Annotated in this window: 47 protein-coding genes and 2 tRNA genes (1 of these 49 running past the window's edge); 26 read left to right on the top strand and 23 right to left on the bottom strand. The window is 70.3% G+C overall.

The genetic code is table 11. From position 1 onward, the window contains the following. From pepN to ACFVXE_RS03830, 3 genes are all read left to right on the top strand, one after another. Positions 1–91 carry the 3' portion of an aminopeptidase N gene (gene pepN / locus ACFVXE_RS03840; RefSeq protein WP_389668877.1) on the top strand. 2,414 nt of this gene lie to the left of the window's left edge, so only the last 91 of its 2,505 coding nucleotides appear in the window; the start codon falls outside the window, past its left edge; its stop codon occupies positions 89–91. Positions 92–300: 209 nt separating this feature from the next. Continuing rightward, on the top strand, positions 301–1,698 hold the full coding sequence (locus tag ACFVXE_RS03835; protein WP_389668875.1) for a pyridoxal phosphate-dependent decarboxylase family protein: 1,398 nt from the start codon (positions 301–303) through the stop codon (positions 1,696–1,698). Continuing rightward, positions 1,695–3,104, top strand: a complete 1,410-nt coding sequence (locus tag ACFVXE_RS03830; RefSeq protein ID WP_389668873.1) for a lysine N(6)-hydroxylase/L-ornithine N(5)-oxygenase family protein — start codon at positions 1,695–1,697, stop codon at positions 3,102–3,104. The genes ACFVXE_RS03835 and ACFVXE_RS03830 overlap by 4 nt, the downstream gene beginning before the upstream one ends. A 106-nt stretch (positions 3,105–3,210) precedes the next feature. Here the strand turns inward: ACFVXE_RS03830 and ACFVXE_RS03825 are convergent, their stop codons facing one another. Further along, complete coding sequence (locus tag ACFVXE_RS03825) at positions 3,211–5,016, bottom strand: bifunctional metallophosphatase/5'-nucleotidase (RefSeq protein WP_389668871.1); 1,806 nt, start codon at positions 5,014–5,016, stop codon at positions 3,211–3,213. 135 nt (positions 5,017–5,151) lie between these two features. Here ACFVXE_RS03825 and ACFVXE_RS03820 point away from each other — a divergent pair, with 135 nt between their 5' ends. Beyond that, on the top strand, positions 5,152–5,856 hold the full coding sequence (locus tag ACFVXE_RS03820; protein ID WP_389668869.1) for an SIMPL domain-containing protein: 705 nt from the start codon (positions 5,152–5,154) through the stop codon (positions 5,854–5,856). 125 nt (positions 5,857–5,981) lie between these two features. Further along, complete coding sequence (gene pyk, locus ACFVXE_RS03815) at positions 5,982–7,415, top strand: pyruvate kinase (RefSeq protein WP_389668867.1); 1,434 nt, start codon at positions 5,982–5,984, stop codon at positions 7,413–7,415. Positions 7,416–7,423: 8 nt separating this feature from the next. On the opposite strand, the gene ACFVXE_RS03810 is transcribed toward pyk, so the two are convergent. Further along, on the bottom strand, positions 7,424–8,200 hold the full coding sequence (locus tag ACFVXE_RS03810; protein ID WP_389668865.1) for a transcriptional regulator: 777 nt from the start codon (positions 8,198–8,200) through the stop codon (positions 7,424–7,426). 110 nt (positions 8,201–8,310) lie between these two features. Further along, positions 8,311–8,385: transfer RNA gene (locus tag ACFVXE_RS03805), tRNA-Leu, on the bottom strand. Positions 8,386–8,488: 103 nt separating this feature from the next. Here ACFVXE_RS03805 and ACFVXE_RS03800 point away from each other — a divergent pair. Next, positions 8,489–9,148, top strand: a complete 660-nt coding sequence (locus tag ACFVXE_RS03800) for an ANTAR domain-containing response regulator (RefSeq protein ID WP_389668863.1) — start codon at positions 8,489–8,491, stop codon at positions 9,146–9,148. A gap of 77 nt (positions 9,149–9,225) precedes the next feature. On the opposite strand, the gene ACFVXE_RS03795 is transcribed toward ACFVXE_RS03800, so the two are convergent. The 7 genes from ACFVXE_RS03795 to ACFVXE_RS03765 form a co-directional block, all read right to left on the bottom strand. Then, positions 9,226–9,942, bottom strand: a complete 717-nt coding sequence (locus tag ACFVXE_RS03795) for an ABC transporter ATP-binding protein (protein ID WP_389668861.1) — start codon at positions 9,940–9,942, stop codon at positions 9,226–9,228. Further along, on the bottom strand, positions 9,939–10,826 hold the full coding sequence (locus tag ACFVXE_RS03790) for an ABC transporter ATP-binding protein (RefSeq protein WP_389668909.1): 888 nt from the start codon (positions 10,824–10,826) through the stop codon (positions 9,939–9,941). Before ACFVXE_RS03790 ends, ACFVXE_RS03795 begins: the two co-directional genes overlap by 4 nt. A gap of 5 nt (positions 10,827–10,831) precedes the next feature. Continuing rightward, positions 10,832–12,613, bottom strand: a complete 1,782-nt coding sequence (locus ACFVXE_RS03785) for a branched-chain amino acid ABC transporter permease (RefSeq protein ID WP_389668859.1) — start codon at positions 12,611–12,613, stop codon at positions 10,832–10,834. 5 nt (positions 12,614–12,618) lie between these two features. Beyond that, entirely contained in the window at positions 12,619–13,548 is a 930-nt protein-coding gene (locus ACFVXE_RS03780) for a branched-chain amino acid ABC transporter permease (RefSeq protein WP_389668857.1), read from the bottom strand. Between the two features lie 102 nt (positions 13,549–13,650). Then, a complete protein-coding gene (locus ACFVXE_RS03775) occupies positions 13,651–14,865 on the bottom strand; it encodes a branched-chain amino acid ABC transporter substrate-binding protein (protein WP_389668908.1) in 1,215 nt (404 codons plus the stop codon). Positions 14,866–15,509: 644 nt separating this feature from the next. Continuing rightward, positions 15,510–15,980, bottom strand: a complete 471-nt coding sequence (locus ACFVXE_RS03770) for a PaaI family thioesterase (RefSeq protein WP_389668855.1) — start codon at positions 15,978–15,980, stop codon at positions 15,510–15,512. A gap of 148 nt (positions 15,981–16,128) precedes the next feature. Next, positions 16,129–18,408 carry an FdhF/YdeP family oxidoreductase gene (locus ACFVXE_RS03765; protein ID WP_389668853.1) on the bottom strand — a complete coding sequence of 760 codons (2,280 nt, stop codon included), beginning with the start codon at positions 18,406–18,408 and terminating at the stop codon, positions 16,129–16,131. A gap of 156 nt (positions 18,409–18,564) precedes the next feature. Here ACFVXE_RS03765 and polA point away from each other — a divergent pair, with 156 nt between their 5' ends. Further along, positions 18,565–21,276 carry a DNA polymerase I gene (polA, locus tag ACFVXE_RS03760; RefSeq protein WP_389668851.1) on the top strand — a complete coding sequence of 904 codons (2,712 nt, stop codon included), beginning with the start codon at positions 18,565–18,567 and terminating at the stop codon, positions 21,274–21,276. A 30-nt stretch (positions 21,277–21,306) separates the two neighbouring features. On the opposite strand, the gene ACFVXE_RS03755 is transcribed toward polA, so the two are convergent. Beyond that, positions 21,307–22,170: a DUF4184 family protein gene (locus tag ACFVXE_RS03755; protein WP_389668849.1), complete on the bottom strand. Its 864-nt coding sequence runs from the start codon at positions 22,168–22,170 to the stop codon at positions 21,307–21,309. A 198-nt stretch (positions 22,171–22,368) separates the two neighbouring features. Here ACFVXE_RS03755 and ACFVXE_RS03750 point away from each other — a divergent pair, with 198 nt between their 5' ends. Then, positions 22,369–24,039: a lytic murein transglycosylase gene (locus ACFVXE_RS03750; protein ID WP_389668847.1), complete on the top strand. Its 1,671-nt coding sequence runs from the start codon at positions 22,369–22,371 to the stop codon at positions 24,037–24,039. A gap of 173 nt (positions 24,040–24,212) precedes the next feature. Here ACFVXE_RS03750 and hrpB read toward each other — a convergent pair whose 3' ends face one another. Both hrpB and ACFVXE_RS03740 read right to left on the bottom strand, forming a co-directional pair. Next, positions 24,213–26,720: an ATP-dependent helicase HrpB gene (hrpB, locus tag ACFVXE_RS03745; protein WP_389668845.1), complete on the bottom strand. Its 2,508-nt coding sequence runs from the start codon at positions 26,718–26,720 to the stop codon at positions 24,213–24,215. 67 nt (positions 26,721–26,787) lie between these two features. Further along, positions 26,788–27,600 carry a class I SAM-dependent methyltransferase gene (locus ACFVXE_RS03740; protein ID WP_389668843.1) on the bottom strand — a complete coding sequence of 271 codons (813 nt, stop codon included), beginning with the start codon at positions 27,598–27,600 and terminating at the stop codon, positions 26,788–26,790. A gap of 399 nt (positions 27,601–27,999) precedes the next feature. On the opposite strand from ACFVXE_RS03740, the gene rpsA reads away from it, so the two are divergent. Continuing rightward, positions 28,000–29,511 carry a 30S ribosomal protein S1 gene (gene rpsA / locus ACFVXE_RS03735; RefSeq protein ID WP_389668841.1) on the top strand — a complete coding sequence of 504 codons (1,512 nt, stop codon included), beginning with the start codon at positions 28,000–28,002 and terminating at the stop codon, positions 29,509–29,511. Positions 29,512–29,607: 96 nt separating this feature from the next. Here rpsA and ACFVXE_RS03730 read toward each other — a convergent pair whose 3' ends face one another. Further along, the gene (locus ACFVXE_RS03730) at positions 29,608–30,576 is read right to left on the bottom strand and encodes a right-handed parallel beta-helix repeat-containing protein (protein ID WP_389668839.1); all 969 of its coding nucleotides are present in this window, start codon (positions 30,574–30,576) and stop codon (positions 29,608–29,610) included. Positions 30,577–30,911: 335 nt separating this feature from the next. Here ACFVXE_RS03730 and ACFVXE_RS03725 point away from each other — a divergent pair, with 335 nt between their 5' ends. From ACFVXE_RS03725 to ACFVXE_RS03710, 4 genes are all read left to right on the top strand, one after another. Next, the gene (locus ACFVXE_RS03725) at positions 30,912–32,435 is read left to right on the top strand and encodes a flavin monoamine oxidase family protein (RefSeq protein WP_389668906.1); all 1,524 of its coding nucleotides are present in this window, start codon (positions 30,912–30,914) and stop codon (positions 32,433–32,435) included. 84 nt (positions 32,436–32,519) lie between these two features. Beyond that, positions 32,520–33,458, top strand: coding sequence for a PAC2 family protein (locus tag ACFVXE_RS03720; protein WP_389668837.1), 939 nt, complete (start codon positions 32,520–32,522; stop codon positions 33,456–33,458). Between the two features lie 201 nt (positions 33,459–33,659). After that, a complete protein-coding gene (coaE, locus tag ACFVXE_RS03715) occupies positions 33,660–34,274 on the top strand; it encodes a dephospho-CoA kinase (RefSeq protein ID WP_389668835.1) in 615 nt (204 codons plus the stop codon). Positions 34,275–34,363: 89 nt separating this feature from the next. Continuing rightward, positions 34,364–34,732 (top strand): tetratricopeptide repeat protein, encoded by a 369-nt coding sequence (locus ACFVXE_RS03710; RefSeq protein WP_389668833.1) that lies wholly within the window; start codon positions 34,364–34,366, stop codon positions 34,730–34,732. Positions 34,733–34,851: 119 nt separating this feature from the next. Here ACFVXE_RS03710 and ACFVXE_RS03705 read toward each other — a convergent pair whose 3' ends face one another. Continuing rightward, positions 34,852–35,154, bottom strand: coding sequence for a DUF6343 family protein (locus ACFVXE_RS03705; RefSeq protein WP_389668904.1), 303 nt, complete (start codon positions 35,152–35,154; stop codon positions 34,852–34,854). Positions 35,155–35,209: 55 nt separating this feature from the next. Between ACFVXE_RS03705 and ACFVXE_RS03700 the strand changes: the two genes are divergently transcribed. Next, entirely contained in the window at positions 35,210–36,328 is a 1,119-nt protein-coding gene (locus tag ACFVXE_RS03700; protein WP_389668831.1) for an ADP-ribosylglycohydrolase family protein, read from the top strand. A 123-nt stretch (positions 36,329–36,451) separates the two neighbouring features. After that, positions 36,452–36,892 (top strand): DoxX family protein, encoded by a 441-nt coding sequence (locus tag ACFVXE_RS03695; RefSeq protein WP_389668829.1) that lies wholly within the window; start codon positions 36,452–36,454, stop codon positions 36,890–36,892. A 130-nt stretch (positions 36,893–37,022) separates the two neighbouring features. On the opposite strand, the gene ACFVXE_RS03690 is transcribed toward ACFVXE_RS03695, so the two are convergent. Then, entirely contained in the window at positions 37,023–37,367 is a 345-nt protein-coding gene (locus ACFVXE_RS03690) for a hypothetical protein (RefSeq protein ID WP_389668827.1), read from the bottom strand. Positions 37,368–37,573: 206 nt separating this feature from the next. Here ACFVXE_RS03690 and ACFVXE_RS03685 point away from each other — a divergent pair, with 206 nt between their 5' ends. From ACFVXE_RS03685 to ACFVXE_RS03675, 3 genes are all read left to right on the top strand, one after another. Next, complete coding sequence (locus tag ACFVXE_RS03685) at positions 37,574–38,578, top strand: slipin family protein (RefSeq protein WP_389668825.1); 1,005 nt, start codon at positions 37,574–37,576, stop codon at positions 38,576–38,578. Positions 38,579–38,693: 115 nt separating this feature from the next. Next, positions 38,694–41,642, top strand: a complete 2,949-nt coding sequence (locus ACFVXE_RS03680) for a DEAD/DEAH box helicase (RefSeq protein WP_389668821.1) — start codon at positions 38,694–38,696, stop codon at positions 41,640–41,642. Beyond that, complete coding sequence (locus ACFVXE_RS03675; protein ID WP_389668819.1) at positions 41,639–42,931, top strand: SWIM zinc finger family protein; 1,293 nt, start codon at positions 41,639–41,641, stop codon at positions 42,929–42,931. The genes ACFVXE_RS03680 and ACFVXE_RS03675 overlap by 4 nt, the downstream gene beginning before the upstream one ends. Before the next feature lie 73 nt (positions 42,932–43,004). Here the strand turns inward: ACFVXE_RS03675 and ACFVXE_RS03670 are convergent, their stop codons facing one another. Next, the gene (locus tag ACFVXE_RS03670; RefSeq protein WP_389668817.1) at positions 43,005–43,508 is read right to left on the bottom strand and encodes a DUF3574 domain-containing protein; all 504 of its coding nucleotides are present in this window, start codon (positions 43,506–43,508) and stop codon (positions 43,005–43,007) included. Between the two features lie 211 nt (positions 43,509–43,719). Between ACFVXE_RS03670 and ACFVXE_RS03665 the strand changes: the two genes are divergently transcribed. Both ACFVXE_RS03665 and ACFVXE_RS03660 read left to right on the top strand, forming a co-directional pair. Beyond that, the gene (locus ACFVXE_RS03665) at positions 43,720–44,451 is read left to right on the top strand and encodes a hypothetical protein (RefSeq protein ID WP_389668815.1); all 732 of its coding nucleotides are present in this window, start codon (positions 43,720–43,722) and stop codon (positions 44,449–44,451) included. A gap of 34 nt (positions 44,452–44,485) precedes the next feature. After that, positions 44,486–44,571 (top strand) — tRNA-OTHER (locus tag ACFVXE_RS03660). Between the two features lie 452 nt (positions 44,572–45,023). Here the strand turns inward: ACFVXE_RS03660 and ACFVXE_RS03655 are convergent. Beyond that, positions 45,024–45,164: a hypothetical protein gene (locus ACFVXE_RS03655; protein ID WP_389668813.1), complete on the bottom strand. Its 141-nt coding sequence runs from the start codon at positions 45,162–45,164 to the stop codon at positions 45,024–45,026. Then, on the bottom strand, positions 45,161–46,372 hold the full coding sequence (locus ACFVXE_RS03650; RefSeq protein ID WP_389668811.1) for a pyridoxal phosphate-dependent aminotransferase: 1,212 nt from the start codon (positions 46,370–46,372) through the stop codon (positions 45,161–45,163). Before ACFVXE_RS03650 ends, ACFVXE_RS03655 begins: the two co-directional genes overlap by 4 nt. Positions 46,373–46,457: 85 nt before the next feature. Here ACFVXE_RS03650 and ACFVXE_RS03645 point away from each other — a divergent pair, with 85 nt between their 5' ends. Beyond that, positions 46,458–47,135 carry a winged helix-turn-helix transcriptional regulator gene (locus tag ACFVXE_RS03645; protein WP_389668809.1) on the top strand — a complete coding sequence of 226 codons (678 nt, stop codon included), beginning with the start codon at positions 46,458–46,460 and terminating at the stop codon, positions 47,133–47,135. Positions 47,136–47,282: 147 nt separating this feature from the next. Beyond that, complete coding sequence (locus ACFVXE_RS03640; RefSeq protein ID WP_389668807.1) at positions 47,283–47,930, top strand: uridine kinase; 648 nt, start codon at positions 47,283–47,285, stop codon at positions 47,928–47,930. 9 nt (positions 47,931–47,939) lie between these two features. Here ACFVXE_RS03640 and ACFVXE_RS03635 read toward each other — a convergent pair whose 3' ends face one another. From ACFVXE_RS03635 to ACFVXE_RS03620, 4 genes are all read right to left on the bottom strand, one after another. Then, positions 47,940–48,812 carry a carbohydrate kinase family protein gene (locus ACFVXE_RS03635; RefSeq protein WP_389668805.1) on the bottom strand — a complete coding sequence of 291 codons (873 nt, stop codon included), beginning with the start codon at positions 48,810–48,812 and terminating at the stop codon, positions 47,940–47,942. Positions 48,813–48,832: 20 nt separating this feature from the next. Next, positions 48,833–49,813, bottom strand: a complete 981-nt coding sequence (locus ACFVXE_RS03630; protein ID WP_389668803.1) for a pseudouridine-5'-phosphate glycosidase — start codon at positions 49,811–49,813, stop codon at positions 48,833–48,835. Positions 49,814–49,891: 78 nt separating this feature from the next. Beyond that, positions 49,892–50,464, bottom strand: coding sequence for a methylated-DNA--[protein]-cysteine S-methyltransferase (locus ACFVXE_RS03625; protein WP_389668801.1), 573 nt, complete (start codon positions 50,462–50,464; stop codon positions 49,892–49,894). 59 nt (positions 50,465–50,523) lie between these two features. Then, a complete protein-coding gene (locus ACFVXE_RS03620; protein WP_389668799.1) occupies positions 50,524–51,462 on the bottom strand; it encodes a glycerophosphodiester phosphodiesterase in 939 nt (312 codons plus the stop codon). Positions 51,463–51,676: 214 nt separating this feature from the next. On the opposite strand from ACFVXE_RS03620, the gene ACFVXE_RS03615 reads away from it, so the two are divergent. The 4 genes from ACFVXE_RS03615 to ACFVXE_RS03600 all read left to right on the top strand — a co-directional run bounded on the left by ACFVXE_RS03615 (position 51,677) and on the right by ACFVXE_RS03600 (position 57,637). Then, positions 51,677–52,546: an MHYT domain-containing protein gene (locus ACFVXE_RS03615; protein WP_389668797.1), complete on the top strand. Its 870-nt coding sequence runs from the start codon at positions 51,677–51,679 to the stop codon at positions 52,544–52,546. Between the two features lie 39 nt (positions 52,547–52,585). Then, complete coding sequence (gene uvrB / locus ACFVXE_RS03610) at positions 52,586–54,721, top strand: excinuclease ABC subunit UvrB (RefSeq protein WP_389668795.1); 2,136 nt, start codon at positions 52,586–52,588, stop codon at positions 54,719–54,721. A 129-nt stretch (positions 54,722–54,850) separates the two neighbouring features. After that, entirely contained in the window at positions 54,851–55,429 is a 579-nt protein-coding gene (locus ACFVXE_RS03605) for a TerD family protein (protein ID WP_389668793.1), read from the top strand. A 219-nt stretch (positions 55,430–55,648) separates the two neighbouring features. After that, positions 55,649–57,637, top strand: a complete 1,989-nt coding sequence (locus tag ACFVXE_RS03600; RefSeq protein ID WP_389668791.1) for a TerD family protein — start codon at positions 55,649–55,651, stop codon at positions 57,635–57,637. Positions 57,638–57,671 lie beyond the last annotated feature (34 nt).

Below are 57,671 nucleotides of genomic sequence, written 5' to 3'. Positions count from 1 at the left end.
CGACACGACCCTCCACCCCGCCCTCCGCCGCAGACTCATCGACCAGATCGACGACCTCCGACGCGCCCTCGCCGTACGCGACGCCCACTGAGCTGCACCCCACACCGCACCACCCGTGCCCGGCCCACCCTCACCGAGGGGAAGCCGGGCACACCCATACCACCGGCACACCCCACCCGACCCGCCACCACCCACCCCGATCCCCCTTTCGAGTTCAGAACACCGGGCTCCCCGGCCGTGCCCCCAGAAACCCGGACAAGCTGGCACGTCCACCCGCACGCACCGGAAGGCCCACCACCCATGCCCACCCCACCCCTCGCCGGAGGCACCGAAGGCCCCGCAGCCCTGCGCCCCCTCCTCGACACCGTCCTCACCGCACTCCACGACGGCGCCCGCCGACGCCACGGCCCGCTGCCCGCAGGCGGCCCCGAGACCGTCGCCCGCCACATACACACCGCCGGCCACCCGGCCATCCCCGACCACGGCACCGGCCCCCACCACGCCCTGCGCACCCTCGTCACCGCACTCGCCCAAGGCGCAGCGGACCCCGCACACCCCCACTGCGCAGCCCACCTCCACACCCCACCCCTCGCCCTCGCCGCAGCCGCCGACCTCGCCGCCTCCGCCCTCAACCCCTCCATGGACTCCTGGGACCAGGCACCCGCCGCCTCAGTCCTCGAAGCCCGCACCACCACCGCGCTCGCCGCCGAGATCTACCCCGGCCGACCCCACCCCGACGCCCTCATCACCACCGGCGGCACCGAAGCCAACCAGCTCGCACTCCTCCTCGCCCGCGAACGCCACGGCCCCGTACAGACCATCAGCGGCGCCAACGCCCACCACAGCATCGCCCGAGCCGCCTGGCTCCTCGGCCTCCCCGAACCCCTCACCGTCCCCGCCCCCACCGGCGTCATGGACCTCACCGCACTCCACGACACCCTCACCCGACACCCGGGCCCCCACCTCGTCACCGCCACCGCAGGCACCACCGACACCGGCGCAATCGACCCCCTCGAGTCCATCGCCGACCTCTGCACCACCCACGGCGCAGAACTCCACATCGACGCCGCCTACGGCGGCCCCCTCCTCTTCAGCCCCACCCACCGCACCGCACTCCACGGCCTCGACCGCGCCCACAGCGTCACCCTCGACCTCCACAAACTCGGCTGGCAACCCGCATCAGCAGGCATCCTCGCCGTCCCCGACCACCACCTCCTCGACCCACTCCACCACCGGGCCCCCTACCTCAACGCCCACGACGACACCGAAGCCGGCCTCCCCGACCTCCTCGGCCGCTCACTGCGCACCACCCGCAGACCCGACGCCCTCAAAATCGCCGTCACACTCCAAGCCCTCGGCCGCACCGGGCTCGCCGACCTCATCGACCACACCATCGACACCGCCAACCAACTCGCCGACCTCATCACCCAGCACCCCGCCCTCGACCTCTACGCCCGCCCCACCATCACCACCGTCCTCTTCCGCCCCACCGACGCCACCGACCACACCGTCGCCACCGTCCGCCGCACCCTCCTCGACCAGGGCCGAGCCGTCCTCGGCCGCGCCCACACCGACAACCGCCTCTGGCTCAAAGCCACCCTCCTCAACCCCCACACCACACCCCACGACCTCCGGACCCTCCTCGACCTCGTCACCCACCTCACCCACACAGTCCAGAAAGGCGACGCACCCCGATGACCGACCGACCCACCCCCGACCCCGACCAGCCACACGACCTCGTCGGCATCGGCATCGGCCCCTTCAACCTCTCCCTCGCCGCCCTCGCCCACGGCATCCACCCCCTCGCCGCGACCTTCTACGAACAGCGCCCCTCCTTCCACTGGCACCCCGGACTCCTCATCGACGGCGCCAGCCTCCAAGTCCCCTTCCTCGCCGACCTCGTCACCCTCGCCGACCCCGCAAGCCCCTGGACCTTCCTCAACTACCTGCGCAACCGCGACCGCCTCTTCCCCTTCTACTTCGCCGAGCGCTTCCACATCCAACGTGCCGAATACGACGCCTACTGCCGATGGGTCACCGACCAACTCCCCGGACTCCACTTCGCCCACCAGGTCGACGCCCTCCGCTGGAACCCCGAACGCGCCCTGTACGAAGTCGACTTCACCCAACTCGACACCCACGGCGAAGCCGAAGCGCTCGGCCGCGCCTACACCCGCCACATCGCCCTCGGCATCGGCACCGAACCCTTCGTCCCCGACCCCCTCAAACCCCTCGCCGAAGCCGAATCCGTACCCGTCATCCACTCCAGCGACTACCTCCAGCACCGCCGACAACTCCTCCAGGCCGACCACATCACCGTCATCGGCTCCGGCCAGTCGGGCGCGGAAATCTTCCTCGACCTCCTCCGCGCCCGACCCGCCGGCCACGAGAAACTCCACTGGCTCGCCCGCACCGGCGCCTTCGCCCCCATGGAGTACTCCAAACTCGGCCTCGAACACTTCACACCCGACTACAGCCGCTACTTCCACGCACTCCCCGAATCCGTACGCGACGAACTCGTCCCCCACCAATGGCAACTCCACAAAGGCATCGACGCCGACACCATCGCCGCCATCCACGACGAGCTCTACCGACGGACCCTCCACGGCGGCTGGCCCGACGCCACCCTCACCCCCGGCGTCCAGGTCCGCACCGCAGGCCGCCTCGCCAACACCCGCGTCGAACTCCACCTCGAACACACCCAGCAGAACACCCGCACCCGCCTGATCACCGACGCCGTCGTCCTCGCCACCGGCTACCGCGAACGCCCCCTCGACCAGCTCCTCACCGGCCTCACCCCGCACATCCGCCGCGACGCCGCCGGCCGCCCCCGCATCGACGACCAGTTCCGCCTCGAACTCGACCCCACCATCACCGGCAACATCTACGTACAGAACGCCGAACGCCACACCCACGGCGTCGGCGCCCCCGACCTCGGACTCGCCGCCTGGCGCAGCGCCACCATCCTCAACAACCTCACCGGCACCACCGCCTACCCCCTCCCGGAACGCACCGCCTTCACCACCTTCGGCCTCACCCCCCGGAACGGCCCCCGCATCCCGCACCAGAACTCCACCCTCACCCCCCTCACCCAGAGCAACTGACCCACGTTGCGCCCACACAACAGAGGCGGCCGCCCCCTCGAAGAGGAGACGGCCGCCACACCCACCGAACCGCAGGAACACCGGCTCAGCTCACTGCTTCACGGCACTAGAACACCGGCACGCCATCACGCGTCAGACGCCAGTCCACCGAAGCGAACTCCGCGGCATCCACCGACCCCTTCGCCTGCACCCAGGCGATGATCGTGTTCCGGATCTCCTCCGAATTGGCCCACAGCTGCTTCGCACCCGGCACATGCGGGAAGTTGCCGCCACCACTCGCCCGGTAGTTGTTCACCGCCAGCACGAACTGCGCCGCAGGATCGATCGCCTTGCCCTCGAACGACAGATTCACGATCCGCGAACCATTCGGCTTCGCGATGTCGATCTCATACGTCAGACCCGACACCGCGTCATAGTTGTAGTCCGGCGTGTCACCGGCGTTCGTCAACTTCGCCGTGTCCACCGGAGCACCCGCCGGCGTCTGCACGTAGTACTGCGCGGAGAACTCCAGATAATCCTTCACCTGCGCACCCGTCAGCAGACGAGCCTCAAGGGTGTTCTCGAACGGGTACAGCCCTGCCGCATCCTTGATCGTCACACTCCCCGCAGGGATCTGCGCCGTACGCGAGAAACACGACGCCTGCGACAGCACCGGCAGCGCCGCGAACTCGCCACCCGCCAGAGCGGCCTTCACCGTCTCCGCCTGAACCACATTGATCAGATCGATGATCGGCTCGTCCTTCCACGCCGCCTCAGCCGTCGTCATCGACACCGCCGACGTACCGATCACCTGATTGACGTACGCCACAACCTTCTTGTGCTCATCCGTCAACAACCGCGTGATCTTCGGATCCTCGGCCACCGTGTTCGAGTTCAACACCTTCGAACCCGCCCGCTCGACCACCCAGCGACCCTTCTCCCACACCAGATCGAAGTCGAACAGCGTCAGCCGCTGCCCCCACTTCAACGGCTCGGAGAGCACCACCTTCTTGCCCGTCTGCTTGTTCTCCACGAAGTACTCGGGGATCTCCAGGTGTGCGTGGCCCACCAGAATCGCATCGATCCCGGGGACCTGCTCCGCCACCAGACCCGCCGCGTTCTCCACATACGGGATCTGGTCACCGTACGACGACGTACCGCTGTTCCCCGAGTGCGCCGCGACGATCACGACGTCCGCACCCATGGAGCGCAGACGCGGCACGTACTTCGCCGCCTGCTCCTCCAGCCCCGGGAACACCATCTTGCCGCTGACGTTCGCCTTGTCCCAGATCGCGATCCCCGGGTTGGTCAGACCCAGGATCGCCACCTTCACGTCCTTGCCGTGCGGCGTACGCACCCGCTTGATCACATACGGATCGAACGCCGGCCGCAGCGTCTTCGCGTCCAGCGCGTTCGCACCCAGCAGCGGGAAATCACACTGCTCCTCGAACTTCCGCAGCACCGGAATGCCGTAGTTGAACTCGTGGTTGCCCAGCGCCGCCGCGTCGTACCCGATCGCGTTCATCGCCTGCGCCATCGGGTGCACCGGACCACGCTTCGCCGTGATCGGGTCGATCTTCGCGTAGTAGTACGACAGCTGCGTGCCCTGGATCGTGTCACCCGCATCGATCATCAGGGTGTTGTGGCGGCCCTTCTCGGCGCGGACCTGATCCACCAGGGTCGAGATCTTCGCCAGACCGACGTCGTTGTGCGCCTTGTCGTCGAACTCCTTGTCCGTGAAGTAGTCCCAGTTGAACACATTTCCATGCATATCGGTCGTGCCCATCACGGTGAACGAGTACCGCTGAGGCGGACGCCCATGACCATGACCCTGCTCATGAGCCTCGGCGGGCACAGTCATGCCCCCGGCAATCGCCATTCCGGCCCCGGCAGCAGCCGACGTGCCCAGGAACGTCCTACGGTTCAGCGGCATTCTCTCTCCCACATTCAGCTCTCGCAGTACACAACGCGCGTAGATAGTGACTCACGAGCCACCCCCAGCGACACCCCCCGCAGGTTTCTATCAGATGACCGCACGAGTCACGGAGCCCGATGCGACAGTGAGCCCATGACCGACACCCCCGCCCCCTACGGCACCCCCGACCACCCCCGCGTCGCCGTCCGCGGTGAAGCCCGCCTCGAAGTCGACCCCGAAACAGCCCATATCACCATCACCGTCACCGCCCGCGGCAAGGACCGCCGAACAACCCTCGAAGACCTCACCCGACGCAACGCCCACGTCCTCGAACTCGCACGCACCTACGGACAAGCCGTCGAAAAACTCGAAACCGGCGCCCTCTCCATCACCCCCGAACTCACCCAGCGCGGACGCGACGAGAAAATCCGCGCCTACCACGGCCGCGTCCACATCACCGCCGAACTCGCCGACTTCACCGCACTCGGCGAACTCACCACCCGCATCGCCGACCTCGACATGACCCGCATCACCGGCCCCCGATGGGCCCTGCGCCCCGACTCACCCGCCTATACCGAGGCCCGCCGCCAAGCCGTCCGGGAAGCCCTCCAACGCGCCCGCGAATACGCCGACGCCCTCGGCACCCACCTCACCGCCCTCCTCGAACTCGCCGACCTCGGCGCCGAGAACACCGCCCTCGCCCCACCCGTGCCCGCCCCGCCCGGCGGCTTCGGCGCCCGCGCCGCATACGGCGGAACCGAACCCGAAACACCCCCCGTACTCGACCTCGAACCACAACGGCAGACGGTCTACGCCCAGGTGAACGCGCGCTTCACCATGGCACCGCCAAAACTATGAACAGAATGCTCATCAGAGCGCCCCACCGCACAATTCAACACTTGTCAAAAACCCTTCACCCAAAGGTTGTTGAGACGACACGCAGACCCAAATAACTACCCGTAGGTAAGGTCTAGGCTCAAACCATGCGCCGAGCAAAAATCGTCTGCACCCTGGGCCCAGCCACCGACACATACGAGCAGATCAAGGCACTCGTCGAAGCCGGAATGGACGTCGCCCGCTTCAATCTCAGCCACGGCTCCTACGCCGAACACGAACAGCGCTACCACCACGTACGCAAGGCATCCGACGAAACCGGACGCAGCGTCGGCATCCTCGCCGACCTTCAAGGCCCGAAGATCCGCCTGGGCCGCTTCCGCGAAGGCCCCGTACTCCTTGAACGCGGCGACACCTTCACCATCACCGTCGAACCCGTCGAAGGCGACCGCGACACCTGCGGCACCACCTACGAAGGCCTCAACGCCGACGTCACCGCCGGCGAACGCATCCTCGTCGACGACGGCCGCGTCACCCTCGAAGTCACCGACGTCGACGGCCCCCGCGTCCACACCACCGTCATCGAAGGCGGCATGGTCTCCGACCACAAAGGCCTCAACCTCCCCGGCGTCGCCGTCTCCGTCCCGGCACTCTCCGAAAAGGACATCGAAGACCTCCGCTGGGCCCTGCGCACCGGAGCCGACATCATCGCCCTCTCCTTCGTACGCAGCGGACGCGACATCGAAGACGTCCACCGCATCATGGACGAAGAAGGCCGCCGCCTCCCCGTCATCGCCAAAGTCGAAAAGCCGCAGGCAGTCGAGAACATCGACGACATCGTCGCCGCATTCGACGGCATCATGGTCGCCCGCGGCGACCTCGGCGTCGAAATGCCACTCGAACAAGTCCCCATCGTCCAGAAGCGCGCCATCAAACTCGCCAAGCGCAACGCCAAACCCGTCATCGTCGCCACCCAGATGCTCGACTCGATGATCGACAACTCCCGCCCCACCCGCGCGGAAGCCTCCGACGTCGCCAACGCGGTCATCGACGGCACCGACGCGGTGATGCTCTCCGGCGAGACCAGCGTCGGCAAGTATCCGATCGAGACCGTACGCACCATGTCCCGCATCGTCGAAGCGGCCGAGGAAGACATCCTCGAAAAGGGCCTGCCGCCGCTCACCGACCGCAACAAGCCCCGCACCCAGGGCGGCGCCGTCGCCCGCGCAGCCGCCGAGATGGGCGACTTCCTCGGCGCCAAATTCCTCGTCGCCTTCACCCAGAGCGGCGACACGGTCAAGCGCCTCTCCCGCTACCGCTCGCCCATCCCGCTCCTGGCCTTCACCCCCGACCCGGCCACCCGCTCCCAGCTGAACCTCACCTGGGGCGTCGAGACCTTCCTCGGCCCGCACGTCGACTCCACCGACGCGATGGTCGCCCAGGTCGACGAGGAACTCCTCCGGATCGGCCGCTGCGAGCGGGGCGACGTCGTCGTCATCACCGCCGGCTCACCACCTGGCGTCGCGGGATCGACCAACCTGGTACGCGTGCACCACATCGGCGAGGACGACAGCCCCAAGTAACCCGGTCGTCAGTGCTTCGGCCCGACGTGAGCGTCCATGAGCGCGACGGACGCCCGTCGGGCGACGGAGATGTTGTACTGCTGGCCCGCCCGTGTGCAGTGCTTCCACTCGACCCCGACGGCGGTGAGGGTGTCGCTGAACAGCTTGCGGATGTCGTCCGACTTGTTGGTGAAGAAGTACCGGGGGTATTCGTAGCGCTTCCGCTCACCGGCGACGAGGCGGGTGGTCCAGTTGGTGATGCGACATCCGTCGGAGTGGATCAGACCCCGGATGAATTCCCACGGGTGGGCGTCCACGATCTTCTGTTGCCAGGGCTCGAGAGCGATCTTACGGTTGTGCTTCCTGCCCGGGCCGTGCTGGGGGAAGAAGCAGGGCCAGTGCTTGCTGTAGCAGGTCACGTTCTGGCAGCCCTGACGCTGAACCCGGAACACCTTGTTGCCAGGACGCACGAGCTGCATGGCTTCGGCACAGGCGTCGATGAGGCCGGGCCAGGCATCGGCACAGGTGATTCGGAGGAAGTACACGCCCCTTCTTGCGGAACTAATGCAGCCGTCTCCGAGATATAGGCCCAGCAAGTAGGCATACGCGGCGGGATCTTCGGGGTCGCTCGGTGTGTCGCCGCACCTTGGACAGTCCGCAGCACGGTTCCAGTCGAGGGGTTCTATCCGTGTCTGCCACGAGCGGATGGCGGCACGCGATATGCCGGTCTGTTTGCTCACGGAGTTCTGGCTGAAGCCTTGGGCAATGAGTGCCAGAGCGCGTTTCCGCGTATCCAGGTCGTACACACGGCCGAGTCTGCCCGGATGATGCTGCGGGGCATCGAGAACTCGTGAGGCCATCACACGATCAAGTGAAGCCTCGCCGATTCCCTGCGGCCTTGGAATCGAAGGAAAAGTACCCCGAGTCGGACTCGAACCGACACTGTATGGGTTTTGAATCCATTGTCTCTGACCAATTGGACTACCGGGGCTCGCTGAATCGAAGGTTTCCCTCGACCCGCTGAGCGTCCACCTTACCGCAGCTAGGTAGGCTCATGGGGAGTCGACCTGTCGTTGAAATATGAGGAGCCACCCGTGACCACGCCCGAGTCGCCCCAGCCCGTCGCCGACGACGACAAGTCGCACGTCCCGCCGCTGACGACCCGCGTCGTCATCGCCGAGGACGAGGCTCTCATCCGCCTCGACCTCAAAGAGATGCTCGAAGAAGAGGGCTACGCGGTCGTCGGCGAGGCCGGTGACGGCGAGAAGGCGGTCGAGCTCGCCCGGGAGCACCGGCCCGACCTCGTCATCCTCGATGTGAAGATGCCGATCCTCGACGGCATCTCCGCCGCCGAGCGCATCTCGGAGGAGTCCATCGCTCCTGTTCTGATGCTCACCGCGTTCTCGCAGCGCGATCTGGTCGAGCGGGCCCGGGACGCCGGGGCGATGGCGTATCTCGTGAAGCCGTTCAGCAAGAGCGACGTGGTGCCTGCCATCGAGATGGCCGTGTCGCGGTTCGCGGAGCTGAAGGCGCTGGAGACCGAGGTCGCGGATCTTGCGCAGCGGCTGGAGACGCGGAAGCTGGTGGACCGGGCGAAGAGCATTCTGCAGACGGATTACGGGCTGTCGGAGCCGGCGGCGTTCCGGTGGATCCAGAAGACGTCGATGGATCGTCGGCTGTCGATGCAGCAGCTTGCCGAGGCGTTGATCGAGGATGCCGAGGAGAAGAGGCGGGCGGCGAAGGACGGCGAGTAGTCGCGCAGGTTCGTACGGCTGAGGCCCGCACCCCGGATCGATCGGGGTGCGGGCCTCAGCCGTGTGAGCGGTGTGGGTCAGTCCTCGCCGAGGTACGCCTTGCGGACGGATTCGTCGTGGAGGAGGTTCTGGCCGGTGCCGGAGAGGACGATCTTGCCGACCTCCATGACGTGGCCGTGGTCGGCGAGGGAGAGTGCGGCCTGGGCGTTCTGCTCGACGAGCAGGATGGTGGTGCCCTGGGCCTTCAGCTCGACGATGGTCTGCATGATCTTCTGCATCATGATCGGGGAGAGGCCCATGGAGGGTTCGTCGAGCATGAGCAGTTTGGGCTGGGACATGAGGGCGCGGCCCATGGCGAGCATCTGCTGTTCGCCGCCCGAGAGGGTCCCTGCGGCCTGCTTCCGGCGTTCCCCGAGGATGGGGAAGAGGTCGTAGGCGCGTTGGACGTCCTTTTCGATGCCCGCTTTGTCGTTGCGGAGGTAGGCGCCGAGTAGGAGGTTCTCGGTGATCGTCAGCCGGGGAAAGATGTGGCGTCCCTCGGGGGAGTGGGCGAGGCCCAGGGAGACGATCTTGTGGGCGGGGACGTCGGTGAGTGGTTTGCCCTCGAAGAGGATCTGGCCGCCGATGGGCTTGAGGAGGCCGGAGAGGGTGCGCAGGGTGGTGGTCTTTCCTGCGCCGTTGGTGCCGATGAGGGTGACGACCTGACCAGCTTCGACGGTGAAGGAGATGCCTTTGACGGCTTCGATCTTGCCGTAGGCGACGCGGAGGTCTTCGACCTGGAGCAGTGCGGTCATCGGGTGTCCTCCTCTTCGGCGCGGGTGGTGCTGGTGTCGTCGGCCGCGGTTTCTGCTTCTGCGGCTTCGACTTCGGCGATTTCTTCGGCGCCGGGGGCGCCTTCGAAGGGGGTGCCGAGGTAGGCGGCAATGACGCGTTCGTCGCTCTGGACGACGTCGGAGGTGCCTTCGACGAGTTTTTCGCCCTGTACGAGGACGGCGACGCGGTCGCAGAGATTGAAGATGAACCGCATGTCGTGCTCGATGACGAGGACGGCGATGCCCTGGTCCCGGATGGCGAAGATGAGTTCTTCGGTGACGCGGGTTTCCTGGGGGTTCATGCCGGCGGTGGGCTCGTCGAGGAGGAGGAGTCCGGGGTCGCTGGCGAGGGCGCGGGCGATTTCCAGCTTGCGCTGGTCTCCGTAGGGGAGGTTGCGCGCGAGGTGGTCGGCCTTGTCCTGGAGGCCGATGAACTCAAGGAGTTCCATGGCGCGTTCGCGGCTGGCGTTCTCGGCTCTGGTGAAGCCGGGGAGGCGCAGGAGCGCGGACCAGAGGCCTTCCTTGGTGCGGGTGTGGCGTCCGACGAGGACGTTCTCCAGGACGGTCATGTTGGCGAAGAGCCGGATGTTCTGGAAGGTGCGGGCGATGCCTGCCTGGGTGACGAGGTGGGGCTTGGGCGGCAGGACGGTGCCCTTGTAGCTGACTTTGCCTTCGGTGGGGACGTAGAGCCCGGTGAGGCAGTTGAAGAAGGTGGTTTTGCCGGCGCCGTTGGGTCCGATGAGGCCGACGATTTCGCCTGCGTTGACGGTGAGGTCGACGTTGCGTACGGCGGTGAGGCCGCCGAAGCGCATGGTGACGCCGTTTGCGTCGAGGACGGTCGTGGCGGTCTGTGTGGTGGTGGTCATGGTGGTCACGCACCCGCCTTGGCGATGCCGGCGCCGGTCTCTTCGGACTGCCGTGGTTCCGGAACGTCGACGGGGTCGTCGTTTTCGTGGAATTCGAGCTGTTTCCTGCGGTCGGCGACCAGGCCTTCGGGGCGGAAGCGCATCAGGAGGATGAGCGCGATGCCGAAGAGGAACAGCTGGTAGTCCTGCATGAACTGCAGTTTGGCCGGGATGAGGTAGAGCAGTGCGGCGCCGACGAAGGGTCCGCTGAGGGTTCCCATGCCGCCGAGGATGACGGCGGCGAGGAGGAAGGCGGAGTTCGGGGGTACGGAGCCGGCGAACTGGTACTGCTCGGGCGTCACGGTGTAGTTGACGTGTGCCTGGACGGTGCCGGCGAGGCCGGCGAGAGTGGCGCCGAGGGCGAAGGCGAGCAGCTTGAGCCGGAAGGCGTTGATGCCCATGGCGGTGGCGGCGGTTTCGTCTTCGCGGATGGCGACCCAGGCGCGGCCGATGCGGGATTCTCCGGAGCGGCGGAAGACGAGGACGACGACGGCGGTGACGACGAGCATCAGCAGGTAGTAGTTGGCGGGCCTGCTGAGGGTGAAGGGGCCGATGTCGTGGCTGAGTCCGAAGTCGATTCCGAAGAGGTTGAGGTCCGGGATGCTGGGGATGCCTTGGGAGCCGTTGGTGAGATCGGGTCCGCTGTTGCCGTTGAGGTTGTTGACGGTGACGCGGAAGATCTCTCCGAAGCCGAGGGTGACGATGGCGAGGTAGTCGCCGCGCAGTCGGAGGGTCGGGGCACCGATGAGGACGCCGAAGACGAGTGAGACTGCGGCTCCGGTGAGGACGGCGGCCCAGAAGGGGAAGTGGACGCCGATGGCGGCGAGGGGCGCGCCGGAGACGAGGGCGGCGGTGTAGGCGCCGACACCGAGGAAGGCGACGTAGCCGAGGTCGAGGAGGCCGGCGAGGCCGACGACGACGTTGAGGCCGAGGGCGACGGTCGCGAAGATGAGGATGTTGGCGCCGATGAGGGTGTATTCCGCGGCGTCCTGGGTGAAGGGGAAGCAGAGTGCTGCGACCAGGGCTGCGGTGAGGGCGACGTTGCGGTGCTTCGTGGTCAGCGCTGTGATGCGGGAGATGAGTCCTGCACGGGTGAGCGCGGTGAATGCGAAGGCCGCGGTGATGAGGAAGCCGATGAACTGTTCGGATTCTTCGGTGGGGATGTCGACGCCGTAGGTGAAGATGTACAGCGCGATGCCGAAGACGCCGGCAATGATCAGGATTTCGCCCCAGGCGGGGAGTGTTCTGGCTCGGGTGGGTGCGGGTGCGGTGAGGCTGTTGCGGAATTGCTTCCAAAGGCCGGGCTGGGGTTCGTCCTGTGGTTGGTCGTCGGGGAGTGCGAGTGCGGCGATGGCGGCGAGGAGTGCGCCGATGCCGCTGACCCAGGCTCCGGGTTCGAGGTTGACGACGCCGCCGAGCTCGTAGGCGATGGCTCCCATGGTGTAGCCGGTGGTGCCGAGGGTGCCGAGGGCGAGGAGCCGGACGGGGCTGTTCGTTCCGCCGGGGGTGAGCCAGCGCAGTCCGCGGATGCCGTATCCGGAGAGTGCGAAGACGAGGGTGAGGACAGCGCCGGTGAGGGTGAGGATCTGGAGGCCGCCGGGGTAGCCGGTGACGGTGAGGTCGCCGGGGAAGTCGGTGGTCCAGGTCCAGGCGAGGAAGGTGCCGGCGAGGGCGATGGCGGTGCCTGCGATGGTGGCGGGGCGGGCGATCGGTGCGGGCAGTGGGATGAGGGCGTTCTGGGTGGTCATCCGTATCACGCCCGATCCGCGACGCGTTCGCCGAGCAGGCCCTGGGGCCGGAGCAGCAGGACGACGATGAGAAGGACGAAGGCCCATACGTCCTTCCAGGCGCCGCCGCCGAAGAGGTCCATGCCGGGGACGTCGCTCATGTAGCCGGTGGCGAGGGATTCGGCGACGCCGAGTACGACTCCGCCGAGCATGGCGCCGTAGATGTTGCCGATGCCGCCGAGTACGGCTGCGGTGAATGCCTTGAGGCCCATGATGAAGCCCATCTGGACGCCGATCTGGCCGTTCTTGAGCCCGTAGGCGACGGCTGCGACGGCTGCGAACGCGGCGCCGATGGCGAAGGCCATGACGATGATGCGGTCGGTGTTGATGCCCATGAGTTTGGCGGTGTCGGGGTCCTGCGAGGTCGCCTGCATGCCGCGGCCGGAGCGGGTCTTGGAGACGAAGAGTCCGAGGGCGATCATGCAGACGGGTGCGGTGATGAGGACGAAGAGGTCACCGCGCTGGATGCTGGCGCCGAAGATGTCGAAGGCGTCGCCCTTGAACTGAGGGAAGGAGTGGTCCTTCGTGGCGTCGGGGTACCACTTCCAGATGGCCTGCTTGAGTGCGAGGGAGAGCCCGATCGCGGTGATCAGCGGGGCGAGCCTGGGGGCGGTGCGCAGGGGCCGGTAGGCGAAGCGTTCGGCTGCGACGCTGATCGCGACGGAGCATATGACGCCGCCGATGATCATGAGGGGGACGATAGCGAGGAGGTTGGAGCCGGCCGGCATCCAGAGGTACACGGTGAGAGCTCCGAAGCCTCCGATCATGAAGATCTCGCCGTGGGCGAAGTTGATGAGCTGGATGATTCCGTAGACCATCGTGTAGCCGATCGCGATGAGACCGTACATCGCGCCGAGGATGAGTCCATTGGCCAGCTGTTGCGGCAGTTCGTTCACCGCAGGGCCTCCGTGGAGTGGTTCGGATATGGCACCGCGCGGGAGCGCTGGTAGCGCTCCCGCGCGGTCTGGTTGCTGTTTCGGGTGACCGGGAGGGCTTGGTCAGTCCTTCTTGTAGGCCTCGCTGAGCTTGGAGACCCACTTGCCGCCGTCGACCTGGTAGGCGGTCATCATGGTGTTGGTGGTGTCGCCGAACTCGTCGAAGGCGACGGGGCCGGTGACTCCGTCGAAGCTGACCTTGCCGACGGCGTCGAGGACCTTGGCGCGGGCGTCGTCGGGGAGCTTGCCGTCATTGGCGGCGACGACGGCCTTGACGGCCTCGATGATGGCCATGGTGGCGTCGTAGGTACCGCCGCCGTAGGCCTCGTAGGCGTCCTTGTATCCGGCCGTCTTGTAGTCCGCGATGAACTTCTTGGCCGAGTCCAGCTCCTCGACGGGCTTGCCGACGGAGGTGGCGATGTCGCCCTGGGCCTTCTTGTTGAGCTTGATGAAGTCGGCGCTGTACATGCCGTCGCCGCCCATGAGGGGGATCTGGACGCTGTCCTTGAGCTGCTGGCTCAGGGGTGCGCCGGCGGGGTACTCACCGCCGTAGTAGACGGCCTTGGCGCCGGACTTCTTGACCTTGGTGACGACGGCGTTGAAGTCGCGGTCGTCGGGGTTGACGTGGTCGGCTCCGACGATCTTGCCGCCGAGCTCGGTGAACGTCGCCTTGAAGGAGGCGGCGAGGCCGGCTCCGTAGGTCTTCTGGTCGTCGATCAGGTAGACGTTCTTGATCTTGGCGTCGTTGAAGAGGTACTTCGCGGCGAAGGCACCCTGGATCTGGTCCGTGGTGGCGGTGCGGAAGTAGGTCTTGAAGGGGCGCTTCTTGTCGCCGGTCTTCCAGTCGTTGCCCTGGGTCAGCTCGGTGCCCGTGTTGGCGGGGGAGATCTGGGTGAGGCTGGCGTCGTTGAGCGGCTTCTGCATCGACTGCGAGACGCTGGAGTTCAGGGGGCCGACAACGCCGAGGACGTCCTTGTTGTCGATGAGCTTCTGGGCGTTCTGACCTCCGACGGAGGGCTGGGCCTGGTCGTCGAGGGGCTGAAGCTTGAACGTGACGCCGGGGACCGTCTTGTTCTTGTTCGCGAGGTTGACGGCGAGGTCGGCGGAGTTCTTGATGCCGAGGCCGAGGGCGGAGAGGTCACCGGTCAGGGGCGCGTCGACGCCGATGACGACGGTCTGGTTGTCGTCGCCGCCGCTGCTGTTCTTGCTGTCGTCGCGCGACCCGCAGGCGGTGAGTGTCAGTGCTCCTGTGGTGAGCACTGTGGTGAGGATGAGCAAAGAACGGTGTCGCACGAAAAGTCCTTTCCCTGGCGCGGCCTCCTCTGCTTGAGGTGCCGTGTCGTTCGCCGGGCCGTACTGGGTCGGTACAGGGCCGTGCAGCAGACGCGCCCGGCGGCGCGGTGACTGGCGGTGACTCTAGGCGCAGGCGGCGGGGTCGGGGACGGGTCGGCGGAGGATGTGACTGTCTTGTTATGCCGTTGAGGAAGGCTTGAGGTGGCTGTGTGGACATGTACGGCTTTTTTATGGACGGTGAAGTGACCGCATTCTGAGAACGCGCAGCACAGCTAAGGGGCTTGAGCCGATCTTGGTGCTGTCGCCCATGGGGGGTGCGGGGGCGCGGTGAGGTGTCCGGTATCGGTGGGGCCGGGTTCCTCGTGCGGTCCGACGGCGCTCCGGTATTGCGCGAATGTTACGCAGTGTTACGTCCGAGGGGTGCGTGATCCACGCCCTGTGGTGTCGATGGGTCGCGTGTGATTGTTGATTGGGCCATACAGTGAGCCATACAAGTATTTGCGCGGTCAAGGCCGTTGACCGATTGATCGATTCAACTCCCTTGCGCAGCGGGCCTTTTGTGGGTGAATACGAAGCTGCCCGGCCCGGATGGTGATCCGGGCCGGGCAGCGTTCGTGGGTGCCGGCAGGTCAGACGGCGGCGGTCCTGGGGGCGTCACGGAGCAGGCAGGTGAGACGGGCGGTGCAGACCCGCCGGTCCTCCTCGTCGGTGATGACGATCTCGTACGTGGCGGTGGAGCGGCCGCGGTGTACGGGGGTGGCGGTGCCGGTGACGAGTCCGCTCCGCACCCCTCGGTGATGGGTGCAGTTCAGGTCGACGCCGACGGCGAGCTTGGTGGCGCCGCCGTGGAGCATGGTGCCGACGGAGCCGAGCGTTTCGGCGAGCACGGCGGAGGCGCCGCCGTGCAGGAGTCCGTAGGGCTGGGTGTTGCCCTCGACGGGCATGGTGCCGACGACGCGGTCCGCGGAGGCCTCGACGATCCGGACGCCCATGCGTTCGCCGAGGTGCCCGGCGGAGAAGAGGGCGGGCAGGTCGACGCCGAGGGCGGCGTACTCGTCGATGATCTCCTGGGGGAACTTGGGTGCGGTGTGCTCGCCCATGGGGTCCGGCTCCGATCGTCTGCGGTGGTCCGTCGTTCTGCTGCTGTGTGCATCGTTCTTATCAGACGGCTGAGCGAACGCTTAGGGGCTTCGAGGTACGAAATGTCCCGGATGCCCCGCCCCTGGGTATTTCTCCCCGCCGGGCGCCCTACTCCTCCTCGGTGTTCTCGAAGCGGACGACGACGGACTTGCTGGCGGGGGTGTTGCTGGTGTCGGCGGTGGAGTCGAGGGGGACCAGCACATTGGTCTCGGGGTAGTAGGCGGCCGCGCAGCCGCGTGCGGTGGGGTAGTGGACGACGCGGAAGCCGGGGGCGCGGCGTTCGACGCCGTCCTTCCATTCGCTGACGAGATCGGTGCGGGCGCCGTCGGGGAGGCCGAGGGCTCGGGCGTCGTCGGGGTTGACCATGACGATGCGGCGGCCGCCCTTGATGCCGCGGTAGCGGTCGTCGAGCCCGTAGATCGTGGTGTTGTACTGGTCGTGGGAGCGCAGGGTCTGCAACAGCAGCCTGCCCTCGGGGAGTTCGGGGTATTCGACGGGGGCCGCGGTGAAGTTGGCCCGGCCGGTCGCGGTGGGGAAACGGCGGGAGTCGCGCGGGGGGTGGGGGAGGGTGAAGCCGTCGGGGTGGGCGACGCGGGCGTTGAAGTCCTCGAAGCCGGGGACGACCCGGGAGATGCGGTCGCGGATCGTCGCGTAGTCCTTCTCGAACTCCTCCCAGGGCGTGGCGGATTCAGGGCCGAGGACGGCGCGGGCGAGGCGGGCGACGATGGCGGGTTCGGAGAGCAGGTGGGGGCTTGCGGGGGCGAGGTTCCCGCGGGAGGCGTGGACCTTGCTCATGGAGTCCTCGACGGTGACGAACTGCTTGCCGCTCGCCTGGACGTCCTTGTCGGTGCGGCCGAGGGTGGGCAGGATCAGGGCGCGGGCGCCGGTGACGGCGTGCGAGCGGTTGAGTTTGGTCGACACGTGGACGGTGAGGCGGGCGCGGCGCATGGCGGCCTCGGTGACGGCCGTGTCGGGGGTGGCGGCCACGAAGTTGCCGCCCATGGCGAAGAAGACCTTTGCTTCGCCGTCGCGGAGGGCCTGGATGGAGCGGACCACGTCGTAGCCGTGGTGGCGGGGCGAGGTGATGCCGAATTCCTTGTCGAGGGCGTCGAGGAATGCGGGTGCGGGCCGTTCGAAGATGCCCATGGTGCGGTCGCCCTGGACGTTGGAGTGGCCGCGGACGGGGCAGACCCCGGCGCCGGGCCGTCCGATGTTGCCGCGCAGCAGGAGGAAGTTGACGACTTCGCGGATGGTGGGGACGGAGTGTTTGTGCTGGGTCAGGCCCATGGCCCAGCAGACGATGGTGCGTTTCGAGGCGAGGACCATGGAGAGGGCCTGCTCGATGGCGGCGTGGTCGAGGCCGGTGGCGGTGAGGGTCTCGTCCCGGTCGGCGGCGCGTGCGGCGGCGGCGAACTCGGCGTAGCCGTGGGTGTGCTCGGTCACGAAGGTGTCGTCGACGGCGCCCTCGGTCTCCAGGACCATCTTGTTGAGGAGCCGGAAGAGGGCCTGGTCGCCGCCTATGCGGATCTGCAGGAACAGGTCGTTGAGGGGGGTGCCCTTGATCATGCCCTGGGGTGTCTGGGGGTTCTTGAAGCGTTCCAGTCCGGCTTCGGGCAGCGGGTTCACCGAGATGATCTTCGCGCCGGCGGATTTGGCCTTCTCCAGGGCGGAGAGCATCCGGGGGTGGTTGGTGCCCGGGTTCTGTCCGGCGACGATGATCAGGTCGGCGTGGTGGAGGTCTTCGAGGGAGACGCTGCCCTTGCCGATGCCGATGGTCTCGGTGAGTGCGGAGCCGGAGGACTCGTGACACATGTTGGAGCAGTCGGGCAGGTTGTTGGTGCCGAATTCGCGGGCGAACAGCTGTAGTAGGAACGCTGCCTCGTTGCTGGTGCGTCCTGAGGTGTAGAAGAGCGCCTCGTCGGGGGAGCCGAGGGCGCGCAGCTCCCCGGCGATGATGTCGAAGGCGTGTTCCCAGGTCACCGCCTCGTACCGGTCGGCACCTTCGGGGAGGTACATGGGCTGGGTGATGCGGCCCTGCTGGCCGAGCCAGTAGCCGCTGCGGGTGGCCAGGTCGGGCAGGGGGTGCGCGGCGAAGAAGTCGGGGGTGACGCGGCGCAGGGTGGCCTCTTCCGCGACGGCCTTGGCGCCGTTCTCGCAGAATTCGGCGGTGTGCCGTTCGTCGCCTTCGGGCCAGGCGCAGCCGGGGCAGTCGAAGCCGTTCTTCTGGTTGACCTTGAGGAGGGTCCGGGCGGTCCGGGCGGCGCCCATCTGCTGCTGGGCGATGCGCAGGCTGTGAGCGACGGCGGGCAGTCCGGCGGCTGCGTGCCGGGCCGGTTCGACGTGCGGTGCGTCCTGGACCGGGTCGTCGATGGGCGGCTTGGTGGCCATGTCTGCTCCCCTTCGAGCCTGCTGCGGATCCGCGCGGCGGCGATGCGCGTGTGCCTGGGTCGTTCTGCTCGTCGATCGTGTCACGCGGTGCCGGGCGGGTGTGAGGGGAGCGGCGTGCGGTCCGGATTGTCGGTGGTCCGTGGCAGGATCGGGGGCGTGGCTGAGACGGCATCGAAGAAGACGGCAGACAACCGACCGCGCCTGCTCCTGATGGACGGGCACTCCCTGGCGTACCGGGCGTTCTTTGCGCTGCCTGCGGAGAATTTCACGACGGGGGCGGGGCAGCCGACGAACGCGGTGTACGGCTTCGCGTCGATGCTGGCGAACACGTTGCGTGACGAGGCGCCCACGCACTTCGCGGTGGCCTTCGATGTGTCGCGCAAGACGTGGCGTTCGCAGGAGTTCCCGGAGTACAAGGCGAACCGTTCGAAGACACCGGACGAGTTCAAGGGGCAGGTCGAGCTGATCGGCGAACTGCTGGACGCGATGCGTGCCGACCGTTTCGCCGTCGACGGTTTCGAGGCGGACGACGTGATCGCCACGCTGGCGACGCAGGCGGAGGCGGCCGGGTTCGAGGTGCTGATCGTCACCGGGGACCGGGACTCGTTCCAGCTGATCACGGAGAACGTGACGGTGCTGTACCCGACGAAGGGCGTCTCGGAGCTGACGCGGTTCACTCCGGAGAAGGTCGAGGAGAAGTACGGGCTGACGCCGCAGCAGTACCCGGACTTCGCGGCGCTGCGCGGGGATCCGTCGGACAACCTGCCGGGGATTCCGGGTGTCGGTGAGAAGACGGCCGCGAAGTGGATCAACCAGTTCGGTTCGTTCGACGATCTTGTCGCGCGGGCCGACGAGGTCAAGGGCAAGGCGGGGCAGAATTTCCGCGACCATCTGGAATCGGTGAAGCTGAACCGGCGGCTGACCGAGATGGTCCGTGATGTGGAGCTGGCGAAGACTCCGCAGGATCTGGAGCGTGCCCCGTACGACCGCTCGGCGGTGACGGGTGTGCTGGACGTGCTGGAGATCCGTAATCCGAGCCTGCGGGAGCGGCTGCTGGCCGTGGACCCGGGGGCTGCGGAGGACGAGGCTCCGGCGCCGGCCGCCGGCGTCGAGCTCGACGGCGCGGTGCTGGGGGCGGGTGAGCTCGCGCCGTGGCTGGAGCAGCACGGCGGGCAGCCGCTGGGCGTCGTCACGGTCGACGCGTGGGCGCTGGGCGCCGGCAGTGTCACGGAGGTCGCGCTGGCCGCGGGCGACGGGCCGGCGGCATGGTTCGATCCGTCCCGGCTCGACGAGGCGGACGAGCGGGCGTTCGCCGCATGGATCGCGGATGCCGGACGGCCGAAGGTGATGCACAACGCGAAGAGCGCGATGCGGGTGTTCCCTGAGCACGGCTGGCAGGTCGACGGGGTCACGATGGACACGGCGCTGGCCGCGTACCTGGTCAAGCCGGGCCGGCGTTCCTTCGCGCTGGACGCGTTGTCGGTGGAGTACCTGGGCCGGGAGTTGGCGCCCGCGGCGGCTTCGGACGGGCAGCTGGCGTTCGGCGCGGACGATCAGGCGGAGGCCGAGGCGCTGATGTCGCAGGCCCGTGCGGTCCTGGACCTCGGGGAGGCGTTCACCACGCGGCTGAAGGAGGTCGGCGCCGCCGGACTGCTCCACGACATGGAGCTGCCGACGTCCGCGCTGCTGGCCCGTCTGGAGCGGCACGGCATCGCGGCCGACCGGGAGCATCTGGAAGGCATGGAGCAGCAGTTCGCGGGCGCCGTGCAGCAGGCGGTGAAGGAGGCGCACGGGGCGGTGGGCCGCGAGTTCAACCTGGGCTCGCCCAAGCAGCTCCAGGAGGTCCTCTTCGGTGAGCTGGGCCTGCCGAAGACGAAGAAGACGAAGACCGGTTACACGACGGACGCGGACGCGTTGGCGTGGCTGGCCGCGCAGACGGAGCACGAGCTGCCGGTCGTCATGCTGCGCCACCGTGAGCAGGCGAAGCTGCGGGTCACGGTCGAGGGCCTGGTCAAGACGATCGCGGCGGACGGCCGGATCCACACCACGTTCAACCAGACGGTGGCGGCGACCGGTCGGCTGTCGTCGACGGATCCGAACCTGCAGAACATCCCGGTCCGCACCGACGAGGGCCGGGCGATCCGGCGCGGCTTCGTCGTCGGCGACGGGTTCGAGACGCTGATGACGGCCGACTACAGCCAGATCGAACTACGGGTGATGGCGCACCTGTCGGAGGACGCGGGCCTGATCGAGGCGTTCACGTCCGGTGAGGACCTGCACACCACCGTCGCCTCGCAGGTCTTCGGCGTCGAGAAGTCCGCCGTCGACGCGGAGATGCGCCGCAAGATCAAGGCCATGAGCTACGGACTGGCTTACGGGCTCTCCGCGTTCGGTCTCTCGCAGCAGCTGAACATCGAAGCGGGCGAGGCACGCGGCCTGATGGACACGTACTTCGAGCGGTTCGGCGGCGTCCGCGACTATCTGCAGCGAGTGGTCGAGGAAGCCCGGGCCACCGGTTACACGGAGACGGTGTTCGGGCGCCGCCGCTACCTGCCGGATCTGAACAGTGACAACCGGCAGCGCCGCGAGACGGCCGAGCGGATGGCGCTCAACGCTCCGATCCAGGGCACCGCGGCGGACATCGTGAAGGTGGCGATGCTCCAGGTGGACCGCGCGCTGACCGAGGCGAAGCTGAAGTCGCGGATGCTGCTCCAGGTCCACGACGAAATCGTGCTGGAGATCGCCGAGGGCGAGCGCAAGCAGGTCGAGGAGATTCTGCGCCACGAGATGTCGACGGCGGTGCGGCTGCGTGCTCCGCTGGACGTCTCGGTCGGTGTCGGTACGGACTGGGAGTCCGCGGCGCACTGACGCGACCCGGGTCCGGCGCGGGCGCCGTGCTCAGTCGCCGGACGGGCTCGTCACGAGGTCCGTCCGGTGGCCGGGCCCGGCAGCAGGCGGCTGGTCGCGCCTGCGCTGCCGGAGCCGTACCCACGTCCCGTACAGCACCAGGCCCACCGCGAGTCCTGCCCCGGCGCCGAAACAGGCGGTGGGGACGATGTCCAGCGGTGTGTCGATGTGCCCGAAGTACGCGTACCAGCGGGCGCACCGGTGGACGGCGCCGAGCAGGACGCACAGGCCCAGCAGGGCGCCTGCGCACCACCGCGACCGGCGGTCCAGGACCGGTACGGACGCGGGGACGGGCCGAGCCCCGGCCCGCCGCAGCCCCGACACGGTGAACCCGGCGAGTACGGTCAGCGCCACTGCCGAACTGCCGTACTGCACATACTGGAACACCGGGATTCCGCCGACGTTCTCGCCCAGCACCGGTACCAGCCGGACTCCCCACCGGTCGTGATGGGTGAACGCGTCCCACACCACATGTGTGCCCGCCCCGACGACCGCGGACAGGACGAACCGCAGCCCGTCGCGCACCTCCCGGGGGACCGGTCGCTCTCCGCGTACGAAGGTGTGCACGCGTCCTTGCCAGGACAACGGCAGCAGCGCCACCAGAGGCTCCCGCAGCATCACCCACAGCGCCACCGCCGCCGTGGTGATCAGTACGTCCACGGTGAACACACCCCACACCGCGTGGGTGACCTCACCGAACTCCATCGCGCCGGGGATCGCGCTGTCCGCGTAGTACGTCAGGTCGGGGGCGAACGAACCGGCGACGAGCACCGAGGCGAGCAACGGGCCGCGCGCGGTGCCGTTCCGGCGGATCGCGGGCAGGACGGCGGCTGCGTGGCTGAGGGTGAACGGCATGACCGCAAGTATGGGTGAGGCCCTCGGCGTACTTCCGGTGCACGGGCGACACCTGCCGTACAACTTGCGGTCCGGAACGTGAAATAGAGGTGAGAAACGGTCAGGTGCCAGTGTTCGTGTCCGGCAAGTTGCCGTAGGGTCGCCTGAGTCCTCGCGCTGGGGAGCGCGGACAGTCGTCGATGGGGAGGGACCAGACGTATGGCAGCGCAATTCGGCCGCCGGCTGCGCCGAGGGGCGACCACCACCGCGGTGGCCGCAGTTGCTGTGGCGGCGCTCGCCGCCTCGCAGGGTCCCGGTGCGGTGCTCGCTTCCAACGGAAGCGGTGGTGAGCCGACCGCCGGATCCTCACCGTCCGACGACGGTGCGCCCACCGGTAACTCGCCGTACTACTACACGGACCTGCCGCCGCTGAACACCCCCAACAAGCCCGGTTCGTCCACGAATCTTCCGGTCACCGGCAGTGCGGAGTCCGGCATACCGGCGTCCGTCCTCGCCGCGTACAAGAAGGCCGAGCAGTCCCTCGCGGACACCGACGCGGCCTGCCGTCTGCCGTGGCAGCTCCTCGCCGCGATCGGGAAGGTCGAGTCCGGCCAGGCCCGCGGCGGCCGGGTCGACGCGAACGGAACCACGTTCTCCCCGATCCTCGGCCCGGTCCTCGACGGCCGGGGCTTCGCGATGATCAAGGACACCGACAACGGGGCGTACGACGGGGATCCGACGAACGACCGTGCCGTGGGCCCGATGCAGTTCATCCCGTCGACCTGGGAGACCTGGGGTCAGGACGGCAACGACGACGGCCGCAAGGACCCCAACAACATCTACGACGCGGCGCTCGCCGCCGGGCGTTACCTCTGCGCCGGTTCGCGTGACCTGGCGGTGGCGGCCGACCTCGACCGGGCGGTCCTCAGCTACAACCACTCGAACGAATACCTGCGCACGGTCCGCTCCTGGTTCGAGTACTACCGGCGCGGTACGCACGAGGTACCCGACGGCACCGGCGCGGTTCCGCCGGACCTCGGCGGCAGCACGCACTCGGACCCGGACCCCGGGCCCTCGACGTCGCCTTCCCCGAACCCGGAGGGGAGCACGGAGCCGGACCCGAAGCCCTCGAAGCCGGGCGGCGGTTCGTCGACCCCGACGCCCACTCCCACGCCCACGCCGGGGCCGTCCCGGACTCTCGGCGTGGTGGAGAACGCGGGCACCGGCAAGCTGACCGCGACCGCGGGCGGCGCGTTCTCCGAGCGGATCAAGGCGCGGGCGAAGAACGTCCTGGGCGGAGCGCTGGCCAAGGTGTCCGTGACCTTCACCGTCACCGGTGACACGGACGCCCGATTCGAGGGCGGGAAGAGCACGGTCACCCTGCTCACCGGGGCCGACGGCACGGTCACCGCGCCGGTGCTGCAGGCGGGCGAGAAGACGGGCGGCTTCACGGTCCGGGCGAGCGCCACCGGCCGTTCGCTGCCGGCCGTCCCGTACACCGCGACCGTCACCGCCCGGCAGGCGGACGCGATCGTCAGGACCGACGACAAGGCGCTGACCGCCGCCCCGGGCGAGCAGTTCGCCGACACCGTCGTGGTCAAGGCCACCTACAAGGACGCGGTCGCGTCCGGCGTCGCCGTCACCGCCGCGATGATCACCGACGGGGACGCGCCGGCCGAGAACGACAAGGGCCCGTACTTCAAGGACGCGGACGGCGCGACGGTCCGCACCCTGACCGGTCTGAGGACCGGCGCCGACGGCACCCTGGAACTCCCCCGGCTCTACGCCGACGACACCGCGGGTACGTTCAAGCTCCGCCTGACCACCGAGGGCGGCGCCACGGTCGTCATCGAGCTCACGGTCGAGGCCCCGGCGGCCCCCGCCGCCTGACCCGCGCAGCACCTCGACGCCGAGCAGCCCCTGTGCCACCACCCGGCACAGGGGCTGCCGCTCGTCCTCCGCCCGGGGTCGACTCCGCGTTTCGACAAGGGCGGTGACGGACCGTCAGGTATTTACTCCGAGGGGGAGCCGGAACCGGCGCGCGCCCGTCCCGGATCCGGCGCCTACTCCCGCCTGAGCCGCGCCGAGGTGTAGCGGGTCGCCTCCACCGTCGTCGGGTCCTCCGGCCACGGATGCTTCGGGTAGCGGCCGCGCAGCTCCGCCCGCACCGCCCGGTAGCCGTCCCGCCAGAACGACGCCAGGTCCGCGGTGACCGCCGCCGGGCGCCCGGCGGGGGAGAGCAGGTGCACGAGGACCGGCACCCCGGCCACCTCCGGTGTCTCGGTGAGCCCGAACAGTTCCTGGAGCTTCACCGCGAGCACGGGCTGGGCCCCGCCGTACTCCACCCTGACCCGGGAGCCGCTCGGCACCTCGATCCGCTCCGGTGCGAGCTCGTCCAGCCGGGCGGCCTCGCCCGTCGCCCACGGCAGCAGGCGGCGCAGCGCCTGTCCGGCGTCGATCCGCGCCAGGTCGGAGCGGCGCCGGGCGCGGGACAGTTCGGGCTCCAGCCACTCCTCGGTACGCGACAGCAACGCGCCGTCCGACACGTCGGGCCACGGGGCGCCCAGCTCCCGGTGGAGAAAGGCGAGCCGCTCGCGCAACTGCCCGGTGTCCCGGGTCCACCGCAGCAGCCCGGTGCCCTCGCGTCGCAGACCGTCCACGAGTGCCGCCCGTACCAGCGCGGGCTCCGGCTGCTTCAGCGCCCGTACCGACAGTTCGACGGCGCCCAGCCGTTCCACGGTACGGGCCACCACGTCCTGGCCGTCCCACCGGACCTCCTCGCCCGCGAACCGCAGGTGCCCGGCGGCCAGCGCGGCGGTGTCCTCGTCGATGACGGCGGCGAGCCGGACCCGCGCGGACGCCGCGTGCGCCGGACGGTCGGCGACCGCGACGGCCAGCCACGGCGCGCTGCGCAACCGCGATCCGTCCCGCAGCTCGGCCCCCGTCCCCGACACCATCAGGAACGTCCCCTCGCCCCGGGCCCGGGCCACACGCTCCGGGAACGCCAGCGCCGCGACCAGGCCGGCCGCCGCGTCGTCCGAACCGGAGCCCCGGCCCGCGACGTCCGCGTCGTCGAGGGACGACGAGAGCCGCCGCACCTCCTGCCGCCAGCGCCCCGCATAGCCGTCGCCGCCCCGTCGGGCCGTGCGCAACGCGGCCGCGAGGTCGTCCCCGTACTCCCGCGGCGGTTCCTCGCTCAGCAGTGCCACCACCTCCGCCGCCCGGCGCCCGCCCACCTCGGCCGCGCCGTCCAGCAGGGCGCGGGCGAGCCGCGGATGCAGGCCGAGCCGGGACATCCGCACGCCCCGGCCCGTCACCCGGCCGTCCGCGTCCACCGCGCCGATCGCCGTCAGCACCTCGCGGGCCGCGCCCATCGCGCCGGCGGGCGGCGGGTCGAGCAGAGCCAGCCCCGACGCGTCCGGATCGCCCCAGCACGCGGCCTGCAGGGCGAACGCCGCAAGATCGGCGACCTTGATCTCCGGCGAGGGGAACCGGGCGAGCCGCCCGTCCTCGGCCTGGCCCCAGCAGCGGTACACCGCCCCCGGTGCCTGACGTCCCGCCCGGCCCGCCCGCTGCCGGCCCGCCGCCTGCGAGGCCCGTACGGTGGTCAGCGCACTCAGCCCGCGGGCGTGATCGGTGCGCGGCTCCCTGGCCAGGCCCGAGTCGACGACGATCCGCACCCCGGGCACCGTCAGCGACGACTCCGCGACGGAGGTCGCCAGCACCACCCGGCGCCCCTCGGACGAGCCCGCCAGCACCGCGTCCTGCACCGCCGCCGGGGCCCGCCCGTGCACCTGCAGCACCTCCGCCGCCACCCCCGTCAGCTGCCCCGCCACCCGGCCGATCTCCCCGACGCCGGGCAGGAAGCACAGCACGTCGCCCTCCCGCTCGGCGAGCGCCCGGCGCACCACCGAGGCGACATGGGTCAGCAGCGCCGGATCGACGCGCATCCCGTGCGGTGGCGCGACCGGCCGGGCCGGTGGCGCCCACACCACCTCGACCGGGTGCGACTCACCCTCCGCCTCGATCACGGGCGCGCCGCCGAGCAGCGCCGCCCAGCCCTCCGCGTCCGTCGTCGCCGATGCGGCGACCAGCCGCAGGTCGGGCCGGATCGCCTCCCGTACATCAAGGAGGAACGCGGCGACGGTGTCCGCGTCGAGATGCCGTTCGTGGCACTCGTCGATGATCACCACGTCGACCCCGGCGAGCTCCTGGTCCCGCTGGAGCCGTTGCAGGAGCACACCGGTGGTCACCACCTCCACCACGGTGCCGCGCCCCACGGAACGCTCCCCGCGCACGGTGAATCCGACACGCTGACCGGTCCGCTCACCGAGGAGCCACGCCATGCGCCGCGCCGCAGCCCGGGCCGCGATCCGGCGCGGCTCCGCGACCACCACCCGGCGGGCCGGGCCGTTGCCCACCAGTCCGGCGAGGGCCAGCGGGACCAGCGTCGTCTTGCCGGTGCCCGGCGGTGCGCAGAGCACCGCGACACCCCGGTCGTCGAGTGCCTCCTTGAGTGCGGGCACGGCGGTGCGGACGGGCAGCCGGTCGAGGGCGTCGGTACGGATCACGCCCCCAGTCTCGTACGCCGGGCGCCCCGGGCCCTACGGCAGGCTCCCGGTCCGGCGCCGCGGGCTCTCAGTCCCGCGCGCAGACGAAGATCGCCGTCCCCGGGATCAGGTTTCCGCGCAGCGGGGACCAGCCGCCCCACTCCTGGACGTTCCAGGCCGGCCACTCCGGTTCGACGAGGTCGACGAGACGGAAACCGGCGGCCACCACGTCGCGCACCCGGTCGCCGAGCGTCCGGTGGTGCTCGACGTACACGGCGTCGCCCCGCTCGTCCTGCTCGACGTACGGCGTGCGGTCGAAGTAGGAGGCGGCGACCGACAGTCCCTCGGGCCCGGGCTCGTCCGGGAACGCCCAGCGGATCGGGTGCGTCACGGAGAAGACCCAGCGGCCGCCGGGGCGCAGCACCCGGTGCACCTCGCGGAAGACCTGCACGGGGTCGGCGACGAACGGCACCGCCCCGTAGGCGGAGCAGGCCAGGTCGAAGCTGCCGTCCCGGAACGGCAGGACTCCGGCGTCCGCCTCCACCAGCGGCACCTCGTCGCCGATCCGCAGCGCGTGCTGGAGCTGCCGGTGGGAGAGGTCGAGGGCGACCGGTCGGGCTCCGCGGGCGGCCAGCCAGCGTGAGCACTGCGCCGCGCCCGCGCCGATCTCCAGGATGTCCAGGCCGCTCAGCGAAGCGGCGGGGCCCAGCAGGCCGGCCTCCGCCTCGTCGAGGCCCTCGGGGCCCCAGACGAAACGGTCGTCGCCGAGGAACGCGCCGTGGTCGCTCTGGTACTCGTCGGCGTTCCGGTCCCACCAGCCGCGACTGGCCCGGCTGCTCTCCGCCTCCCCGGCGCTGCGGCGGGTCGCTTCCGGTTCGGCGCTGTAGATGTCTTGGCTCATCGTGTCCGTCGTTGTAGTTTGCCTTCACCCCGCCGCACGCGCGGTACGTACCTGGTGGGGACCTGTGAGTACGGAACCGTACGCACGCGACACGGCCGGGACCTGCGTGGCCTCGGAGAACATGAATTGTGCCGGTTATGGGGCCTTCTGTCCCCCGTGTGCGCCTTCGCGCATTGACCATGCCCGGCTGCCCCCGTATGCTACAAGTTGCGCTGCGAGCCTGCGCGCCTCAGACCTAGCAGGCCGCGCTCGCATCTGTTGCATGTCCCCTCGGTTAACGAGGCGCCTCCCCTTGCCGGGTCGGGTGCTTCCCAGGCTGTCCGGCTTCTGCAGAGGCGATAGGGGCTTTCGGCGTAGCAGTACCTACGACTCACTGTCCGTACCGGAGCCCTTTCCCACATGACGAGCAGCACCGAGACCACCGCCACCACTCCGCAGGTTGCGGTCAACGACATCGGCGACGCGGACGCGTTCCTCGCGGCGATCGACGAGACGATCAAGTACTTCAACGACGGCGACATCGTTGACGGTGTCATCGTCAAGGTTGACCGGGACGAGGTTCTCCTCGACATCGGTTACAAGACCGAAGGTGTCATCCCGAGCCGCGAGCTCTCGATCAAGCACGACGTCGACCCGAACGAGGTCGTCAAGGTCGGCGACGAGATCGAGGCCCTGGTTCTCCAGAAGGAGGACAAGGAAGGCCGCCTGATCCTCTCGAAGAAGCGCGCTCAGTACGAGCGTGCCTGGGGCACCATCGAGAAGATCAAGGAAGAAGACGGCATCGTCACCGGTACCGTCATCGAGGTCGTCAAGGGTGGTCTCATCCTCGACATCGGCCTCCGTGGCTTCCTCCCGGCGTCGCTCGTCGAGATGCGTCGTGTCCGCGACCTCCAGCCCTACGTGGGCAAGGAGCTCGAGGCCAAGATCATCGAGCTGGACAAGAACCGCAACAACGTGGTCCTGTCCCGCCGTGCCTGGCTCGAGCAGACCCAGAGCGAGGTCCGCCAGACCTTCCTCACGACCCTGCAGAAGGGCCAGGTCCGCTCCGGCGTCGTCTCCTCGATCGTCAACTTCGGTGCGTTCGTGGACCTCGGCGGCGTCGACGGTCTCGTGCACGTCTCCGAGCTGTCCTGGAAGCACATCGACCACCCCTCCGAGGTTGTCGAGGTCGGCCAGGAAGTCACCGTCGAGGTCCTCGACGTCGACATGGACCGCGAGCGCGTCTCGCTGTCCCTCAAGGCGACGCAGGAAGACCCGTGGCAGCAGTTCGCCCGTACGCACCAGATCGGGCAGGTCGTTCCCGGTAAGGTCACGAAGCTCGTTCCGTTCGGTGCGTTCGTGCGCGTCGACGAGGGCATCGAGGGTCTGGTCCACATCTCCGAGCTGGCCGAGCGCCACGTGGAGATCCCGGAGCAGGTCGTCCAGGTCAACGACGAGATCTTCGTCAAGGTCATCGACATCGACCTCGAGCGTCGTCGCATCAGCCTCTCGCTGAAGCAGGCCAACGAGTCGTTCGGTGCCGACCCGGCCTCGGTCGAGTTCGACCCGACCCTGTACGGCATGGCCGCGTCCTACGACGACCAGGGCAACTACATCTACCCCGAGGGCTTCGACCCCGAGACCAACGACTGGCTCGAGGGCTACGAGACCCAGCGCGAGGTGTGGGAGACGCAGTACGCCGAGGCGCAGCAGCGCTTCGAGCAGCACCAGGCCCAGGTCATCAAGTCCCGCGAGGCCGACGAGGCTGCTGCTGCCGAGGGCGCTGCCGCCCCGGCCGGTGGCACCCCGGCTGCCTCGGGCGGCAGCGGTGGCGGCTCGTACTCCTCGGAGTCCGCGGACAACTCCGGCGCCCTGGCGTCGGACGAGGCCCTGGCTGCCCTGCGCGAGAAGCTGGCGGGCGGCCAGAGCTGACGCTCTGACCCTCCGGCCGGTCATCGGCTGCAGTAGCTGACAGCGTGAGGCCCGCTCCCTTCGGGGAGCGGGCCTCACGTGTGTCCGGGGCCGGAGTTACGGCGTGACGGTGATGTTGGTCAGGCCCTTGCCGCCGGTGACCGTGTTGCTGCTGTAGACGGTGGCCGGGCAGCTCGCGCCGTAGTTGGTGATGTTGAAGGCGATCTGCTTGTCGCCGGTGGAGCCCGACAGGTCCGAGTGGTTGTCACGGAAGACGGTGCCGCAGCCCCAGCCGCTCTGCTGGGTGTGGGTCTCGTATCCGTTGTTGGTCGTACGGGAGCCGGTGTTGCCCTCGACCAGGACGTCATTGCCCTTCACGTCGACCCAGGAGTCGTCGTAGTTGGCGCCCGTCAGCCCACTGCCGTCGAAGGTGTTGCCGATGATCTTCGCCCCGGTGGTGCCTTCCTTGATGTCGACGTTCTCGCCCCCGACGCCCGGCCCGATCGTGTTGTTCAGGATCTGCACCTGGTCGCTCCGGTCGGTGAGATCACCGGCTGTGCCGACGTAGACGCCCTCACCCATGCCGCGGCCGTCGTGCCCGGTGTCGTAGATCCGTGAGTTCTTGATGACGCCGTCGGCGCTGGACTTGCGGAAGTGCACGCCCTCCATGTCCAGGTCGTGCACGGTCACCGAGTCGATGACGACACCCTCGGCGGTGTCGGCCATGATCCCCTTCTGGCCGCCGGTGACGGTGACGCCCTGGACGGTCCAGTACGAGGCGCCGTTGAGGTGGAGCCCGTATCCGCCGCTTGCGGTGAGCACCGCAGCGGCCGAGCCGGTCAGGGTGATGCGGGCGGCGGCGGTGCCGGGGACGGTGGCCTTGAAGTTGCCGGTGTACGTGCCGTCGGCGAGCCGGATCGTGTCGCCCGGAGCCGCGGCGGCCAGAGCCGCCTTGAGCTGGGCGGCAGTGCTCACCTCGACGACGGTGGTGGCTGCGGCGCCGGCGGTGGCGGCGGAGGTGAGTGCGAGGCCGCCGGTGGCGAGCAACGAGGTCAGCAGGGCGGGGAGCAGCGTGCGGGTGCGCATGGGGGGCCTTCCCGTCGAAGATGCAAGACGTTCTTGTACATGAATGTGGGGTGCATGTCTGAACGCGCTGCCCAGTGACGCTAGGGACGGGGCGTGGGACTGTCAAGGTCTGGACCATTGTTCGTCGATGTCCGCGTGCCGGTGAACGGAGAGAAACATGCGGGATACACGAGTAACTGACGGGCCGTAACAAGCGCTTGCCAGGATCCGGACTACCTCAAGATCCGAAGGGGAGCCGGGACATGACACACGCTTCACACAACTCGCCCGCGGCAACCGGCGCGAGCCGCCGCAGCTTTCTGCGCCAGGTCGGGATGACCGGTGGGGCCGGCGCGATGTTCGCGACCATGGGGGCCCTCGGCCTTGCGCCCACCGCCGAGGCCGCACAGCGCGAGCCGGCCTTCCGTGCCCCCAGCAAGGGCGACTTCACGCTGAAGGGCAGGGCCGCGGCCAAGGTCGTCGTCGTCGGCGGCGGCATCGCCGGTCTGGCCGCCGCGTACGAGCTGGGCAAGGCGGGCTACGACTGTACGATCCTGGAGGCCCGGGGCCGTACGGGCGGACGTAACTTCACCGTACGCAACGGGGACACCACCACCGACCTGAACGGCAACACGCAGACCGCCCGGTTCAGCGAGGGCCAGTACATGAACTGCGGCCCCGGCCGGATCCCGCAGTGGATGGTCACCCTCGACTACTGCCGCGAACTCGGTGTCCCCATCGAGGTGTTCACCAACGTGAACGCCAACGCCTATATCTTCAACGAGAAGGCGGGCATGAAGGCGCCGGTGCGCTACCGCACCGCCAAGGCCGACGTGTACGGCTACGTCGCCGAACTCCTCTCCAAGGCCAGTGACAAGGGCGCCCTCGACCGGCAGATCACCGCGGACGACCAGGAGCGGCTGCTGGAGTTCCTCAAGGACTTCGGCGACATCGGCGACACGCTCGACTACACGGGCAGCCCCCGGCGCGGCTACCGCGTCGACCCGGCCGCCGCCGGAACCCCGGGTGAGGAACTCGGCTCCGTACCCACCGCATCCGAGGTCTTCGCCAGCGGAGTCGGACGGTACTTCTCCTTCGAATTCGAGTACGACCAGGCCATGCTGATGTTCCAGCCGGTCGGCGGCATGGACCGGATACCCGCGGCGCTCACCCGGGCGATAGGCGAGCGCAGGATCCGTACCGGCGCTGCCGTCACCGGGATCACCGACACGGCCCACGGCGTCACCGTCACCTACACCCAGTCGGGCCGCACCCGCAGCATCGAGGCCGACTACTGCATCGCCGCGCTGCCGCCCAACATTCTGGCCAAGACGCCCCACAACCTCGGCCCGGCCGTCCAGAGCGCCCTGGAGGCGTGCAAGCCGTCGTCGGCCGGCAAGATCGGGCTGGAATACCGGAGCCGCTGGTGGGAGAGCGACCACCGGATCTACGGCGGCATCACCGAGACGGACATGGACCTGTCCCACATCTGGTACCCGTCCTACGGCCACCAGGGCGAGCGCGGCACCATCATCGGGTACTACAACACCGGCTCCAACGCCGACGCGTACGCCGCTCTCACCCCGCGGGAGAGAGAGGCGCGGGCCGTCGCCCAGGGCGTGAAGATCCACGGCGACAAGTACCGCACGGAACTCGCCACATCGTTCTCCCACCACTGGCGGCAGACCCCCTACCTGGAGGCCTCCTGGCACTCCCTGTCGGGAGGCCCCGACGCCCCGGTCTTCGCGCCGCTCAACCGGCCCGCCGGACACGTCTACTTCGCCGGCGACTACCTGAGCTACGCGGACGCCTGGCAGCACGGCGCGTTCACCTCGGCCCGGAAGACGGTCGGCGCACTGCACGCGCGGGTTCTGGCGTAACCACCCCGGCGAAGGGGCACAGGCTGGGAATGCCTGTGCCCCGGCGGGCGTTCTTCTCATGGAATACGAGGAGGAGCGGTAACCGTGCCTGATCCGCAGAGTTTGTACGAATGGGAGCCGAAGGGCCTGGCCGTCGTCGACATGGCGCTCGCCCAGGAGTCGGCCGGCCTGGTCATGCTCTACCACTTCGAGGGGTACATCGACGCGGGTGAGACCGGCGAGCAGATCGTGGACGGTCTGCTCGAAACGCTGCCGCACCAGGTCGTCGCCCGCTTCGACCACGACCGGCTCGTCGACTACCGCGCACGGCGCCCACTGCTCACCTTCCGGCGCGACCGCTGGTCGGCGTACGAGACCCCGACGCTGGACGTCCGGGTGGTCCAGGACGCCACCGGTGCGCCCTTCCTGCTGCTGTCCGGGCCCGAGCCGGACGTGGAGTGGGAGAGGTTCGCCGCCGCGGTCGAGCAGATCGTCGAACGGCTGGGCGTGCGTCTGGCCGTCAACTTCCACGGCATCCCGATGGGCGTCCCGCACACCCGCCCGGTCGGCATCACCCCGCACGGCAACCGCACGGACCTGATGCCCGGCCACCGCAGCCCCTTCGACGAGGCACAGGTTCCCGGATCCGCCGAGGCGCTGGTCGAGTACCGGCTGATGGAGGCCGGGCACGACGTGCTCGGCGTCGCCGCCCATGTCCCGCACTACGTCGCCCGCTCCGCCTACCCGGACGCGGCGCTCACCGCGCTGGAGTCGATCACCGCGGCCACCGGCCTGGTCCTGCCGGCCATCGCGCACTCCCTGCGGACGGAGGCGCACCGCACGCAGACCGAGATCGACCGCCAGATCGACCAGGGCGACGAGGAACTCGTCTCGCTCGTCGAGGGGCTGGAGCACCAGTACGACGCGATGGCGGGCTCCGAGACGCGCGGCAACCTGGTCGCGGAACCAGTGGACCTGCCGTCCGCCGACGAGATCGGCCTCGAATTCGAGCGGTTCCTCGCCGAGCGCGAGGGCGAGGGCTGACCGCCGCAGGCGCGTCGTGAGGCGGCCGGACCGGGGGCGGGCGGCCTTCCCGTTCGGTTCGTGCCGGGCGCGCATGCCCCGCACCGTGCCTCGCGGCCCGGTGCCTCGGGCCGCCGTGGCTTCCTCCTCCGGCGGTGCACGGCACCGGACCACGCCCCCCGGCCCGGCCGGTCCCGAACGAAAGGCCCTAGGCTGCCGCCCATGCTGAAAGTGGGCCTGACCGGCGGAATCGGTGCCGGCAAGAGTGAAGTGTCGCGGCTGCTCGTCTCGTACGGAGCCGTGCTGATCGACGCCGACCGGATCGCACGCGAGGTCGTCGAGCCCGGGACCCCCGGACTCGCGGCCGTCGTCGACGCCTTCGGTACCGGCATCCTCACCGCCGACGGAACCCTGGACCGGCCGAAGCTCGGCTCGATCGTCTTCTCCGACGCCGGCCGGCTCGCCACGCTCAACGCCATCGTCCACCCGCTGGTCGGCGCCCGGTCCGCCGAACTGGAGCGGGCCGCGGGCCCCGACTCCGTCGTCGTCCACGACGTCCCCCTCCTCACCGAGAACCAACTCGCCCCGCTCTACGACGTGGTCGTCGTCGTGGACGCCGCCCCCACGACCCAGCTGGACCGGCTCGTACGGCTGCGCGGCATGACGGAGTCCGAGGCCCGTGCCCGGATGGCCGCGCAGGCCACCCGTGAGCAGCGGCGCGCCGTGGCCGACCTGACCGTCGACAACGACGGACCGCTGGAGGCGCTGGAGCCCCAGGTGCGCAAGGTCTGGGCGGAACTGGTGCAGCGGGCGGCCGCCACGTCCGGACGGGACTGACGCCGGACCCGCAGCGGGCCGATATCCGGCCGGAATACCGTTACCCGGCCGGATGTTGGAAACGCGGTAGCGAAGGGAAGGATGCGATCGTGCCCGAGAGGACCCCGGAAACCCATGTCATCGACTTCCGCGCGGCCGAACACCTGCTGGCCGCACGCGATCCGCGTGGCGCGGTCAAGCTGCTGGACTCGGTGATCGCAGCTCATCCGGAGAACACGGCGGCCCGGCTGCTGCGTGCCCGCGCCTTCTTCGCCGCCGCCCAACTGCGCCCCGCCGAGCTCGAATTCGAACTCGTCCTGGAGCGCGAACCGGACAACGCGTTCGCGCACTTCGCCCTGGCCCGTACGTTCCAGCGCTCCGGCCGCTCGGAACAGGCCGTGCGCCACTTCCGGCTGGCCGCCGCACTCGACCCGAACCCGGAGTATCTGCGGGCGGCCCGGTTCGACCCGCAGAGCTGACGCCGCGGCTGCGCCCCGGCGCCCCGGCGGCATGGGCCGCCACCACGCACACGGACGGCATCGGGGCCCCGGGGCGGTTCGACGATCCGGTCCATACGGACGTGGGCCCGTCCGGACGGTCAGTGCCCGTACCGGCCGCGTCCGCCGTGGTCGGGTTCGTACGGGGGGACACCGCGGCCCGGCTGGTAGTGCGGGCCCTGGTGGATGTGGTGGACGATCACCACCAGATCCACCAGGGTCAGCAGAAGCAGCAGACCGCAGGCCGCTGCCCAGCCCGGACGGTCGACCAGGCTGAAGGCGGTCAGGCCGAACAGCGCCCAGGCCGTCCCCCATAGACTCAGGCAGAGCCGCAGCCGCAGGGGGCTGCGCGCAGTCGTCGGTTCATTGCCGGTACGCATGGTGATCGCCTCTCCTACCAGGATGGACCCGCGACAGCGGTTTTGAGGCACACCGACGACAGATTGTGGGGGACCGTCCGTGAACAGCACACCATGGGGGGACAGGGCCGCCCGCAGGGCGCGGGTCCGCGGAGCGCTGCTGGGCGGTGCGATCGGGGACGCGCTGGGCAACCCGGTGGAGTTCCTCTCGCTCGCCGGTATCCGCCGGGCCTACGGGGAACAGGGCGTCCAGGGACTCGTCGCGGACGCCGAAGGCGCCGTCGGCCGGGTCACCGACGACACACAGATGACCCTGTTCACCGCCGAAGGGCTGATCAGGGCGCACTCCCGGGCGGGGTCGGAGGGTGTGGGCGGCGTCGAGACCGCCGCCGTGCGCAACGCCTACCTGCGCTGGCTCGACACCCAGAACCACCTTGCCCCGCCTCCCCGCGGCGGGAACGACCCCGTACGGACCGGGTGGCTGCGGCAGCAGCGCTTCCTCTACGCGCGCCGGGCCCCCGGCAACGCCTGCCTGACCGGACTCACGGCCGACCACATCCCGGCCCCGACCGGGCCGCTCGGCCGGCCCGGGCCGGTCAACACCGGATCGAAGGGGTGCGGCACGGTGATGCGGTCCGCGCCCTTCGGCCTGACCGGCGAGGGAGCGGCGGCGGGTTTCGCGCTGGCTGCCCGATGTGCCCAGATCACCCATGGGCACCCCACCGGTGCGTTCGCGGCCGGAGCCCTCGCCGCGGTCGTCGCCCATCTGCTGGAGGGTGACTCGACGGCGGGCGCCGTGCTGCGCGCCATGGAGCTGCTCGCCCGGCACCCGGGGCACGAGGAGACGACGGCGGCCCTGCGCGCCGCGGTCGACCTTGCCGCGCAGGGTGCGCCGACCGCCGAGAAGGTGGAGTCGCTGGGCGCGGGCTGGGTGGCCGAGGAGGCCCTCGCCATCGCCGTGTACTGCGCCCTGGTACTGCCAGGAGCCGACGAGGTGGCGGAGTCGCTGCTGCTCTCGGTCAACCACTCGGGCGACAGCGACTCCACCGGCGCCGTCTGCGGCAATCTGCTCGGCGCCCGCCACGGTGACGTGCACCTCCCCTCGTCCTGGCTGGTGCTGACCGAGGGCCGGGCGGTGATCGCCGAAGTCGCCGACGACCTGTGCCTCGAGTTCGAGCGGGCGGTCGCCTGGCCCGAGGGGCGCTATCCGGTCTGCTGAGCGGGCGCCGGCCGCCGGGAGGCTCGGCGGCCGGACCGGTTCGGGCGGATGCGATGAGTTCCGGGCGCCGGACGGGTCTTTCCCTGCGTACGCAACACAGCGATGCTTCCCTGGGAGATCCCGATGACCGAGACCACGACGACCGGGCGGACGACGGACGGCAAGGCGACCGTGAACAGCGCACGCGGCCGGGGCGCGGTCGCCCTGACCGTCGCACGGGTCGCGCTCGCCCTGTTCTTCGGCTTCAGCGCGTCCGCCAAACTGATCGCCCACGAAAGTGCCGTCGAGGCCTTCGACCGGATGGGCTGGAGCCACGGCGCGATGTACGTCATCGGCGTCCTGGAGATGCTGGGCGCCATCGCCCTGCTGGTGCCGCTGCTGGCCGGGGTGGCGGCGATGGCATTCGTCGGTCTGCTGGCCGGAGCATCCGTCGTCCAGCTGACGCTCCTCGACCCGATCGACGCGATCATGCCGGCGCTGCTGATCGTGCTGGCCGTCCTGATCGCCCGCGACCGGCGGGACAGAACGGCGCAGCTGGTCGCACTCGTCCGCGGGCGCGCCTAGGGGTCCTCGTCCGGATCATGTGGGCTCGCGGGGGACTTACGAGGGCTTCGCCGCCGCGGCCCGGTACCGGACGGCATCCCCCACGGGACGGTGTCCGGTACCGGGCCGCGCGGCTGGTCGCCCGTCGCGGTCAGTGGACGGTGCTGAAGCTGCGCCAGGGGAGGGCGCTCGCCGCGTTGACATCGGTGAGGGTGGTCGCGAGATACGTCGTCCCCGGGCCGGTGCAGTCCCTCGTCCGGTACAGGATGATGTCGATCAGGGTTCCGTTGTTCACTTCCTTGGCGCCCGCCGGAAGCAGGTGGCAGCCCTTCACCGAGGGACTGTTCACCATGATCACGGCGTCCCGCTGGGTGACATAGGTGACCGGCCCGACCGCGCTGCGGCCGAGGCCGGAACAGCCGGCGACGGTGAGGGTCAGGAGCGCGGTCCCGGCTGCGATGCCGAGACGGCGGCGTCGGTGGTCGATCACGGGCATGGGGCGAGTCCTCGTCTGTCGCGTCCGGCTCATCCGTACGTACGGTGCTGACGCTGGTCACCCTGCCCTCTCCCGATCGGTGCGGCATCCGGTGCGCGGCCTGCCGGGTGACCGTTGTGCGAGTCGGGGTTCGACCGCTGTTCGTAACGGGCATAACGTGGTAATAGCGGCATGAATCAGGCTTTTCCGGCTGGCAGGGGGCCGTCATGGTCCAGGAACTGGTGATCGCGGCGGTGGCCGCCGCGTCCGTGGGCACGCTGTACGCGGCGGCCGCCGCGCGGGTCGTCAAACAGTACGAACGGGGAGTCGTGCTGAGGCTCGGCAGGCTCCGCCGCGACGTACGCGGACCCGGATTCACCATGGTGCTGCCCGGTATCGAGCGGCTGCGCAAGGTCAACATGCAGATCGTGACGATGCCGGTGCCCGCGCAGGACGGCATCACCAGGGACAACGTCACCGTGCGGGTGGACGCCGTCATCTACTTCAAGGTGGTCGACGCCGCGAGCGCGGTCGTGGAGGTGGAGGACTACCGGTTCGCGGTGTCGCAGATGGCACAGACGTCCCTGCGGTCGATCATCGGCAAGAGCGACCTCGACGATCTGCTGTCCAACCGGGAGAAGCTGAACCAGGGGCTGGAACTCATGATCGACAGCCCGGCGGTGGGGTGGGGTGTCCAGATCGACCGGGTGGAGATCAAGGACGTGTCACTGCCGGAGACGATGAAACGCTCCATGGCGCGCCAGGCCGAGGCCGACCGGGAGCGCCGCGCACGGGTCATCAACGCGGACGCGGAACTCCAGGCGTCGAAGAAGCTGGCCGAAGCGGCGCGCGAGATGTCCACCCAGCCTGCGGCGCTGCAACTGCGACTGCTGCAGACCGTGGTCGCGGTCGCGGCGGAGAAGAACTCCACGTTGGTGCTGCCGTTCCCGGTGGAGCTGCTCCGCTTCCTGGAGCGGGCACAGCAGCCCGCACAACCGCAGCAGCCCGCACAACTGCAGCAGTCCGCGCAGCCGCAACAAGATGCGCAGCAACAGGACGCACAGCAGCAGTCCGCGCAGCAGCCGGAGCCTGGGCCGCAGCAGCCGGGGCCGCCCGTGGCGTCTGCTCCCGCGCCTGCGCCCGCAGCCGCGCCTGCGCCGGCCGCAGCCTCCGCCCCGGTGGTTTCCGGACCCGCGCGGGTCGCCCGTCCGAAGCCGTTCGCCAGGCACTGACCTGCGCGAACACCGGCCCGGGACCGGCTGTCAGACCCCCCGCCTAGACTCGCAGGGACAGTGAGGCCTCAGCGGGGCCGAGGGAGAGGGCCGAGCGCGGGACGGGAGGGGAGCGATGACTTCGGCAGGGCGAGTGCAGCAGGAAGCACAGGATGTGGCCACCGCCGGCTTCCTGCGGTGCGCCGCGGTCTTCCTGCCCGCAGCGGTGCCGAGGGACGGGCGTGTCGCCTTCTGGAGCCCGGACGGCGGACCGCTCCCGGAGTCCGGGGCGGCCGAGACGTCCGAGCTCACGGTCGTGCGACGTCACGGAGGGCAGGGTGAGGTCGGCCGGTGTACCGTGCCCGCCGTTCTGCTGCCCGTCGCCGAGGCGGTGCCGCTGCTGGCCCGCGCCCGGCTCCAGCGGTCCGCCCACCCCGCCGTCCGCTGCTGGGGCGCGGCCGCACTCCATGCGCTCAACCTGGTGGCACGCGGCCGGCTGGTCCCCGGTCTCACGGCCGGGGACCACGACGCCTGGCGGGCCGGTCCGCGCGACGCCGAGGACGTCGCCCACCTGCGCGCTGTCGCCGCCGCGATGCCGCCGGAGGCCTACGCCGTCCCGCTCCCTGACCACACACCGCTGCGGCTTCCGGACCCCGAGGCACTGATCGTCGCGTTCCTCGACGCGGTCGCCGACACCCTGCCCCGGACGCCCGCGGCGGCGTTTGCGATGGGTGCCCCCTTCGCCGCCCGCGAGGCCCAGCATCTGCCCCGGGCCCGTGACTGGGCCGCCGAGGTCGCGGCCGGTCTGGACGCGGGGGTACGGGTGTCGCTCCGTCTCGACCTGTCGGCGTACGAACTCTTCGACACCGCCGACACCTACGACTCCGCGGACACCCCGGACGACGGCGAGACCGGCGAGGGGGCCACAGCCGGCGACGCCCCCGGCCATGCCGCCGACGTCCACCGTGGCGCCGCCCGGCACGCCGCGGCGGCGATCACACAGGTGCACAGCCTGGCGGACCCGACGTACGTCGTCGACGCCGCCGCACTGTGGAACGGCGGCGCAGGCGACGCCTTCGGGCCGCGGGCCAGGATCGACGCCGTGCTCGCACTCCGCCGCGCCGCCCGCGTCTGGACACCGCTGGAACGGCTGCTGGACCAGCCCGTGCCCGACGTGCTCGCCCTCACCGAGGACGAGCTGTACGAGCTGCTCGGCGACGCCGGAGCGAGACTGGCGGCGGCAGGAGTGAGCGTCCACTGGCCGCGCGAGCTCGTCCGGTCCCTGACCGCCGCAGCCGTCGTGCGGCCCGCGCCGGGCTCGGCCACCGACGGCACCTCGTTCTTCGACGCCGAGCAGCTCTTCGCCTTCGACTGGCAGCTGTCCCTGGGGGACGAACAGCTCACCGAGCGGGAGATGGACATCCTCGCCGAGGCCCACCGGCCGGTCGTACGCCTGCGGGACCAGTGGGTCGTCGTCGATCCCGCGCTCGTACGCAAGGCGCGCAAGCGGGAGCTGGGGCTGCTCGACCCGGTGGATGCTCTCGCCGTCGCGCTGACCGGCAGCGCGGAGGTCGACGGCGAGCAGGTCGAGGCGGTACCGGCCGGCGCCCTCGCCGAGCTCCGTGCCCGTATCCTCGCGGACGACACGGCCGTCGCGCCCCCGCCCGGGCTGGACGCCACGCTCCGCGACTACCAACTGCGCGGCCTGGCCTGGCTGGACCGGATGACATCGCTGGGCCTCGGCGGCTGTCTCGCCGACGACATGGGACTCGGCAAGACCATCACCGTCATCGCCCTGCACCTGCACCGCGCACACTCCGCACCCACGCTGGTGGTCTGCCCCGCCTCCCTCCTCGGCAACTGGCACCGGGAGATCAACCGTTTCGCCCCCGGAGTCCCCGTGCGCCGCTTCCACGGCGCCGACCGCACGCTCGACGACCCGGACGGCGGCTTCGTCCTCACCACCTACGGCACGATGCGGTCCAGCGCCGTCGAACTCGCCGGACACTCCTGGGGACTTGTCGTCGCCGACGAGGCACAGCACGTGAAGAACCCGCACTCCTCGACGGCGAAGGCGCTGCGCACCATCCCGGCCCCGGCCAGGATCGCCCTCACCGGCACGCCCGTGGAGAACAACCTCTCCGAGCTCTGGGCGCTGCTCGACTGGACCACCCCGGGACTGCTGGGCCCGCTCAAGGCGTTCCGCGCCCGGCACGCCCGGACCGTCGAGAACACCGGCACCGCGGCAGGGCTCGGGAACGACGAAGCGGTCGAGCGGCTCTCCCGGCTGGTCCGGCCGTTCCTCCTGCGGCGCAAGAAGTCCGACCCGGGCATCGCCCCGGAGCTTCCGCCCAAGACGGAGACCGACCACCCGGTCTTCCTCACCCGCGAACAGGCCACGCTCTACGAGGCGGCGGTGCGCGAGACCATGGCGTTCATCGAAGCGTCGGAAGGCATCGCCCGCCGTGGCCTGATCATGAAACTGCTCGCCTCACTCAAGCAGATCTGCAACCACCCCGCGCAGTATCTGAAGGAGGAACCGACCCGGCTCGTCGGCCGCTCGGGCAAGCTCGCCCTCCTCGACGAACTGCTCGACACGATCCTCGCCGAGGACGGCTCCGTACTGATCTTCACGCAGTACGTGACGATGGCCCGGATCCTCTCCGCCCATCTCGCCGCACGCGCCGTCCCCACCCAACTCCTGCACGGCGGTACGCCGGTGGCCGAACGGGAACGGATGGTGGACCGCTTCCAGTCCGGCGAGGTACCCGTCTTCCTGCTCTCCCTGAAGGCGGCGGGCACGGGACTCAACCTCACCCGCGCCGCCCACGTCATCCACTACGACCGCTGGTGGAACCCCGCGGTCGAGGAACAGGCCACGGACCGCGCGTACCGCATCGGCCAGACGCAGCCCGTCCAGGTGCACCGGCTGATCGCGGAAGGCACCGTCGAGGACCGGATCGGCGAGATGCTGGCGGCCAAGCAGGCCCTGGCCGACGCGGTCCTCGGGACCGGGGAGACAGCCCTGACCGAACTCAGCGACCGGGACCTCGCCGATCTCGTCTCGCTCCGGAGGCCGTCATGAGCCCCCGTTCCCAGTCCGCCTCCCTCGTCCGGGCCCGCCCGGGCCCCGACGATCTGCGGCGTACGTTCGAGGCGGTGCCGCCCCGCACCTCCGACGGCGACGCACCGTTCGCGGACAGTTGGTGGGGCCGCTCCTGGGTGGCCGCGCTGGAGTCCCTGTCGATGGACGAGGGACGCCTCGCCCGCGGACGTACGTACGCCGACAGCGGTCATGTCGCCGCGATCACCGTCACTCCCGGACGGGTCGTCGCCTACGTCCACGGCAGTCGGCCCCGCCCCTACCGCGCCGAACTCCACCTGCGGACCCTCACCGACACCGGCTGGGACGCCTTCCTCGACGCGGTGGCCGCCACGCCCGGCCATCTCGCCGCGCTGCTCGCCAAGGAGATGCCGCACACCCTCGTCGACACGGCGGCCGAGGCCGGTGCCGGACTGCTGCCCGCCGCCGGCGACCTCGACCCCAGCTGTTCCTGTCCCGACCGGGGCTGGCCCTGCAAGCATGTCGCCGCTCTCTGCTACCAGATGGCCCGTCTGCTCGACGCCGACCCGTTCGTCCTGTTGCTGCTGCGCGGCCGGGGAGAGCGCGAACTCGTCGAGGAGCTGGGCCGGCGCAACGCCGCGCACTCCGCCCGGGAGCGTCCCTCGGCCCCCGCCGCACCGTCGGTACCGGCGCGCGAGGCATTCGCCGACCGTTACCTCCCGCCGCTGCCCGCTCCGCTCCCGGAGCCCGCGTATCCCGGCCAGCCGCCTTCCTACCCGGAGCTGCCGGGCGCCCGTGACCCGCTCGCTCTCGACCACCTCGCCACCGGCGCGGCGGAGCGGGCGCACGCCCTCCTCACCACCGGCCGCGACCCGCTCGCCGGACTCGGCCCCTGGCAGGACGCCGTCCGGCTGGCCGCCGCCCGCCCCACGGCCGGCCTGACCGCGACCACCAGGGCCCTGTACCGCGAGCTCGCGTACGCCACCGGCCGCACCACCACCGACCTGGCCCGTGCCGTCGCCGCCTGGCGGCAGGGCGGCGCCGACGGGCTGGCGGTCCTGGAAACACCCTGGGACCCCCCGGCCGGTCCCTTCGACCGGGCCCGCCCCGCGCTCGCCGCCGCCGACTTCCCCCGCTTCCAGCCGTGGCGCAACCACCTCACCCACCCCGGGGGCACGCTCCAGGTCCGCTTCGGCCAGGACGGCCGCTGGTACGGCTACGAATCCGACCGGGGCAAGGACGACTGGTGGCCGCGCGCGATGCCGGACACCGACCCCGTGGGCGTGCTCATGGTGCTCCTCGGCCGATGACCACCGGCTCCGGCCGGCCGCACGGGCACACGGCACGTACGGCAGCCGGACCGGACGGCCGGGTGGAGCACCGTCAGAACTCTGCGGTGGTCCGCTCTTCGAGGCGGGCCACCGAGTCCTGGGCGTACGCCTTCTCGTACGCGTCGCGGATCCGCTCGATCTGCGGATCCCGCATGCGTGCCTCGGCCGCCGGATAGAGCAGGATCAGCTCGTAGCTGCGCTCCCGCTCGATCACGCCGTGGGAGTCCCGCCACTGGCCCCGGCCGTCCTGGATGGTCAGGCCTTTCGGGAAGCGAGGGGTGACCTCCTCGTCGACGAAGGCCAGGAACTGCCGGTCGGTCACATCGGGTCCGCCGTCGGGGCGTTCGGTGCCGAAGAACAGCCGGGTCTCGATGTAGGACTTGCCACGGGCGGCCGCGCCCGCCGCCGCGGACCGTGAGGCGGAGGGTGAGTCGCTGCCGAGCGTGGCGTACGCGACGGGGGTTCCCGCGGCCAGCGCGGCGAGGGCGGCGGCCGCTGCGGTGAGCGCTGTGTGCTTCAGGCCGGGCCGGCCGGCCGCACGGGGGAGAAGAGGCAAGGGAGTGGCCTTCGTCCGGAGGGGGTGGGTACGTGGTACGCGGTCACTGTGACAAGCGGCCCCGTCCAGGCCGCGGCAGGACATGGGCATGCCGCGGAAACCACCCGTACCGGTGAGGGCAGGGGGGTGTGCGGGAGGAGCGGCGGCGTCCGGACCCCTTCCGCCGAAAACCCTTCGTTCCGGCCCGGTCGGCGGTGCTACGTTCCCCCACGTGGCGAAACTCAATCAGATCATCGCAGTGGAGAAGGGCGTCAAGTCCAAGGCCCACCAGGACCTTACGGCGGCACATCACGGCCTCCAGAAGGCCGGTCTGCTCGCCGGGATCTCCCGGACCTACCAGCCGAAGGACGAAGAGGGCGAGCACCTTCCGCCCGAGTCGACGCTGGTGCAGATCAAGGCCGAGGACGTGCTCCGGAACACCGCGGCGACACTGACCCGGCTCTTCGACGTGACCGCCACGAAGGACTGGGCGAACTGCGCGGCCCGCGCGGACGTGAAGGTCGACGGACGGGTGCTGGTGGCCGACGTGCCGGTGTCCTACCTGCTCTTCCTGGAGAAGCAGCTGACGGACATCAACACGTTCGTGCGCAAGCTGCCGGTGCTCGACGCCGCCGAGGCGTGGACCCAGGATCCGTCGACGGACTCCTGGAAGACCGAGCCGGTCCGTACGCTCCGGACGAAGAAGGTGCCCCGCAACCATGTGAAGGCGGAGGCCACCGAGAAGCACCCGGCGCAGGTCGAGGTGTACTACGAGGACGTCCCGATCGGCTACTGGACGACCGTGAAGTTCTCCGGGGCTCTGCCCGCGCGGCGCATCAACGAACTCCTGGACCGGGTGGAGAAGCTCCAGCAGGCCGTGAAGTTCGCCCGCGAGGAGGCCAACGGCGTCGACGTCACCGACCAGCGGGTGGGTGATGCGGTATTCGGTTACCTCTTCGGGTGACCGACCATGGATTCCCCGGCCGCGCATGAGCACGGCCGGGGTGCGCGAGGAGCGCAAGCTGAAACTGAGGCTTGTCGTGACGACGCGGTTCCGGTGGAGGTTCGAGTCCTCCCCCCGGCATTCGCGTACATCCCCTGTACGCGGACGGGCCGGGGTAGCCCAAATGGCAGAGGCAGACCGCGATCAATCTCAGACTATTGCTCCAGACTCAGCATTCGCCGCCGATCGCCGGATCGGACGGGCTCGGGCCCATGCGCGTCGAAATGTTGGTTCGACTCCAACCCGCGGAGCTTCGATCTGCGGTCGTCTAAAGGAAGGACGCGGCGACATCACGACTGACCCGAGCTCTTAAAAGTGCCGGCGTGCCGAACGGGCGGCATCACTCAGGGCCCGGGGGCCGGCTACGCCCCCGGGCCCGCTCCCGTTTCCGGCCCCGGTCGCGTTCCGCCGGCGCGCGACACCCCCGCCCCACGAAGAACCGCTTGAAGTCGGGCAGGGGCACGGGACGGGTCGTTTGCGCCGAGCACCATGCGCAGACAGGTCACACCGCACAGGTGACCTGCCCAGCGTGCCTACTCGGCGGGCGACCGCGCCCCCGACTCCGCCCACCCCGGGTCGGCGGCCGGATCGAGTCCGCCCTCGACGATCGGGCCGACGAGTCCGGGCGAGGCGAACCGCGTATGGACGGCGAACCGGCATGCGGGGCAGCTCACTGGCGGTATCCGTTCAGGAAGCGGCCGATGCGGCTGATCGCCGCGTCCAGATCGTCGGCGTGCGGAAGGGTGAGGATCCGGAAGTGGTCGGGACGCGGCCAGTTGAAGCCGGTGCCCTGCACCACCTGGATCTTCTCCCGCAGCAGCAGGTCCAGGACGAACTTCTCGTCGTCGACGATGGGGTGCACCTTCGGATCGATGCGCGGGAACGCGTACAGCGCGCCCTTCGGCTTCACGCACGACACCCCGGGGATCTCGTTCAGCTTCTCCCAGGCCCGGTTGCGCTGCTCGTACAGCCTGCCGCCGGGTGCCACCAGCTCCCGGATGGACTGCCGGCCGCCGAGCGCGGCCTGGATGGCGTACTGCGCGGGCGCGTTCGGACACAGCCGCATGGAGGCGAGCATCGTCAGCCCCTCCAGGTAGCTGCGGGCGTGCTGCTGCGGACCGGACACCACCATCCAGCCGGAGCGGAATCCCGCCACCCGGTACGTCTTCGACAGCCCGCTGAAGGTGAGACAGACCAGGTCGGGTGCGAGGACCGCGACGCTGTGGTGCTCGGCGTCGTCGTAGAGGATCTGGTCGTAGATCTCGTCGGCGAGAACCATCAGACCGTGCCTGCGCGCCAGGTCGAGGATGCCCTCCAGGACCTCACGGGGATAGACGGCGCCGGTCGGGTTGTTCGGGTTGATGATCACCACCGCCTTGGTGCGGTCGGTGATCTTCGATGCCATGTCGGCGAGGTCCGGGTTCCAGTCCGACGCCTCGTCGCAGGTGTAGTGCACGGCCCTGCCGCCGGCCAGGGTGACCACGGCGGTCCACAACGGATAGTCGGGGGACGGGATCAGGACCTCGTCACCGTCCTCGAGCAGCGCCTGCACCGACATCGAGATCAGCTCGGAGACACCGTTGCCGAGGAAGATGTCGTCCACCCCGACATCGGTCAGCCCCATCGCCTGATAGCGCTGCGCCACCGCGCGGCGGGCGGAGAGGATGCCCCGAGAGTCGCTGTAGCCGTGGGCCTGGGGAAGCATCCGGATCATGTCCTGCACGATCTCCTCGGGCGCCTCGAACCCGAAGAGCGCGGGATTGCCCGTATTGAGGCGGAGCACGCTGTGGCCCGCCTCCTCCAGGGCGTTGGCATGCTCGATGACCGGGCCCCGGATCTCGTAACAGACCTCGTTGAGCTTGCTGGACTGCCGGAATTCCATGCGGTGCCTCCCCGACCCGATTGCGATACTTGGTTTTACCAAGCTCGGGCTTGGAAAGTCCAACAACATGTCTAGACTGCGTCGCATGCCACGTCAGCAGCCACCCGCACGCTCCACGCGCCGCCGCAGTTACGACCAGTTCTGCGCCACCGCCCGGGCCCTCGACTCCGTCGGCGACCGGTGGACCCTGCTGATCGTCCGTGAACTGCTGGCCGGTCCCCGCCGCTACACCGATCTGCACGCCGACCTTCCCGGCGTCAGTACGGACGTGCTCGCCTCCCGGCTCAAGGACATGGAGCAGGGCGGGCTGGCGACGCGCCGCCGGCTGCCGCCGCCCGCCGCCGCTTCGGTGTACGAACTGACCGCGCGCGGACATGGGTTGCTTCCGGTGCTCGCCGCGCTCGCCGAGTGGGGCGCGCCGGTGATCGGCGAGCGCCGGCCGACGGACGCGGTGCGGGCGCACTGGTTCGCACTTCCGCTGCTGCGGGCGCTCGGCGGGCTGACTCGTCGAGGGGTGGTCGAAGTCCACCTCGAGGAGGGGGAGTTCCATGTACGGACGGGTGGACCGGCCGAGGGTGCGGGGGTGTACGGGGACGGGCCCGCCACGCACGCCGATGCCCGGATCGTGCTCGACGGCGAGGTCTGTCTCGCCCTCGGGCGGGGCGAATTCACCCTCGCCGAGGCCGTGGAGGACGGGCGGATCGAGGTCGTGGGCGACGGCCCGCTGGCCGGTGAGCTGCGCGGCGCCCGAACACTGCCCTGACGGCCGCGGCCTCCGAGGGCCGGGCGCTCCGCACGAGCCCGGCGCTCCCCGTGCCGCCCGCGCCCCTCGTCGCCGCCGCGGCCCCGTGACTTCCTGCCGCCGCGACGCGCGGCGGCACCGTGAATAGCCTTCCGTGATGATGGACATGTGCGATTTGAAGCGATCACCTGGGAACGGCTGGCCGAGAGCATCGCCGCGCATGTCGACGGGCTGACGCCGGCCGACGGCGGGCCCTGGCTCAGGGTCGCCGTCGACGGGGCTCCGGCCGCCCGTACCGGAGAGCCGGCCGGGCGGATCGCCGAGGCGCTGCGGGTCCGTGGCCGTGCGGTGCTCGTGGTGTCCACCGAGGGATTCCTGCGCCCGGCGAGCCTGCGGTACGAGTACGGCAAGGAGGACCCGGACTCGTACGCCGCCGGCTGGTTCGACACGGGTGCGCTCTGGCGCGAGGTGTTCGGGCCGCTGGAGCCGGGCGGCGACGGCCGCGTGCTGCCCGACCTCTGGGATCCGGTGACGGACCGGGCCACCCGAAGCCCGTACCACCGGCTGCCGGAGGGCGGTGTGCTGGTGATGCACGGGCCGCTGCTGCTCGGGCACTGGTTCCCGTTCGACCTGAGCGTCCATCTGCGGCTGTCACCGGGCGCGCTGCGGCGGCGTACCGCGGAGAGCGAGCGGTGGACCCTGCCCGCCTTCGCGCGGTACGAGGACGAGGTGGCGCCCGACGGGGTTGCGGACGTGGTCGTACGGGCCGACGATCCGCTGCACCCGGCCTGGACCGGCCTGGACCGGGGGGCATGAGGGAGGCGGTCACCCGGCGGGCCGGCCGCCGACCGTCGTGACCGCCTCGGCGCCCGCCAGGCAGCCCGCCGCCGCAGCCGCGGCATCGTCCGCCCCCGCCAGCCGCGCCGCGAGGAACCCGCCGGTGAAGGCGTCGCCCGCCCCTGTCGTGTCCACCGGTCCCCGCACCGCCACGGCCGGAGCCTGCCCGGTCACCGCCCCTCCGGCAGCCAGCAGGGCGCCCATCTCGCCCAGGGTGACGACGACCTGGGGGAACAGGAGGCTCAACTCGGCCGCCGCTTCGGCAGGTTCGGAGAGCCCGGTGAGGAGTCGGGCCTCGTCCGCGTTCGGCAGCAGCAACTCCGCCCCTGCCACGGCCGCCAGGAACGCGTCGACGCCGAATCCGGAGAGGAAGCCGGCGGAGGCGGGGTCCACGCTCACCGGGACGTTCCGCCGTGCGGCCTCCCGCAGGACGACCCGTGCCGTCGCGCGGCTCGTCGCGGCGAAGAGGAGGTAGCCGGAGAGGTGGAGGTGCGCGATGCCGTCGAGCATGGACGGCGACCAGTCGGCAGGGGAGAGCCGCAGCACGGCGCCGCTGTCGGTGAGGAAGGTGCGTTCGGCGGCGGCGTCGACCAGCGCGACGACCGTCCCGGTCGGCGCCTCGTCGTCCACGGCCAGCAGCGGCCGGACTCCCGCCCGCCGCAGCACACGTTCGTGCCAGGCGGCGGAGTCCGCGCCCACCCGGGCCACCAGGCGCACGTCCCGGCAGCCCGAACGCGCGGCCCAGCACGCGACGTTGGCTCCGGCCCCGCCGGGCACCGTGCTGATCAGGGCTGCCGCGTCCGTGCCGTGGACCAGTGCCGAGCCGTGCCGCGCCACCACATCCGTGATCACGTCCCCCACGACGAGAAGACCACCGCCGGTCACCGGCGGCCCGCCGGGGCCTGCCCTGCCGGCCTGTCCCGGGCGGCGGCCCAGGCGACGGCGATCCGCGCCGCGAGCGACACGTTGCCCCGTACCGCGGCCAGGTTGGCCTCCAGCGATGCCCCGTCCGTCCGCCGCATCAGATGGTCCAGAAGGAAGGGCGTGACCGCCTGGCCCGTGATGCCGCGCTCACGGCACGCGTCCAGCGCCTCAGCCAGAACCAGGTCGTGCAGGGCGGGATCCAGTTGATCCGCCCGCGGTACGGGATTGGCGACGATCAGGGCCGCGGTGGGGCCACCGAGCGTCTCGGCGGCCCGCATCACCTCCGCGACCTCCTCGGGCGTATCCACCGTCCAGCCCACCGGCTCGCCCGAGCTGCTCAGATAGAAGCCGGGGAAGAGATCCGTGCCGTAGCCGAGAACCCCGACGCCGAGCGTTTCCAGGCGCTGCAGCGTGGCCGGCACGTCCAGGACCGACTTGACCCCCGCGCACACCACCGTGATGCCGGTCCGCGCGAGCAGCCGGAGATCCGCGGACTCGTCCTGCGTCTCGGTCCACCCGCGGTGCACTCCGCCGAGACCGCCGGTCGCGAAGACACGCAGCCCCGCGCGGGAGGCGAGGAACGCGGTCGCGGACACGGTCGTCGCCCCGCTCGCCCCTGCGGCCAGCGCCGGAGCGAGATCCCGGTGACCCAGCTTACGGATCGCCGGGTCCCCGGCGACCCGCTCCAACTGACTCTTGTCCAGGCCGATATGTGCTTGCCCGTCCAGTACGGCGATGGTCGCGGGGACGGCGTCCGCAGCCCGTACGAGCTCCTCCAGCTCCTCCGCGACCCGCAGGTTCCGGGGGCGTGGCAGGCCGTGCGCGATGATCGTCGACTCCAGTGCCACGACGGGGCGGTGTGCGGCGAGGGCGTCCCGTACCTCGGCGGAGAGGGCCGGTGCGTACGGCTGGGTGCGAGGCGACGCGTTCGGTGACATGTCCACATCCCTGTCGCGGGCGGCCCGCCCTCAAACGTGCCCAGGGGTCCGGTGCGGGGCGGGCGCCGGCCGGGCAGCTCAGAACAGGGGCTGCGGCAGCACCCCTTCCAGCGCCAGCAACTGCCGTTTGGTCTCCAGGCCGCCGCCGAACCCGCCCAGTCCGCCGTCGCTCTCCACCACCCGGTGGCAGGGCACCACCACGGGCAGCGGATTGGCGCCCATGGCCGCGCCGACCGCCTGCGCCGCACCCGGCTGCCCGACCCGCTGGGCAAGGTCTCCGTACCCGACGACCGTCCCGTACGGCACGCCGGCTGCCAGCTCACGCAGCACCTGACGGTTGAATCCCGAGGTCAGGGACCAGTCCAGGTCGAGGGAGAACTCCTTCAGCGAGCCCGCGAAGTACGCCGCGAGCTGCCGTATCGGCTCGGCGAGACGGGCGGAGCCGGGTGCCTCCACCGGCTCCGCCCCCAGGCGCGTCCGCAACTGCCCGACCGCACGGTCCTGCACCGCGGGGCGTGCGTGGAAGACCACGCTCACCAGTCCGGTGCTGGTCGCGGCGAGCAGCAGCGGTCCGATGCCGCTCCCGACGACGGCCCACTCGGCCCTCGTCCCCGCGCCGGTCCCGCCGGTGACGTCCCCGTTGCTTTCCATGCGGTCCACGGTACGGTGCGCCACTGACAACGGGGTGGGGAGCTGTCCGCCGCCGGTCGTCAGCCGATGGCCCTGCGCACCACGTCGGGGGTGTTGGTGATGATCCCGTCGACGCCGAGCCGGTCCGCCTTCACCGCGGTCGGCGCGTCATTGACCGTCCACGTGTTGAGCCGGAGTTTCCGGCCGTGCGCGCCCTTCAGCGCGTGCACGGCCGCCACGTACCGGGCGCCGATCGAGGTGAACGAGGCGTTGATCTGGTCGGCGAACGCCGCGTACGACCTCAGGTCGGCGACCGCGGGGGAGCCGAGGAAACCGGTGGTGATGTCCGGACGCTGCTGGTGCACCTTCTTGATGCTGCCCGCACCGAAGCTCTGGATCACGAGCCGGTTCTTGATGTGGCCGGGGTCGAGCCACCCCTTCCGGCCCAGCACCCGCAGCGTCTCCTTCTCGATCCCGGGGTAGATCTCCGGGCTCTTGATCTCCAGCAGCAGGTTCTGGTGGTTGTGCTCGATCCGGTCCAGGTACTGCGCGAGCGTGGGGACACGGGTGCCGGCGTACCGCGCACCGAACCAGCTGCCCGCGTCCAGCCGGGCGATCTCGGCGGCCGTGAACTGCTTGACCGCCCACGGAGCACGGCCCGGGAAGACCTTCTCGACGTCGGTGGTCCGCCTCAGGTCGGTGTCGTGGACGACGACCAGCACCTTGTCCCTGGTGAGCTGGACATCGTTCTCCACCCAGTCGAAGCCGAGACGGTCCGCCCGGTCGACGGCGGCCAGGGTGTTCTCCGGCGCGTACGCCGAGGCGCCCCGGTGGGCGAAGACGACAGGGGGGCCGGCGGACGCGCCCGCGGCCCGCGCGCTCACTGTCCGGATACCGGTACCCGTGGCCGCCCCCGGCCCGGTGTCCGGGGTCCGCGAACCGGGGGTCGGCAGAAGCAGTGCGCCGACACCCAGCAGCGCGGCGGCAGCGAGAGAGGCGGTTGCGGTGCGTGCGTACACGTGTGCTCCTTGCGGCGAAGTGGCGTACGGGCCGGGGGTGAAAGCCGCTCCCGGCGAGGAACGGGCGAAGGGCGGCCACTTCGTGAACGCGGCAGGCCGGATCCGGGTCACGGGCTTGTTTCCTTGTCGATAAAATGAAGCTCTTCGGTTTGTCTGCCGGGCCTTGCGCCTTATGGTCACCCCGAACCAGGGCTTCCTCGAAGGGTGTACGAGCATGCAGGGCACGATCGACGGTTTCGGCTACGGAGCGATGACACCCGTCGTGGCGTTCCTCATGGCGTGCCTCGGCGCGGCCCTCGGACTGCGCTGCACGCTGCGGTCGCTGCGCACCGAACGCTCCTTCAAGGCCGGCTGGCTGGCTCTCGGCGCGACCTCCATCGGGTCCGGCATCTGGACGATGCACTTCATCGCGATGACGGGATTCAGCGTCGAAGGGGTGCCGATCGGCTACGACACACCGGTCACCTTCGCCAGCCTGGCCATCGCGATCGTGATGGCCGGCATCGGCATCTTCATCGTCGGCTACCGGGGCGCGGCCCCGATGTCCCTGGTCACCGGCGGCACCATCACCGGACTCGGCGTGGCGAGCATGCACTACCTCGGCATGGCCGGAATGCGTCTCCAGGGGCAGTTCGAGTACAACACGCCGACCGTGGCGCTCTCGGTCGTCATCGCCGTCGTGGCCTCGACGGCCGCACTGTGGGCGGCGGTCTCCCTCAGCGGATTCCTGCCCAGCCTCGGCGCGGGCGTGGTGATGGGCGTGGCGGTCACCGGGATGCACTACACCGGCATGGCCGCGCTCAGCGTCCATCTGCATCCGGCATCCCCCGCCGGCTCCGGCGACGCGTCGTCCGCCCGGCTGGTCCCGCTGATGATCGGCCCGGCCTGCTTCCTGCTGCTGGCCGCGGTGGTCGTGATGTTCGACCCGTTCGTGGTGGCGGAGGCCACGGACCGGGGCGCCCCGCGGAACGGGCACGGCACCGGGCGGCTCCCCGGCATCCCGGTCCAGCGGTCCGGTACCCACGCCGACCCCGCCGCGTTCCGGCCGGGGCGCCGGGGCTCCCCGTCCTCCCGGAACCGCTGACCGGGCCCGGTTGTCAGTGGCGGGTCGTACGGTGGATCCATGCGGCCCGTTTCGAGTATCGAACGTTCGGTGACGCCCTTCGAGGTCGTCAGTCCCTACCAGCCCAGCGGTGACCAGCCCGCGGCCATCGCCGAGCTGGAGCGGCGTGTCCGGGCAGGTGAGAAGGACGTCGTGCTGCTCGGCGCGACCGGCACCGGCAAATCGGCGACCACCGCCTGGATGATCGAGAAGCTGCAGCGTCCGACCCTGGTGATGGCCCCGAACAAGACGCTCGCCGCCCAGCTGGCGAACGAGTTCCGCGAGCTGCTCCCCAACAACGCCGTCGAGTACTTCGTCTCGTACTACGACTACTACCAGCCCGAGGCGTACATCCCGCAGTCGGACACCTACATCGAGAAGGACTCGTCGATCAACGACGAGGTCGAGCGGCTGCGTCACTCCGCGACGAACTCGCTGCTCACCCGCCGCGATGTCGTCGTGGTCGCCTCGGTCTCCTGCATCTACGGCCTCGGTACGCCGCAGGAGTACGTGGACCGCATGGTCCCGCTCAAGGTCGGCGAGGAGATCGACCGAGACCAGCTGCTGCGCCGTTTCGTCGAGATCCAGTACACCCGCAACGACGTCGCGTTCACCCGCGGCACCTTCCGGGTGCGGGGCGACACCATCGAGATCTTCCCGGTCTACGAGGAGCTCGCCGTCCGCATCGAGATGTTCGGCGACGAGATCGAGGCTCTCTCCACCCTCCATCCGCTCACCGGCGAGGTCATCAGCGAGGACCGCGAGCTCTACGTCTTCCCCGCCAGCCACTACGTGGCGGGCCCCGAACGCATGGAGAAGGCGGTCAACGGCATCGAGCAGGAGCTGGAGCAGCGCCTCGCCGAGCTGGAGAAGCAGGGCAAGCTGCTGGAGGCGCAGCGGCTGCGGATGCGGACCACGTACGACATCGAGATGATGCGCCAGATCGGTACCTGCTCCGGCATCGAGAACTACTCGATGCATCTGGACGGCCGCTCGCGCGGCACCGCCCCCAACACCCTCCTCGACTACTTCCCCGAGGACTTCCTGCTCGTCATCGACGAGTCGCACGTCACCGTGCCGCAGATCGGCGCGATGTACGAGGGCGACGCCTCCCGCAAGCGCAGCCTCGTCGACCACGGCTTCCGGCTGCCGTCCGCCCTCGACAACCGCCCGCTGAGGTGGGAGGAGTTCACCGAGCGGATCGGCCAGACCGTCTATCTCTCCGCCACCCCGGGCAAGTACGAGCTGTCCCGCGGCGACGGGTTCGTGGAGCAGATCATCCGCCCCACCGGTCTCGTCGACCCCGAGGTCGTCGTCAAGCCCACCGAGGGCCAGATCGACGACCTGGTGCACGAGATCCGCAAGCGCACCGAGAAGGACGAGCGCGTCCTGGTCACCACGCTCACCAAGAAGATGTCCGAGGACCTCACGGACTACTTCCTGGAGCTGGGCATCCAGGTCCGTTACCTGCACAGCGACGTCGACACGCTCCGCCGGATCGAACTGCTCCGCGAACTGCGCGCCGGGGAGTACGACGTGCTGGTCGGCATCAACCTCCTCCGCGAGGGCCTCGACCTGCCCGAGGTGTCCCTGGTGGCCATCCTCGACGCCGACAAGGAGGGCTTCCTGCGTTCCGGGACGTCGCTCATCCAGACCATCGGCCGCGCGGCCCGCAACGTGTCCGGCCAGGTCCATATGTACGCGGACAAGATCACCCCGGCGATGGAGAAGGCCATCGACGAGACCAACCGCCGCCGGGAGAAGCAGATCGCGTACAACACCGAGCGCGGTATCGACCCCCAGCCGCTGCGCAAGAAGATCAACGACATCGTCGCCACGATCGCCCGGGAGGAGATCGACACCGAGGAGCTGCTCGGCAGCGGATACCGGCAGGGGAAGGCCGTCAAGGCCCCGGTTCCCGAGCTCGGCGGCAAGGCGGGCAGGGCGGCCAAGGCGGGCAGGGCCGGATCGAAGAAGGCGGGCGCGGTGGTCACGGACCGGCCCGCCACCGAACTCGCCGGGATCATCGAGGAGATGACCGACAGGATGCGGGCGGCCGCCGCGGACCTGCAGTTCGAGGTGGCCGCGCGGCTGCGCGACGAGGTCGGCGAGCTGAAGAAGGAGCTGCGCCAGATGCGGGAGGCGGGGCTCGCCTGACGCGTGGTGCCCGGTGTGTTGCAGGACCGACACAAAAGCGCCGCAAGGCTGCTGTGTCCTCGGCGTGACTGCGTAGGGTGCTGGGCAACCGCACGGACGGGTGCGGTGGCCAGCGGAGAGGGGACGCGCGTGACGGTCAACATGACCAAGGGTCAGGCCATCAGCCTGCAGAAGAGCGACGGAGGGACCCTGACCGCGGTACGGATGGGGCTCGGCTGGCAGGCGGCTCCGCGCCGCGGTCTGTTCGGCTCACGCACGCGGGAGATCGACCTGGACGCCTCGGCGGTGCTGTTCGCCGACAAGCAGCCGGTCGACGTGGTCTTCTTCCGTCATCTCACCAGCGACGACGGATCGGTCAAGCACACCGGCGACAACCTGGTCGGCGGTGCCGGTTCCGGCGGCGACGACGAGGCGATCCTCGTCGACCTGCAGCGGGTGCCGGTCCACATCGACCAGATCGTCTTCACGGTGAACTCGTTCACCGGCCAGACGTTCCAGGAGGTGCAGAACGCCTTCTGCCGCATCGTCGACGAGACCAACGGCCAGGAACTCGCGCGCTACACGCTGGACGGCGGCGGCCAGTACACCGCCCAGATCATGGCCAAGGTGCACCGTGCGGGCGCCGGGTGGCAGATGACGGCGCTCGGGACCCCGGCCAACGGCCGCACCTTCCAGGACCTGATGCCGGCGATCCTGCCGCACCTGTAGGCACGGCCGGGCCGGTCGGTCCGTATCGGTACGCGCAGCTCCCGGAGGCATCGGCCGCCGGGAGCTGCATCGCATGCCACGGCACCGTATGCCGGGGCTCCGTATGCCGGGCACCCCTGTGCGGGCGTCGGACGGCACCGCATCAGCGGGCACCGCAGCGCGCGGCTCGGCAGACCGTGGCACCGGGCGCGCGCTTCAACTCGTCGAGGGGACAGGGCAATGACGGCCGAGCTGGTCCGGGGGCAGAACCACACGTTGTCCCAGACCCGTCTGGAGATCCGGGTGTCGGCCGGCACACCGGTCATGGCCGGTGCCACGCTTGGCGACGAACGGGGCACGGTGCACGGTGCCGAGTGGGTCGCCCACCCCGGCTCGCCCCAGCTGCCCGGGCTCGAAGTGTCCGGACAGGCCGCCGCCGACCACCGGCTCGCCGTGGACCTCGACGCCCTGCCGCCGTCCGTACACCGCGTCACCGTGCTGCTCGCCCTGCCCATGGAGGCGGGCGGCCCGGACCGGTTCGGCGCGGTGCCCGCACCGTTCGTCGCCGTCACCGGCCTCGGAGGCACCGGGATCGCCACCTTCACCCTCACCGGACTCGACACCGAATCCGCGGTCGCCGCCCTGGAGCTCTACCGCCGCCAGGGCGCCTGGAAGGTCCGTGCGGTCGGCCAGGGATACGCGGGCGGCCTCGCCGCGATGCTCGCCGACCAGGGCGTGCCCGGCGCACCCGAGCTGGCCCGGTCTATCAAGGAGGCGGTCGCCCGCGGCATGGCCCGCTCGGTGGCGCCGCCCCCGCCCCGCACGCCGCAGGGCGACCGGGTCCGCCACGCAGGCGCCGGCCGGCAGTCACCCGTCCCGCCCCAGGCCGCCGCACCGGTCGACGGCCGGGCCCCGGCGGGTCCCATCGACTACGCGCATCCGCGGCGCGGGGCCGCGGCGCCGGCGCCCCCGTCGTCGTCGCCGCCCGCCGCGCCGCCCGCCGAACCGGGCCGGCCCGCCCAGCCCGTCGCCGGTGACGCGGCCGGCTGGTCCATGGAGGAGCGCCTCTACAACCAGGTCTGGGGCATGTTCGAGGACCTGGCGCGCACCACCGCCGCGTACCGGAGCGCCGTCGACTTCGCCGAGTCCCGCATGGACCAGGAACTCGACCGGGCGCTCGCCGACCCGCGGGGCAGGACCGGCGGAGCGGGGGACCGGGCCCGCGAGGAGGCACGCGCCAAGCGGGACGGGCTGACCGACCGGGCCCAGGAGGCACTCGACCGGGACCTCGCCCAGCTGGCCGCCGAGTCCGCCGTCGTCGAACCCGCGCTCCCTGCCGCCTACGCGGGCTGGGACAGCCCCGCCTGGCATGCCTACCGTGTCCCCATGGAGATCCCCATGGCGATGCGGATCGGCGACCTCCATCTGCCCGAGAGCGCCGGGCTGCGCATCCCGCTGCTCGTACGGCTGCCGCTGGAGCGCGGGATCTGGATCGACAGCGGCCGCACGGCCTCCGAGGCCGCGGCCCTGACCGATGCGGACCGGCTCCGCCGGCTCGCCATGGATCACGCGGTCGCGCACGCGGCCCGGCTGCTCGCCGTCCACCCGGCGGGCGAGTTCTCCGTCCACGTCATCGACCCCGCGGGCTCGGCCGCGGCGGCGCTCGCGCCCCTGGTCGACTCCGGGGCGCTCGCCCCGCCGGCCGTTGCCGGGACCCCGTGGAAACCGCCCGCCGAAACCGGCCACCCCGGCCCCCCGGCCGCGCCCGCCCCGTATCCGGTCGCCGCCGGAGCCGGGGGAGTCGCCGCCGTCCTCGCCCACCTCACCCGGCGCGTCGACCTGGTGCAGATGGCGATCAGGGCCGGCGCCGCCGACGCGCTCCCGCCGGACCTGGACACCGCCCAGCAACTGCTGATCGTCAACGACTTCCCGTACGGCTTCGACGACCGGGCCGTCACCCAGCTGCGCTATCTCGCCGACGAGGGGCCGTCGGCCGGTGTCCACCTCCTGATGGTCGCGGACCGGGCGGACGCCGGCGCGTACGGGCCGGTGCTCGACCCGCTCTGGCGCTCCCTGCTGCGGATCACCCCGGTCGCCGACGACCACCTGGCCGACCCCTGGGTCGGCCACGCCTGGACGTACGAGCCGCTGCGGACACCGCCCGGCAGTCAGGTGCTGCAGCAGGTGCTCGCCCGAGTGGCCGCCGCGCGCCGCACCGGACGGTCATGAGAGCAATCCCCTCTCCGAGCGGGCCGTTGAGGAA

Origin of the sequence: Streptomyces sp. NPDC058231 (genome assembly GCF_042882275.1) — a bacterium.
Classification (GTDB): Bacteria; Actinomycetota; Actinomycetes; order Streptomycetales; family Streptomycetaceae; genus Streptomyces.
Note: the sequence above shows the minus strand (reverse complement) of the source record. Positions and strands in the feature narration are given on the sequence as shown.

Bases quoted from the DNA above. Each gene is read 5' to 3' on its own strand.
- ACFVXE_RS03835 (WP_389668875.1), top strand. From the start codon at position 301: ATGCCCACCCCACCCCTCGCCGGAGGCACCGAAGGCCCCGCAGCCCTG.
- ACFVXE_RS03830 (WP_389668873.1), top strand. From the start codon at position 1,695: ATGACCGACCGACCCACCCCCGACCCCGACCAGCCACACGACCTCGTC.
- ACFVXE_RS03825 (WP_389668871.1), bottom strand. From the start codon at position 5,016: ATGCCGCTGAACCGTAGGACGTTCCTGGGCACGTCGGCTGCTGCCGGG.
- ACFVXE_RS03820 (WP_389668869.1), top strand. From the start codon at position 5,152: ATGACCGACACCCCCGCCCCCTACGGCACCCCCGACCACCCCCGCGTC.
- pyk (WP_389668867.1), top strand. From the start codon at position 5,982: ATGCGCCGAGCAAAAATCGTCTGCACCCTGGGCCCAGCCACCGACACA.
- ACFVXE_RS03795 (WP_389668861.1), bottom strand. From the start codon at position 9,942: ATGACCGCACTGCTCCAGGTCGAAGACCTCCGCGTCGCCTACGGCAAG.
- ACFVXE_RS03790 (WP_389668909.1), bottom strand. From the start codon at position 10,826: ATGACCACCACCACACAGACCGCCACGACCGTCCTCGACGCAAACGGC.
- ACFVXE_RS03785 (WP_389668859.1), bottom strand. From the start codon at position 12,613: ATGACCACCCAGAACGCCCTCATCCCACTGCCCGCACCGATCGCCCGC.
- ACFVXE_RS03770 (WP_389668855.1), bottom strand. From the start codon at position 15,980: ATGGGCGAGCACACCGCACCCAAGTTCCCCCAGGAGATCATCGACGAG.
- ACFVXE_RS03765 (WP_389668853.1), bottom strand. From the start codon at position 18,408: ATGGCCACCAAGCCGCCCATCGACGACCCGGTCCAGGACGCACCGCAC.
- ACFVXE_RS03755 (WP_389668849.1), bottom strand. From the start codon at position 22,170: ATGCCGTTCACCCTCAGCCACGCAGCCGCCGTCCTGCCCGCGATCCGC.
- ACFVXE_RS03750 (WP_389668847.1), top strand. From the start codon at position 22,369: ATGGCAGCGCAATTCGGCCGCCGGCTGCGCCGAGGGGCGACCACCACC.
- ACFVXE_RS03740 (WP_389668843.1), bottom strand. From the start codon at position 27,600: ATGAGCCAAGACATCTACAGCGCCGAACCGGAAGCGACCCGCCGCAGC.
- rpsA (WP_389668841.1), top strand. From the start codon at position 28,000: ATGACGAGCAGCACCGAGACCACCGCCACCACTCCGCAGGTTGCGGTC.
- ACFVXE_RS03730 (WP_389668839.1), bottom strand. From the start codon at position 30,576: ATGCGCACCCGCACGCTGCTCCCCGCCCTGCTGACCTCGTTGCTCGCC.
- ACFVXE_RS03725 (WP_389668906.1), top strand. From the start codon at position 30,912: ATGTTCGCGACCATGGGGGCCCTCGGCCTTGCGCCCACCGCCGAGGCC.
- coaE (WP_389668835.1), top strand. From the start codon at position 33,660: ATGCTGAAAGTGGGCCTGACCGGCGGAATCGGTGCCGGCAAGAGTGAA.
- ACFVXE_RS03695 (WP_389668829.1), top strand. From the start codon at position 36,452: ATGACCGAGACCACGACGACCGGGCGGACGACGGACGGCAAGGCGACC.
- ACFVXE_RS03690 (WP_389668827.1), bottom strand. From the start codon at position 37,367: ATGCCCGTGATCGACCACCGACGCCGCCGTCTCGGCATCGCAGCCGGG.
- ACFVXE_RS03685 (WP_389668825.1), top strand. From the start codon at position 37,574: ATGGTCCAGGAACTGGTGATCGCGGCGGTGGCCGCCGCGTCCGTGGGC.
- ACFVXE_RS03680 (WP_389668821.1), top strand. From the start codon at position 38,694: ATGACTTCGGCAGGGCGAGTGCAGCAGGAAGCACAGGATGTGGCCACC.
- ACFVXE_RS03675 (WP_389668819.1), top strand. From the start codon at position 41,639: ATGAGCCCCCGTTCCCAGTCCGCCTCCCTCGTCCGGGCCCGCCCGGGC.
- ACFVXE_RS03650 (WP_389668811.1), bottom strand. From the start codon at position 46,372: ATGGAATTCCGGCAGTCCAGCAAGCTCAACGAGGTCTGTTACGAGATC.
- ACFVXE_RS03645 (WP_389668809.1), top strand. From the start codon at position 46,458: ATGCCACGTCAGCAGCCACCCGCACGCTCCACGCGCCGCCGCAGTTAC.
- ACFVXE_RS03630 (WP_389668803.1), bottom strand. From the start codon at position 49,813: ATGTCACCGAACGCGTCGCCTCGCACCCAGCCGTACGCACCGGCCCTC.
- ACFVXE_RS03625 (WP_389668801.1), bottom strand. From the start codon at position 50,464: ATGGAAAGCAACGGGGACGTCACCGGCGGGACCGGCGCGGGGACGAGG.
- ACFVXE_RS03615 (WP_389668797.1), top strand. From the start codon at position 51,677: ATGCAGGGCACGATCGACGGTTTCGGCTACGGAGCGATGACACCCGTC.
- uvrB (WP_389668795.1), top strand. From the start codon at position 52,586: ATGCGGCCCGTTTCGAGTATCGAACGTTCGGTGACGCCCTTCGAGGTC.
- ACFVXE_RS03600 (WP_389668791.1), top strand. From the start codon at position 55,649: ATGACGGCCGAGCTGGTCCGGGGGCAGAACCACACGTTGTCCCAGACC.